50 protein-coding genes and 1 riboswitch (1 of these 51 running past the window's edge) are annotated in these 57,671 nt (G+C 40.9%); of the genes, 23 read left to right on the forward strand and 27 right to left on the reverse strand.

Features of this window, described 5'->3' with window-relative positions:
* The first annotated feature begins 123 nt into the window (after window positions 1-123).
* The 10 genes from LMH66_RS08710 (at window position 124) to LMH66_RS08755 (ending at window position 9,632) form a co-directional block, all read left to right on the forward strand.
* Window positions 124-408 (forward strand): J domain-containing protein, encoded by a 285-nt coding sequence (locus LMH66_RS08710; RefSeq protein ID WP_102526139.1) that lies wholly within the window; start codon window positions 124-126, stop codon window positions 406-408.
* A 7-nt stretch (window positions 409-415) separates the two neighbouring features.
* Window positions 416-952, forward strand: a complete 537-nt coding sequence (gene atcA, locus LMH66_RS08715) for a cold adaptation protein AtcA (RefSeq protein WP_102526138.1) — start codon at window positions 416-418, stop codon at window positions 950-952.
* Window positions 952-1,710 carry a cold adaptation protein AtcB gene (gene atcB, locus LMH66_RS08720; RefSeq protein WP_229369344.1) on the forward strand — a complete coding sequence of 253 codons (759 nt, stop codon included), beginning with the start codon at window positions 952-954 and terminating at the stop codon, window positions 1,708-1,710. Before atcA ends, atcB begins: the two co-directional genes overlap by 1 nt.
* Window positions 1,711-1,722: 12 nt before the next feature.
* A complete protein-coding gene (gene atcC, locus LMH66_RS08725; protein ID WP_102526136.1) occupies window positions 1,723-2,622 on the forward strand; it encodes a cold adaptation protein AtcC in 900 nt (299 codons plus the stop codon).
* A 265-nt stretch (window positions 2,623-2,887) separates the two neighbouring features.
* Window positions 2,888-4,195 carry an ABC1 kinase family protein gene (locus LMH66_RS08730; RefSeq protein WP_229369346.1) on the forward strand — a complete coding sequence of 436 codons (1,308 nt, stop codon included), beginning with the start codon at window positions 2,888-2,890 and terminating at the stop codon, window positions 4,193-4,195.
* Window positions 4,196-4,377: 182 nt separating this feature from the next.
* On the forward strand, window positions 4,378-5,193 hold the full coding sequence (bla, locus tag LMH66_RS08735; RefSeq protein WP_229369347.1) for a subclass B1 metallo-beta-lactamase: 816 nt from the start codon (window positions 4,378-4,380) through the stop codon (window positions 5,191-5,193).
* A 105-nt stretch (window positions 5,194-5,298) separates the two neighbouring features.
* Window positions 5,299-5,679, forward strand: coding sequence for a VOC family protein (locus LMH66_RS08740; RefSeq protein WP_102526133.1), 381 nt, complete (start codon window positions 5,299-5,301; stop codon window positions 5,677-5,679).
* A gap of 423 nt (window positions 5,680-6,102) precedes the next feature.
* Window positions 6,103-7,815 carry an RluA family pseudouridine synthase gene (locus tag LMH66_RS08745; protein ID WP_229369349.1) on the forward strand — a complete coding sequence of 571 codons (1,713 nt, stop codon included), beginning with the start codon at window positions 6,103-6,105 and terminating at the stop codon, window positions 7,813-7,815.
* Between the two features lie 262 nt (window positions 7,816-8,077).
* A complete protein-coding gene (locus LMH66_RS08750; RefSeq protein ID WP_229369350.1) occupies window positions 8,078-8,497 on the forward strand; it encodes a DUF4339 domain-containing protein in 420 nt (139 codons plus the stop codon).
* 82 nt (window positions 8,498-8,579) lie between these two features.
* On the forward strand, window positions 8,580-9,632 hold the full coding sequence (locus tag LMH66_RS08755; protein ID WP_229369352.1) for a DUF4339 domain-containing protein: 1,053 nt from the start codon (window positions 8,580-8,582) through the stop codon (window positions 9,630-9,632).
* Between the two features lie 187 nt (window positions 9,633-9,819).
* Here LMH66_RS08755 and LMH66_RS08760 read toward each other — a convergent pair whose 3' ends face one another.
* From LMH66_RS08760 to LMH66_RS08770, 3 genes are all read right to left on the reverse strand, one after another.
* Window positions 9,820-10,104 (reverse strand): hypothetical protein, encoded by a 285-nt coding sequence (locus tag LMH66_RS08760; RefSeq protein WP_102526129.1) that lies wholly within the window; start codon window positions 10,102-10,104, stop codon window positions 9,820-9,822.
* Between the two features lie 234 nt (window positions 10,105-10,338).
* Window positions 10,339-10,812 (reverse strand): Cys-tRNA(Pro) deacylase, encoded by a 474-nt coding sequence (gene ybaK, locus LMH66_RS08765; protein WP_229369354.1) that lies wholly within the window; start codon window positions 10,810-10,812, stop codon window positions 10,339-10,341.
* A 2-nt stretch (window positions 10,813-10,814) separates the two neighbouring features.
* Window positions 10,815-11,195 (reverse strand): VOC family protein, encoded by a 381-nt coding sequence (locus LMH66_RS08770; RefSeq protein WP_229369358.1) that lies wholly within the window; start codon window positions 11,193-11,195, stop codon window positions 10,815-10,817.
* Between the two features lie 154 nt (window positions 11,196-11,349).
* Here LMH66_RS08770 and LMH66_RS08775 point away from each other — a divergent pair, with 154 nt between their 5' ends.
* Both LMH66_RS08775 and LMH66_RS08780 read left to right on the forward strand, forming a co-directional pair.
* A complete protein-coding gene (locus LMH66_RS08775; RefSeq protein WP_229369360.1) occupies window positions 11,350-12,411 on the forward strand; it encodes a hypothetical protein in 1,062 nt (353 codons plus the stop codon).
* A 19-nt stretch (window positions 12,412-12,430) separates the two neighbouring features.
* Window positions 12,431-13,000, forward strand: a complete 570-nt coding sequence (locus LMH66_RS08780; RefSeq protein WP_229369362.1) for a LemA family protein — start codon at window positions 12,431-12,433, stop codon at window positions 12,998-13,000.
* A gap of 87 nt (window positions 13,001-13,087) precedes the next feature.
* Here the strand turns inward: LMH66_RS08780 and LMH66_RS08785 are convergent, their stop codons facing one another.
* The 9 genes from LMH66_RS08785 to LMH66_RS08825 form a co-directional block, all read right to left on the reverse strand.
* Entirely contained in the window at window positions 13,088-13,723 is a 636-nt protein-coding gene (locus tag LMH66_RS08785) for a Type 1 glutamine amidotransferase-like domain-containing protein (RefSeq protein WP_229369363.1), read from the reverse strand.
* A 127-nt stretch (window positions 13,724-13,850) separates the two neighbouring features.
* A complete protein-coding gene (gene cobO / locus LMH66_RS08790) occupies window positions 13,851-14,486 on the reverse strand; it encodes a cob(I)yrinic acid a,c-diamide adenosyltransferase (RefSeq protein ID WP_229369364.1) in 636 nt (211 codons plus the stop codon).
* The gene (locus LMH66_RS08795) at window positions 14,483-16,138 is read right to left on the reverse strand and encodes a cobyric acid synthase (protein WP_229369491.1); all 1,656 of its coding nucleotides are present in this window, start codon (window positions 16,136-16,138) and stop codon (window positions 14,483-14,485) included. The genes cobO and LMH66_RS08795 overlap by 4 nt, the downstream gene beginning before the upstream one ends.
* A gap of 208 nt (window positions 16,139-16,346) precedes the next feature.
* Entirely contained in the window at window positions 16,347-16,955 is a 609-nt protein-coding gene (cobU, locus tag LMH66_RS08800; RefSeq protein ID WP_229369366.1) for a bifunctional adenosylcobinamide kinase/adenosylcobinamide-phosphate guanylyltransferase, read from the reverse strand.
* Window positions 16,955-17,731 carry an adenosylcobinamide-GDP ribazoletransferase gene (locus LMH66_RS08805; RefSeq protein ID WP_153914458.1) on the reverse strand — a complete coding sequence of 259 codons (777 nt, stop codon included), beginning with the start codon at window positions 17,729-17,731 and terminating at the stop codon, window positions 16,955-16,957. Before LMH66_RS08805 ends, cobU begins: the two co-directional genes overlap by 1 nt.
* A 72-nt stretch (window positions 17,732-17,803) precedes the next feature.
* On the reverse strand, window positions 17,804-18,871 hold the full coding sequence (gene cobT / locus LMH66_RS08810; RefSeq protein ID WP_420709412.1) for a nicotinate-nucleotide--dimethylbenzimidazole phosphoribosyltransferase: 1,068 nt from the start codon (window positions 18,869-18,871) through the stop codon (window positions 17,804-17,806).
* A gap of 4 nt (window positions 18,872-18,875) precedes the next feature.
* A complete protein-coding gene (locus tag LMH66_RS08815; protein WP_229369370.1) occupies window positions 18,876-19,988 on the reverse strand; it encodes a FecCD family ABC transporter permease in 1,113 nt (370 codons plus the stop codon).
* Entirely contained in the window at window positions 19,985-20,815 is an 831-nt protein-coding gene (locus LMH66_RS08820) for an ABC transporter ATP-binding protein (protein ID WP_229369371.1), read from the reverse strand. The genes LMH66_RS08815 and LMH66_RS08820 overlap by 4 nt, the downstream gene beginning before the upstream one ends.
* 134 nt (window positions 20,816-20,949) lie before the next feature.
* Window positions 20,950-21,144, reverse strand: a riboswitch (cobalamin riboswitch).
* 149 nt (window positions 21,145-21,293) lie between these two features.
* The gene (locus LMH66_RS08825) at window positions 21,294-22,190 is read right to left on the reverse strand and encodes a histidine phosphatase family protein (RefSeq protein WP_229369372.1); all 897 of its coding nucleotides are present in this window, start codon (window positions 22,188-22,190) and stop codon (window positions 21,294-21,296) included.
* 462 nt (window positions 22,191-22,652) lie between these two features.
* Between LMH66_RS08825 and metH the strand changes: the two genes are divergently transcribed.
* Window positions 22,653-26,369: a methionine synthase gene (gene metH, locus LMH66_RS08830; RefSeq protein ID WP_229369373.1), complete on the forward strand. Its 3,717-nt coding sequence runs from the start codon at window positions 22,653-22,655 to the stop codon at window positions 26,367-26,369.
* A gap of 335 nt (window positions 26,370-26,704) precedes the next feature.
* Here the strand turns inward: metH and LMH66_RS08835 are convergent, their stop codons facing one another.
* A complete protein-coding gene (locus LMH66_RS08835) occupies window positions 26,705-28,249 on the reverse strand; it encodes a KAP family P-loop NTPase fold protein (RefSeq protein ID WP_229369374.1) in 1,545 nt (514 codons plus the stop codon).
* Window positions 28,250-29,014: 765 nt separating this feature from the next.
* Between LMH66_RS08835 and LMH66_RS08840 the strand changes: the two genes are divergently transcribed.
* From LMH66_RS08840 to LMH66_RS08850, 4 genes are all read left to right on the forward strand, one after another.
* Window positions 29,015-29,344, forward strand: coding sequence for a hypothetical protein (locus LMH66_RS08840; protein ID WP_229369375.1), 330 nt, complete (start codon window positions 29,015-29,017; stop codon window positions 29,342-29,344).
* Between the two features lie 3 nt (window positions 29,345-29,347).
* Entirely contained in the window at window positions 29,348-29,527 is a 180-nt protein-coding gene (locus tag LMH66_RS08845; protein WP_229369376.1) for a hypothetical protein, read from the forward strand.
* A 254-nt stretch (window positions 29,528-29,781) separates the two neighbouring features.
* Window positions 29,782-29,913 (forward strand): hypothetical protein, encoded by a 132-nt coding sequence (locus tag LMH66_RS20410; protein WP_267869128.1) that lies wholly within the window; start codon window positions 29,782-29,784, stop codon window positions 29,911-29,913.
* A gap of 346 nt (window positions 29,914-30,259) precedes the next feature.
* Entirely contained in the window at window positions 30,260-30,769 is a 510-nt protein-coding gene (locus LMH66_RS08850) for a prepilin-type N-terminal cleavage/methylation domain-containing protein (RefSeq protein ID WP_229369378.1), read from the forward strand.
* Window positions 30,770-31,140: 371 nt separating this feature from the next.
* Here LMH66_RS08850 and LMH66_RS20475 read toward each other — a convergent pair whose 3' ends face one another.
* From LMH66_RS20475 to LMH66_RS08865, 3 genes are all read right to left on the reverse strand, one after another.
* Window positions 31,141-31,647: a type II secretion system protein gene (locus LMH66_RS20475; RefSeq protein WP_324295168.1), complete on the reverse strand. Its 507-nt coding sequence runs from the start codon at window positions 31,645-31,647 to the stop codon at window positions 31,141-31,143.
* A 302-nt stretch (window positions 31,648-31,949) separates the two neighbouring features.
* Window positions 31,950-33,293: an MATE family efflux transporter gene (locus LMH66_RS08860; RefSeq protein WP_229369384.1), complete on the reverse strand. Its 1,344-nt coding sequence runs from the start codon at window positions 33,291-33,293 to the stop codon at window positions 31,950-31,952.
* Between the two features lie 238 nt (window positions 33,294-33,531).
* Window positions 33,532-34,521: a zinc-dependent alcohol dehydrogenase family protein gene (locus LMH66_RS08865; protein ID WP_229369386.1), complete on the reverse strand. Its 990-nt coding sequence runs from the start codon at window positions 34,519-34,521 to the stop codon at window positions 33,532-33,534.
* Between the two features lie 242 nt (window positions 34,522-34,763).
* Between LMH66_RS08865 and LMH66_RS08870 the strand changes: the two genes are divergently transcribed.
* Window positions 34,764-35,657: a LysR family transcriptional regulator gene (locus tag LMH66_RS08870; protein WP_229369388.1), complete on the forward strand. Its 894-nt coding sequence runs from the start codon at window positions 34,764-34,766 to the stop codon at window positions 35,655-35,657.
* A 198-nt stretch (window positions 35,658-35,855) separates the two neighbouring features.
* Here LMH66_RS08870 and LMH66_RS08875 read toward each other — a convergent pair whose 3' ends face one another.
* The 3 genes from LMH66_RS08875 to LMH66_RS08885 form a co-directional block, all read right to left on the reverse strand.
* Window positions 35,856-36,728, reverse strand: coding sequence for a B12-binding domain-containing radical SAM protein (locus LMH66_RS08875; RefSeq protein ID WP_229369390.1), 873 nt, complete (start codon window positions 36,726-36,728; stop codon window positions 35,856-35,858).
* 329 nt (window positions 36,729-37,057) lie between these two features.
* Window positions 37,058-37,459, reverse strand: coding sequence for a nuclear transport factor 2 family protein (locus LMH66_RS08880; RefSeq protein WP_229369392.1), 402 nt, complete (start codon window positions 37,457-37,459; stop codon window positions 37,058-37,060).
* Window positions 37,459-38,304, reverse strand: a complete 846-nt coding sequence (locus LMH66_RS08885; protein ID WP_229369394.1) for an enoyl-CoA hydratase/isomerase family protein — start codon at window positions 38,302-38,304, stop codon at window positions 37,459-37,461. The genes LMH66_RS08880 and LMH66_RS08885 overlap by 1 nt, the downstream gene beginning before the upstream one ends.
* 791 nt (window positions 38,305-39,095) lie before the next feature.
* On the opposite strand from LMH66_RS08885, the gene LMH66_RS08890 reads away from it, so the two are divergent.
* Entirely contained in the window at window positions 39,096-41,066 is a 1,971-nt protein-coding gene (locus tag LMH66_RS08890; RefSeq protein ID WP_102526108.1) for a BCCT family transporter, read from the forward strand.
* A 196-nt stretch (window positions 41,067-41,262) separates the two neighbouring features.
* Here the strand turns inward: LMH66_RS08890 and LMH66_RS08895 are convergent, their stop codons facing one another.
* The 5 genes from LMH66_RS08895 to LMH66_RS08915 all read right to left on the reverse strand — a co-directional run bounded on the left by LMH66_RS08895 (window position 41,263) and on the right by LMH66_RS08915 (window position 50,740).
* Complete coding sequence (locus LMH66_RS08895) at window positions 41,263-42,033, reverse strand: outer membrane protein OmpK (protein ID WP_229369396.1); 771 nt, start codon at window positions 42,031-42,033, stop codon at window positions 41,263-41,265.
* A 421-nt stretch (window positions 42,034-42,454) separates the two neighbouring features.
* A complete protein-coding gene (locus LMH66_RS08900) occupies window positions 42,455-45,592 on the reverse strand; it encodes an efflux RND transporter permease subunit (RefSeq protein ID WP_229369398.1) in 3,138 nt (1,045 codons plus the stop codon).
* Entirely contained in the window at window positions 45,589-46,854 is a 1,266-nt protein-coding gene (locus LMH66_RS08905) for an efflux RND transporter periplasmic adaptor subunit (protein ID WP_229369400.1), read from the reverse strand. Before LMH66_RS08905 ends, LMH66_RS08900 begins: the two co-directional genes overlap by 4 nt.
* Before the next feature lies 1 nt (window position 46,855).
* Window positions 46,856-48,238: a TolC family protein gene (locus LMH66_RS08910; protein ID WP_229369401.1), complete on the reverse strand. Its 1,383-nt coding sequence runs from the start codon at window positions 48,236-48,238 to the stop codon at window positions 46,856-46,858.
* A 387-nt stretch (window positions 48,239-48,625) separates the two neighbouring features.
* Window positions 48,626-50,740: a TonB-dependent siderophore receptor gene (locus LMH66_RS08915; protein WP_229369403.1), complete on the reverse strand. Its 2,115-nt coding sequence runs from the start codon at window positions 50,738-50,740 to the stop codon at window positions 48,626-48,628.
* Between the two features lie 398 nt (window positions 50,741-51,138).
* Here LMH66_RS08915 and LMH66_RS08920 point away from each other — a divergent pair, with 398 nt between their 5' ends.
* The 3 genes from LMH66_RS08920 (at window position 51,139) to LMH66_RS08930 (ending at window position 53,602) form a co-directional block, all read left to right on the forward strand.
* Complete coding sequence (locus LMH66_RS08920; protein WP_229369404.1) at window positions 51,139-51,432, forward strand: hypothetical protein; 294 nt, start codon at window positions 51,139-51,141, stop codon at window positions 51,430-51,432.
* Window positions 51,433-51,745: 313 nt separating this feature from the next.
* A complete protein-coding gene (locus tag LMH66_RS08925) occupies window positions 51,746-52,627 on the forward strand; it encodes a TolB family protein (protein ID WP_229369405.1) in 882 nt (293 codons plus the stop codon).
* 387 nt (window positions 52,628-53,014) lie between these two features.
* Window positions 53,015-53,602, forward strand: a complete 588-nt coding sequence (locus LMH66_RS08930; RefSeq protein ID WP_267869129.1) for a NapC/NirT family cytochrome c — start codon at window positions 53,015-53,017, stop codon at window positions 53,600-53,602.
* A gap of 18 nt (window positions 53,603-53,620) precedes the next feature.
* On the opposite strand, the gene LMH66_RS08935 is transcribed toward LMH66_RS08930, so the two are convergent.
* The 3 genes from LMH66_RS08935 to LMH66_RS08945 form a co-directional block, all read right to left on the reverse strand.
* Window positions 53,621-53,974 carry a HopJ type III effector protein gene (locus LMH66_RS08935; protein WP_229369406.1) on the reverse strand — a complete coding sequence of 118 codons (354 nt, stop codon included), beginning with the start codon at window positions 53,972-53,974 and terminating at the stop codon, window positions 53,621-53,623.
* 184 nt (window positions 53,975-54,158) lie between these two features.
* Window positions 54,159-54,848, reverse strand: a complete 690-nt coding sequence (locus tag LMH66_RS08940; protein WP_229369407.1) for a cupin domain-containing protein — start codon at window positions 54,846-54,848, stop codon at window positions 54,159-54,161.
* Window positions 54,849-55,023: 175 nt separating this feature from the next.
* Window positions 55,024-56,016, reverse strand: coding sequence for a cytochrome-c peroxidase (locus LMH66_RS08945; protein WP_102528905.1), 993 nt, complete (start codon window positions 56,014-56,016; stop codon window positions 55,024-55,026).
* A gap of 486 nt (window positions 56,017-56,502) precedes the next feature.
* Here LMH66_RS08945 and LMH66_RS08950 point away from each other — a divergent pair, with 486 nt between their 5' ends.
* Window positions 56,503-57,671, forward strand: partial view of an ATP-binding protein gene (locus tag LMH66_RS08950; protein ID WP_229369408.1) — the 5' portion only. 148 nt of this gene lie beyond the right edge of the window; only the first 1,169 of its 1,317 coding nucleotides appear in the window; its start codon is at window positions 56,503-56,505; the stop codon falls past the right edge of the window.

The raw sequence follows: 57,671 nt of genomic DNA on the forward strand, positions 1-57,671 counted from the left end.
GCATCTTGGCACTATTTGCCTTGCTGACTTTGCATCTTGAAGTATCATGGGTATACAACCAAATAATCATAATTTAATGGATTAGCATCAGTCTATCCAAGTTCATATGCCATAGGTAAAAATATGATTAACCACTTCACAGTCCTCGGTGTTAAAGCCAGTGCCAAAGAAGACGAAATAAAAAAAGCCTATAAACGTTTATCAAATAAGTTACACCCCGATAAACTGATTAATGCTTCAGAAGAAGAAAAACATCTTGCAGCGCAGCAGTTGCATCGGGTCAAAAATGCCTATGATGTTTTGTCTGATAAAAAATTAAGAACTGCCTTTATTAAAGATTTTAATAATGTCATCGTGACCAATCCTACAGCGGCAATGACCGAGCTGTGGGACCAATTTTATTCTTGAGAAACCCATGAGCAAACCACTTAATATCTCACGTATTAATGAGTTAAAAAATAATGCCTATGACAATATCGAGTCGTATAACGATCCCGATAGCCCTGAAGCATTAGCCAAATTTACTGACTCAATGAAAGCGATCTTATTAGCGGATCCTTCGATGCTTGCCGCTGTGCCAGAATACTTACCTGTGGCGCTATTCAATCGAGTTCGCTTTTCAGATGCTGCCAAAACCAAGTGGGCAACATGGATTGATACTGCGACGATGCCGTCGTGGGATGAGTTTAAAGTAACGATTCAATTTAATAATGATGATGTGCCTTTAGTGCTGGCAGTACGCAAGTATAGTGAAGAATTACTGATTGAGAGCTGCGCTGTGGTGTACTTACTTAACACCCAAGATAATGTGGTAGCGCCGAGTAAATCATTCAGTAGTGCTTCAGACTCAGATTCATCTGACGACGGTTATGATCCATACAATGATGATGGTGATTATGACGACAGCGATGAAGAAGGCTATTACGATCAATATGATGACGAGGAGCGGTAATGAACAACCTTATTGAACTCACAGCAGCAGAGATTAAAGAACTTGCCGATGTCGAGCCGCAACAAGCCAGTAAGCGCTTTGAAATTATTGCTAATACCATGTCGGATGATCAACTGGTTGATGTTATTGAGCACATGGATATTGTGACCTTAACGCAAATTAACAGTCACCATGATATTTCATGTCCATCAATCATGTCTGAGTTGATGTCGCCAGAACAAATCCGTGACATCGTTTGTCAGCAGCCACTGTATTGGGAAGAGCAAATTAAAACCAATGCCGATGAGCTCATGCACCATACATTTGAGTTTCTGACTTACCTCATTCGTATTCAGGGAACAGAAGAAAAGCAAACCGCTATTTTAGAATGTATTGCTGAAGATCCAGCTGGATTATTCTACTTGTCAATTCCGTTTATTGAGCTAATCCTTGCACCATCTGGCGAGCAAGATGGTAATTCGATTTACGAGAGTTTCGATGATGAAGATGATGGCGAAACTGTAGGCTACAGTAACTGGCAGGCAGATGAAGAAGCTCACAGCTTAGCGATGGACGACCCACGCAGCTTATTCGCTCTGATTAAACAACTTGCACCTAGTGTGGCTTCATCAATTAAGAACTTGCTACGTAATGAAAGTTCTGGCTGGGAGCAAATCATCGGTAAATTCGTTAATGAGCTTGTTCTACAAGCGAAAGAGAAAAACGAAGTAGCTGATGAATACGCTGAAGTCGATGACATGTTTACTTTTCTTGATTAAGGAATCGACTTAATGCAATTAGCATTACGTGATAATAACCAAGGTCCCTATTTTAGTCGTGTACTTGAATATGGACGTGCAGAAGAACGCTTAACCGATGAACATGTGACTCAAATAAAATCCAAAGCGATTTTAATGAGTTTGAAACTGGCAGATAAGTTTTATAACAAACACAAAATGCATTTGCTTGAGCATGCCGCTCACGATGTCATTGGTGTCGTAAGTATAGGACTTATTGCGCTAACAGGTGAAGAACCTGTCGCTTCAGTCGCTTTACTGCAAACGCCCGATGGCGTACTTAAGTGTTTTCAAAAAGGCTGGAGCATGCTGACAACTGTCAGTAAACACATGCACGGAAGTGATAATTCGCTTTACGGTGGTATCAATCAGCTCTTGTTAGAGAAAATCTCTACTCCACCCGATACTGAAGAATGGTTAGGCTGGCAAGATTATCAAACAGCGCTGAAAGATCATCAAAACCAAGAAGCCACTAAGGTTTTATTAGAAACCTTTTACGCTAAAGTGGAGCTTGATCCTTTATTTAGCTTGGGCTTAGAAAGCGTATTAGCTGAAGCCGTTTTGTACCGCATTATGTTTGATGACGCCAGAGTGCGTGAAGACATGAAAAAGCGTTTACGCAAAATTGAATTAGATGAAAAATGGTTCAGTGTTGATACGATTACGCTCCATACTGAGCGTGCGCTAAGTCATTTACCCGACGCTTTAGCACAAACCATTCGCGAAGACTTAGGTAAGCATTTCTATAAAGAATTATTGCGTACCCTCAAGTTTGCCAAGAAATATCGCGAACTAGCTCTTGATGATGCAAGCCCTGAAAAGCTTGAACGATATGAGCAAAAGCATGGCATGCAAGGTGTACTTTTAGGCTGGCAAGATACTATTGAATTCTAGCGATTGAGTTCTAGAAATTGAATTCTAGCTATCAAATGCTAACTTCGGAAATCAGCTAATTACTGACACAAATATTAAGGACAACGAAGCTAACTTCGTTGTCCTTTTTTATTGCGTATTCAATTTGCCGAAAGTATCTCACTCACTATCAGGTTGATCTAAATCCAGTTAACCACGTATTCTTAATAAGCCGTATTATTGAAGCAGATGAATGAAGAATGAGTCTTCAGCAGTACCTCACTTTCCTTCAAAATGAGTTGTCACTATGAGTAAAGAAGTAGCCAAAGTTCCAAGTAGTCGTTTTTCCAGACTGAGTAAAATGGGTGGTCTTGCCTCACGTTTAGCTGGAAATGTATTGCTGGAAGGGGCAAAGCAGCTCAGTAAAGGCCAATCACCTAAACTTCAAGAACTGGTTCTTACGCCTAAAAATATTTCTCAAGTAGCAGAAAAGCTCGCCCAACTTCGCGGCGCTGCGATGAAAGTCGGCCAAATGATTTCAATGGACACTGGGGACTTATTACCCGCAGAATTAAGTGAAATCATGGCAAGGCTGCGTGATGATGCTAAAGCCATGCCTCATAAACAATTGGTCGAAATACTCAAACAACAATGGGGAAATGATTGGTTATCGCCATTTGCCCAATTTGAACTGCGCCCTTTTGCCGCGGCATCAATTGGCCAAGTGCATCTTGCTTATTTAGATTCAGGGGAAAAGCTAGCGGTTAAAATCCAGTATCCTGGCATTAAAGACAGTATTAATAGCGATATTGATAATGTCGCTACCTTACTAAAAGTCGCCCAGTTGATTCCAGACCATGTGCAATTTGATAAATTACTCACAGAAGCAAAAGCTCAACTGCATCATGAAGCCGACTATGAATACGAAGCTCGCCTTTTAACGCAATACCAGCAATGGGTTGCGGGTAATGAACAATTTATTGTACCTAGAATCTATCAGTCATTAAGCACGGACAGTATTTTAGTCATGGAGTTTATCGAAGGTGAAGCCATTGAAAATGTCGCTAAGCTTGAGCAAAGCATTAGGGACAATGTCGCCACCCAATTATTGGCACTATTTCTAGACGAGCTATTCGAGTTCAAGCTAGTACAAACAGATCCTAACTTTGCCAATTTTATGTACCAAAGCCAAAGTGACAAGATTGTATTACTGGACTTTGGTGCCACTCGTTCAATATCAGATGACCTGTCTGCAGGTTACCGAAAACTCATGCAAGGGGCGATGACCAGTGACAAAGCATTAATGACACAAGCGGCCTCAGACATCGGTTTCTTTCAAAAAAATATCACCATAGAGCAGCAACAACTGATCGTTGATATTTTCCACCAAGCCTGTGAACCATTGCGATGCGACGGAGAGTATGACTTTGAAACCAGTAACCTTGCAAAACGCGTCACTGATGCCGCTAAATCAATGAGTACCAAGCCAGATGAATGGCATACGCCACCTACTGATGCAATTTTTGTTCATCGGAAATTAGCCGGAATATACTTACTAGCCTCACGCATAAAAGCAAAAGTTAACGTTCAAAAGCTGTTTTTAAAACATCAATGAACAGGTGACCGAATGCAACTGACAAGTGCAGCAAACGAGTGAAGCTAACAATTGCAGCAAACAAGTGCAGCTTTTGAGTTAAGTCTAATGGCAAAATAACAAGGTTTAATACCGACAAGATATTCTAATCTGCGTAAATTATGGCAGTATTAAACACGACCTTTCATCATTTGAGTATTTTTATGTTCAACCGAACCACTCGCAAATCTATTAACTGGTTACTTATTTCACTTTGCTTCAGCGCTTGTTTAACCACGACATTGTTGTCAATGTCAGCCAAAGCAAACTCAAAGGCAGAGGCAGGGAAAGAAGCAGAAAAGCCTTCCTTGCAAGTTAAAGGCGAGTTAAGCATTACCCCTTTATCAGACACATTGTTTGTCCACGAATCCTTTATGCAAACCCAGCAATACGGATTTGTCGGCTCTAACGGACTCATTTTAATTGATGATAACAAAGCCTATTTAATCGATACCCCATGGAGTGAGGCTGATACGATCAAACTAGTCAGTTGGATTGAAAATCAAGGCTTTACTTTAGCGGCCAGCGTATCAACGCACTCACATGAAGATCGCACTGCGGGGGTGGATTACTTAAACCGAATCGGCGTGACAACCTATGCATCTGAACATACGAATAAACTCCTTAAACAAGCAGGCAAACCTACCACCACAAATAGCTTTAAAGCAGGTCAATTCGACTTTGTAGAGTCTAAAGTCGAAGTCTATTTTGTCGGTGCGGGTCACACGGTTGATAACTTGGTAGTCTGGTTTCCTCAATCCAAATTGCTATATGGTGGCTGCTTGGTCAAAAGCCTTAGTAGTAAAAGCTTAGGGTATTACGGTGAAGCAGACTTAGACGCTTGGCCATTCTCAATTAAGCAATTACAAACACAATTTACAGATACCGACAGAGTGCTTCCTGGCCATGGACAAATGGGAGATAAACAACTCCTCAGCCATACTATTTCACTGCTTGAGCAACACGCAGAACAGCACTAAGACAGCGTTTACAACAAATATAGTAATATAAACAATGTATAAAAAATAAATAACCCCTCTGGATTTCATAAAATCCAAATTGATAAAATACACGGAGAGTTAACTATGTTCAGTCACGTTATGATTGGCGCCAACGACATCGACACATCAAAGGCGTTTTACGATGCCACTTTAGCAGCATTAGGTCACGCACCAGGTACGATTGATCCGAAAGGGCGTTGCTTTTATGTCACTGAAACAGGTGTCTTTGCGTTAACTAAGCCTATCAATGGTGAAAGCTCAAGCCATGGTAATGGCACCACAGTTGGTTTCTCGGCTGCGAATGAAGAACAAGCACTTGCATGGCATGCTGCAGGGCTTGCTAATGGTGGCGTCACCTGTGAAGAATTGCCAGGTTATCGAGAATCACCAATGGGGCCACTATTTCTAGGTTACTTACGCGATCCCGCAGGTAACAAAATTTGTGTACTTTACCGCCCTAAATAACACCTGATTTATATCAATAGAATAAAGCCGTGACTCCACGGCTTTATTCTAGCTTCTCTTTAGCTAAACGTCTCTAGCTAACGTTTCTTGCTTACGTCTCTTGCTAACATCACTAGCTAACGTTTCTTTAATCCAACATCTATTCTAGTTAGCAGCACTAGTTAGCAGCACTAACGCCATTACAAACCTGCGCTTGAAAGATCTTTTCTTAAGCCGCGACTAATGCCTTTTGACATCAATCAAGGTAAACTTATGCAGCGTAATAATTAACAAGATAATTTGCCATAATCGAGCGATTAAAAGGCTTACAAAGCCATCTGTGTTCGTTTTAATGATTAACAATGGCTTTATCCATAATGTTATATCCCTACTCTTGCTACTTAGATTAGCTAATCAACAGTAAAACGGTTAAGGCTTTCCTTCATGTCACAATTCGATCCTCTTTTTAATCAGTTCAATGAATCGATTGCTGATATTCCTTTACCAGACAAATTTACTTTCCCGTTTTATTATCAGCCTCACCCTCTTGCTGTCATGGCTGCTGAGCAATTACAGCGCCACCTTACTCAGCAAACAGACTGGGCACATAACTTTGGTTTTGAAGATAAAACAGATTCGCCTCAACAGCGACAAAAGACAAAACTAAAGCCTGTTGGTAAAATGTTTGGTGTATTGGTCGTTAAAAACAACCAAGGAAAAATAGGTTTTTTAGCTGGTTTTTCAGGGAAAATTGCCGAACAAAATATCTTGCCCCATTTTGTTCCGCCAGTGTTCGACATGCTAAGTAGTGATAGCTTCTTTAAGCGTGAGTATGAAGAAATAAACCAAATAAGCCATAAACTAAAAGCGCTAGAATCAAATCCTCAATTAACCGAATTTGAGCAAACTTATACCAGCGTAAAATTAGCAGCCGAACAACAAATAGCTCAACATCGCGAGTTGATGATTGAGAACCGAAAAGCGCGTAAAGCAAAACGTAACAACTTAATTGGCCTAACTGATTCTGAGCAAACCGTATTATCCATTGAGATGAGTAGGCAAAGCGTTAACGATAAGCATCAGCTAAATGCATTAAAACGTGAATCCGATACTAACATTGCTCAAGCTCAACAACGACTCAATGAATTAACCAATCAAATTGATACATTGAGGCTGCAACGCAAACAAGTTTCAAATGCACTGCAGCAAAAATTATTTGCTCAATATCAATTCTTAAATATCAAAGGTGAGTGTCGCGACTTAAGTGATATTTTCCAAGACGCACCGAATCATCAACCGCCTGCTGCTGCGGGTGAATGCGCGGCGCCTAAGTTACTCCAGTATGCATTTAAGCACCAATTAACTCCTATTGTAATGGCTGAATTTTGGTGGGGAATATCGCCAAAATCAGAGATCAAACAACACCAAAACTATTACCCTTCATGTCACGGTAAGTGCCGTCCTATATTGGGTCATATGCTTGATGGTATGAACGTAGATGAAAACCCCTTACTGACGAATCCAGCAGAAGGGGTTGAGCTGCCAATTGTTTATCAAGATGACTACATCGCCGTCGTCAATAAACCAGCAGAGTTTTTGTCAGTGCCAGGAAAAAACATCAGCGACTCTGTTTTTAGCCGAATGAAACAAAGGTTTCCACAAGCGACTGGGCCTTTGATCGTGCATCGCCTCGATATGTCGACTTCAGGATTAATGGTTATCGCACTGTCTAAAGAAGCGAATAAACATTTAGTTCAGCAGTTTATTAACCGAACGGTGACTAAACGTTATATTGCAAAAATTGACGGTGTGTTAACAGAAGAAAGTGGCACTATCAGCTTACCTCTTAGGGTGGACTTAGATGATAGGCCAAAGCAGCTGGTATGCTATGAACACGGTAAGCATGCTGAAACATTTTGGCAGAAAGTCGCTATCGAGAACGGCACTAGTTTGGTACACCTTTACCCAAAAACAGGGCGAACCCATCAATTAAGAGTTCATTGTGCGCATCATAACGGATTACATATGCCAATTTTAGGTGATGATTTGTATGGTAAAACAGAAAAGCGCTTACATTTACACGCCCAGTTTTTATCACTTAACCACCCACACTCCAATCAGCCAATGACATTCGAAGTAAACGCCAACTTCGAATAAAACAACCGTTTCAAACAGCCATTTAAATAGTCAAAAAAATGGCTGCCCTATCTGAGTGCAAAAACTTGTAAAATTAACTATTTCTAAGTAGATATGTTAATCAATATAAGTTAATGTAACCAGTTCGTATGATATGCGGTTTTATAAACAATAACCCTGCGAGCTGACGTTTTCCTTCGTTGTATTTTTGAAATCACCAAAAGCTGTTGATTGTATTCATAAAAACATTAGCTTACTACACTATTAAGGATAAGAGTGGACTATGAAAGAGTGGTATTTCTCAAATAATGGTGAAATCAGTGGACCTTTGGGCTTAGCTGATTCCAATAAATTTATCGCATCAAATCCTGATGTCTATGCTTGGCACCCGTCTTACGCACAATGGGTACCAGTGAGTCATGTAGAAGAATTTGACATCATTGTGTCTCCGCCACCGCCTCCTGCGGAGATCCCACAGCAGTTGATTGAACGTTTTACTGCAAAAGAACGTGAACTCAATTCTGCTTTAGGTCGAATTGATAACACACTAAAAACGATTAATTCTTCAATGTCAGATATTGGACGAGATTCGAGCCGTTACAAAGCCACGACCAAAGAATTGAACGAAAAAGTAGAAGCGACGCTTCGTAGCGTTAATGAACAATATGCTGCCCTTCAGAAAACACTTTCAGGTGTAGGTTAAGTTAAGTTTTACCCGACTTAAATACTTAATAATCTGAGTAGCATATGACAATTGTTGTTAACTAAATAAAAAGAATACGACTATGAAAAAATGGTATTTTTCCAAAAATGGTCAAGTAACAGGGCCGTTAAACGAAGTTGAAGCAAAAGAATTCTTATTGAAAGATGGTGACTGTTACGGTTGGCATCCTTCTTTTACACAATGGAAGCCGGTAAGTTGCATTAAAGAATTTGCCCACATTGTGCCAGCAATGGTTCCACCAGCATTGATTCCTCAAGCATTAATTGAAGAATTTGCAGCCAAAGAAAAGGCACTACAAGTAAAAGTCGCTAGCATGGAAGAAAGCGTACTGTCTACCAAAGGTGTTCTGGTTGAATTCGAACAAGAAATCAATACATACAAAAAATTAACCATCAATTTAACTGATGAAGTTAAATCAAACATTGATCCTTTTGAAAGTAAATACAACACTTTCAAAGGTTCATTTGATGAGTTGATTTCAGCGCTATCGATTGCCAAAACTGAAGTGAATGAAGTCTCTACTGACTTCAATCAACGCGTTGCAAAACAAAACGCTGAGAACACTAACACTATAAGTGCACCAACGGTTGCACCAGTGGCTGCTCCTTCGCCTGCTAAAGCAGACAATGGAAGCATATCGCCAGACAACGTGTCTGAAATCAGCAACCAGATCCAAAAAGCACTTGCAGAAAGCATGCTTAAATCTGCTGAAGAAGACAACGCAGTTGCAGAGTTAACAGCTGCTAAAACGGTTAGTGCGACTAAAAGCCTTGACCCTGTGGCAGTCGCCCCTAAAAAACCTAAACCGAAAATTGATAAAATTGAATTTTCTGAAGATATCTCTGAAGACAAAGCTGATGATACAGCCGGAACTACTGGCGGTGTAACAAGTATCATTAAGTCTGTCTTCAAGGGGGACACTAAGAGAAATGAAAAAAAGTCCGAAACGCCGGATGATGTAGATCAACTGGCGGCGAGTACAGAAGAAAAAACGACAGCTAAAACTGACCAATCTGCGGATTCAGCAAATGATGGAACAGCAGAGGAAACTGAAGAAGAAAAAGAAGGTCGTATGAGACGTCGTAGAAGACGCACTCATTACATTGCCTCTTAAAAATTGGCTTCTTAAGAATTGGCTTCTTAATTGTCTCTTCAAAGTAGCGTTTTAATACGTTGTAGTAATCGTACTCGTGCAGAAATCTGTGTTTGAAAGTCAAACTGATGTATAGATTAAACAAAAAGGCTTATCTTGCGATAAGCCTTTTTTGATGTCTAAAGCTGATACATATACTAACTAGCAATCAATTAACCACTATCACGCCATCTGACTCAGTTACTGTGCTCGCATCTGCTCTATCAATAATTTTAATCAGGGCCGTTTGAATTACTTCATCTTGCCTTGCATCAGCAGTGCTTTTAAATTTTTCCTGCTGCGCTTCAGCACCTTCCTCAAATATAAACTCAACCACAACCTCTTCGGCAATATCAGCTGTTTTTCCCTGATAGATAATATTGATCAGTGGGTAGCCTTTAAAGCCAGCTTTGACTTTCTTGGCGATTCTTTTTTTAGACTTATCTAAATTCATATTTATTTCCTGAGGAATGCATACTGTAATGACAATGGCTTAGTTCAGCTTAATCAACTCATTAATCAAACTAAGCAGCAAGATGTTAAACAAAGTTCACTTATAGACTTAATAACATATGGGACAATAATCTGATAGTGATTAATTTCGCTTATGATACTCAACAAGAATTAAACATGAACACTTAAACACAATCGTTAATAACTAATGAGTTATTCATTAACGGGCAAGCGCTTACCTTACCTCAGCAATCGACGCAAAAACACCCTGGGTTAACACTAATAAGTCTTGCGCAGATAAGCCGATTTCTAGTCCTCTTTTTCCTGCACTCACAAAGATTTGTGCTTGGTGTTCAGCAGATTGATCAATCACTGTCCTGAGGCGTTTCTTTTGCGCTAATGGACTGACCCCACCTAATACATAACCCGTGGTTTTCTCAACAAGTGCTTTGTCAGCCATCAGCACTTTTTTAACCCCTAAGGTTTTAGCAAGAAACTTCAAGTTAAGCATTCCAAGTACCGGTACAACAGCCACGACTAACTCTTTGGTGTCTAGCTGAACAACAAGGGTTTTAAATACTTTCTCTGCTGGCAGCTTTAACTTGTCAAGTGCTTCATTTCCATATGATGCCACTGCTGGGTCGTGGTGATATGACAGCACTTGATGGAGTACCTGGTTCTTTTTCGCTAGATTAATCGCTGGTGTCATTATCAGTTAGCCTTAGCAATTTCATCATAATCAAAGCTGGTAATCTCATAAGGATTTCCATCGGGATCGCTAAAGTAAATCGACCAGGTAATTTGATGATCGCTTACATTAAATTGAACCTCATTATCGCTTAACTTTTGTTGCCAAAGGCTGAAATTATTGGCATCGACACCAAAGGCGACGGTAGTGCGTTTAGCAGCACTTGATTCAAATAGCGCCAGATGTAAATCATCATGGGCAATGACTAAAGGGCCATTATCTACCGCCCAAAAAGATAAAGGTGCTACAGGTTCAAAGCCCATTACCTCTTGATACCAAGTTAACGCTTTCGCTCTATCTTCAACGTAAATATGGATATGATCAAAACGGTGTAACTTAGCCATAAAGCTCCCTTTAAAAATAATTAACGACATCACTAGATATCAGTATCAATCTGTTTCAATTTATTGACTCATTTATCAAATTTATATAAAACAGCACTTTACACTATAAATTTGCCTTGTAATATAACCCTGTCAATTTAAACAAGGACGTACAATGTCATCAGAGCCTGTCGCAGATGTTAACAATGAGTCTAGTGAGAAACCCGCTAACAATAAGGCATTAAGCACTTTTTTGAAGCAGCTTAAATCCCAAGTGATTCATTCTCAATCTATTGATGTCGTTAAAGAGGCACTAGATAGTGCTATCGCTTATCCAAATCAATTATCTTATAAGAATAGCAACATACTTATCGCAGGGTTAATCGCCCTTTTATCAGCCGTTTTTTATTGGTTTTATCTTGAGCAACAGGGAAGCTATTATCGCTATTCTGAACTTGATTTTGGCATTTTTATTATTTGCATTGTCGGTCTAATATCAGCGCTAGCAATATACTTTTCACGCCGTACGAAACTTAAAAAAGTCTCCACACTCATAAGAGATGAAACCCTTAAGCATCTGTATAATATGCGTAGTTGCGACGCTGCTTTTCTCAATAATGCAGAAAATAAATTTGTCGACTTTAACCGAGGAAATCACTCGCAAGATGTTGAGTGGGGCAAAGAAATTGACTTTCACTCAGATAATGGTCTAATCCGCGCCAGTGTGGTTTATCATCATTATGTCGACAGAAGAACTGAGACCTATACTGAATCAGATGGTAAAGGCGGTACGCGCACTCGCACCAGAACTGTCTATGACCATTACTATCGTCAAGGTGTAATATTTCCCCCAATTAATAAGACCACTCATTTAGTGTTAAGTGAATCAAGATTATCCAAACAATGGCAACAAAGCTTTATGCCAGCTTCTAGAGAGTTTGAAAAGTCCTTTCGCGTGCAAGCAGATTCTCAGTTTGACGCGGCAAAATTTCTTGAACCTGTTGTCGTGATTGCTTGTGAGCAACTTAGCCGTAAACTCAAAAATGTAACAATCGAATTTGCACATGATGGCAGTTTATTGATTAATCAGCACAACACTAATTTACTTAATCCCGAAATGGAATATGACATCACAACACCTGAGAAATTCAAACAAGAGTTGCTAAATGACACATCACTGTTCACAGTGAACAGTATCTTTGGCTTCGTTAATCAACTTATTAAGCACACAACTTAAGCTTCATAGAGGAAAAATCATGGACATGTCTTATATTTTCTTAGCGGTAATTATCCTTGGCGCGATCATTATTTTCAGTATTTATAATGCCATTGTTAAAGAGCATAATGCCGTTCAGCGTGGTTGGGCTGACGTATTAACTCAAGAAAGGCAACGTAGCAGAATTATTCCAGAATTAGATAGAGTGTTACAAGAGCATAAAGACTATGAAATGGAGTTACTACCGAGGATTACTGCACTACGTAAAGGGATAAACGCACTCCAAGACAATAACATCGACACTAAGCTACAAAGTGATGTTGATAAAGCCTCACAGGAGCTGATTAAAGGTATTAATGTCGCGGTTGAAGCCTATCCAGAACTTAAAGCATCAGAGTCTTTCTCAAAGTTCATGAGTGAGATTACAGAACAAGAAGAAAATGTCGGTGCAGCAGTTCGTATCTTTAACCAAAACGTGGCTAATTTTAATAACTGTATTCAAGCTTTCCCGAATAATATGGTTAACGGTATGTTCAATAAAAAGCAGGTCATTGAAGTCTTTACTGACAGCAAAGCCCAGGCTGCTTTTGAATATAAGCCAAAGTTCTAGCTAGCATTGCACCTTGTAGTAAGCACGGGGCTTAAATTGACTCATTTAAGCCCTTTATTAATTTAAAGTTTTGATGATAATAAAAACTTATTTTAGCCAAATGGGTGTACCGAACGTTTGTTGCTTATTTCCATTAATAACCACAGCATCGGTGTCTTTACAAAGCAATAACTCATTGTCGCTTTGCAACTTAAATATCTCTATTTCTGACAGATTACTAATGGGTTCACTCACATGAGGAACCATTAAAAATGACACTAAATGTAAGCCTCTAGTATCAGTTAAACCGACTGTATTTTGATCGCCACACAGTATTGCTGAATCAATGCTCGGCGTCATTATCATTGCCCCTGCACTCACCCCAACTATAGCTGTACCTTCTTCAGCAAGACACCTTAATTGCTTATCAATACCGCGTTGCTTTAACCCAGTTAAAAAACGGTAAGTATCACCACCAGATAGATGAATTAAACCTGCTTTTTCTAATAGTGTTGACGCATTAGCCTGAAAATCATCCTCGAGCTCGATATAGTCAACCTGCTTAAAACCTAGTTGCTGATACATAATCTTAATAGGAGTAAAATACACTCGCTTAGGATCTGGCTGAGACGCAATATAAATCACCGGTAACGACAACAAATCCTTTGATAAGTTACCAATAAAAAATGTTAGTGCATTCATCGCTTCTAAGGAAGCTGTATTACTTAGTAGTACAAGGTTCATTGTCCATTAACGTCCTGTTAAATTGATTAAACTCGTTTTCATTCTCGTTGTGAATTATCTACTATTAAGCCAAGCTGCTACTTCTGAATCTTTAGCATCAACGTTCATATCAACCCAGAACACAGTCTTAATAATCAAAACCCAGTTGGGCTTTTATACCATCGTTAAAGGCATGTTTGATGGGTTGTACTTCACTAACCGTATCTGCAAGTTCGATGATTTCACGGTGACACGCACGGCCTGTAATAATAACGTGCTGCATTTTAGGACGATTCTTTAGCGCCTCTACAACACGTGCTAATTCAATATATTTATAGGTCACCATGTAGGTTAACTCATCAAGTAACACCATATTAATAGATTCATCTTTGAGTAACTTTTCAGCGTCTAGCCAAGCGGACTCAGCTGCAGCAACGTCCTTCTCTCTATCTTGAGTTTCCCAGGTAAAACCTGTGCCCATGACATAAAACTCAACACCCACTTTTTCAAGTAAGTTACGTTCGCCGCACTCCCAGCCACCCTTGATAAACTGAACCACTGCAGCTTTTTGTCCATGGCCAACACAACGGGTTACCGCGCCAAAACCGGATGTTGATTTTCCTTTACCGTTACCTGTCAGCACCAATAAAATACCCTTCTCTTCTTGAGCCGCTGCAATTTTTGCATCTACGCCTTCTTTGAGTTTTTGCTGGCGCGCTTTATGACGCTCAGCTTTAGTATCTGCTGCTTCATTGTTATCTAGGTTATTGTCAGACTGTGTCATGCAAGACTTCCTGTTAATTTGTCCATATCAAGATGCGCTTCTAGCACATCAGCTAATCTATCTAATTGCTGCTCTCTTATCTGATTGATATCCACCGTTTGAGCCTGTGCTAACCCTGCCCAGGTTAATATCAATTGGCACGCTCTTGGGCTATCGAACAGCCCATGAACATAAGTGCCCAAAATTTGGTTATCTGCGGTTACACAACCTTCTGAATAGGCTTGACCTGCAACGGCTGTGGCTGCGGTTGTAGTTGTGGATTTGGTCGTGGTTTTAGTTGTAGTTTTAGTTGCCGTTTCAGTTTTGGCTGCATCGTCAATTCCAGTATTATCTTGCGACTGCAAAGATAAAGGCTGACTATCATTTGGATTAATGAACTCGCTTTGCCCACAGTGGATTTCATAGCCATTGACACTAGCCAGCTGGCCATCCAAGGTTAATTCTCCACTGACCTGTTTAAGGGTTTTATGCTCGCTAAGCACGGTCGTCATGTTAATTAATCCTAGGCCGTTACTGCTACCAGCGACATCTTCAATACCATTTGGGTCGTCAATCTGCACGCCTAACATCTGATAGCCGCCGCATACGCCAACGACTTTACCGCCATAACGTAAGTGCCGATTGACTGCTTTATCCCAGCCTTGATCACACATAAAAGCTAAATCGGCGCGGACATTTTTACTGCCAGGAAGAATAATAAGATCGGCACTTGGAAACAGCTTATTACTCGCTTGGGTTTGCATACTCACATATTGAAAGTCCACATAAGGGTTTAATCTCAGAGGGTCAAAGTCGGTATGATTGCTTATTCGTGGAAACACTAATACCAGCACTTTAATTTTCTGTTGCGCTTGCAACTGATTCGAAGAGCTTGGCGAAGACTCATCAGTAGATAAGTCTGAATTAGGAGCATCAACGGAAGCATTAGGAGCATCAACCAGGGCATCTTCTGCATCAAGATGTAAATCATGTAGGTAAGGTAAAACGCCTAACACAGGTTTATTGGTATAACTTTCTAGCCAATCAATGCCTGACTGTAACAAGCTAATATCACCTCTAAAGCGATTAATCACAAAGCCTTTAACTCTCGCTTGCTCAGACAAACTTAATAACGCTAATGTACCAACTAGGTGAGCAAATACGCCGCCTTTATCAATATCAGCGATAATAATCACTGGGCAATCTACTGCTTCAGCAAAGCCCATATTAGCAATATCGCCTTCGCGTAAATTAATTTCTGCAGGGCTGCCTGCACCTTCAACAATAACCATTTCATACTGAGAAGTTAGCCGTTCAAACGACTGCAATACCGCGTTCATTGCAACCGACTTATAGTTACGGCTTTCTGGTCCGAAAAAGGCTTTGGCTTCAAGTGTGGATAGCGCTTTACCGTGGATAATAATTTGCGCGCCCGTATCTGAACTTGGCTTAAGTAACACTGGATTAAAGTCGGTATGAGGCTCAAGGTAGCAACCCACAGCTTGCAGCGCCTGAGCGCGACCAATCTCACCACCATCACTTGTCACAGCACTGTTTAATGCCATATTCTGTGGTTTAAATGGCGCGACTTTAGTGCCCTTTCTGGCAAATAGTCGACACAAGCCAGCCACTAAGGTGCTTTTACCAGCATCTGAAGTTGTACCTTGCACCATTAAGGTTGAGGCAGCCCCAGCCTGATAACTATGATCAGTAACATCATTACTAAACTCGCTAATGACTTTTTCGTCTTCAGCCAGGGTTGAGTTTTCTCGATTGCTCATTGATGCCAATCATCCTTCATGCTTTGCTGTTTATGATGCATTTATTACCAATAATTCAACGTCGATAGGCAATAAGTTGGGGATTTTTTTTAATAACAGTTTATTTAAGCGCTAATGGCAAACCCGCGACCACTAAAGTCACTTTGTCAGCTTGCTCGGCAATAGCTTGATTTAGCCAACCTGCTTCATCGGCAAAACGACGTGTGAGTTCACCTAATGGCACAATGCCAGAACCCACTTCGTTACTGATAAAAATGATATGACCTTTGAGCTGTGGTAAAGCGTTAAGCAAAGCAATTTTTTGTTGCTGCCACAAATCATCTACACCATTGCGGTGGGTTTCTTCGCTAGCAACTAAATGGTTGGTTAAATAAAGCGTTAAGCAATCAACCAGAATGACCTTATCATCAGCACTTTGTTCCATGAGGGTGGATGCTAATGCCAGTGGCGACTCAATCAATAACCAATTCACTTTAGCATCAACACGGTCTTGTTGGTGACGTGCAATACGTTGACTCATTTCTTCATCTAGTGCAGTTGCTGTGGCGATATAAATACAACTGGGGCTTTGCGCTGAACATTGCTCAGAAACCTGTTCAGAAACCTGTTCAGAAACCTGTTCAGAAACCTGCTCAGCATACGTTGCCGCTAAGGTTTCTCCATAACGACTTTTGCCTGAACGAGCGCCGCCTAAAACAAGATGGATCATTAATTCAATCCTATGGTTAACATGATGCAGTAACACATCAGTTCACTAATTTGTTGAGCCGCACCTAAGGTATCGCCTGTGTATCCACCAATTTGACGATTGAATCCCCAAATCAATAATTGTCTAAGCGCAACTAATGCCAGCAACAACACAAATGCAACAAGGCCATTTAAACAGGCTAAAACGGCAAATCCACTAAGACATAAAATCAATAAATCATTAATGTGTTGATGCTGAGCTAAGGGCTTTGATTTGCTGCCATCGTCTTCTGTGACATATTGCTCAGAGAAAATCATGCTTGCGGCAACGACTCGACTTAAAGAATGTGCCACAATCAGCGCAATTGCCGCTTTTAGTGGACTATAAAGTGCAATTTCAACCAATAGTTGCCACTTTAACAGTAAGGTTAAACCCACTGCCAAGGTGCCATAAGTGCCAATGCGGGAGTCTTTCATGATCTTTAATTTGTCAGCAACTTTCCAGCCACCACCAAAACCATCTGCGGTATCTGCTAAGCCGTCTTCATGAAAACCACCAGTAATTAATACGCTAGCAATTATCGCTAAGATCACCGCAACACTGTTTGGCAATATAAATTGGCTGAGCCAAAATACCGCAGCACTCAACACGCCAACAATGACTCCGACGACGCCAAAGTAACGGCTAGCTTTATTGAGCTTATCGCTATCAAACTCTACCCATGCAGGAATAGGAATTCGAGTAAAAAAACTCATTGCAATAAGCAGTAAGTTTAGTTGTTTCCTGAACCAGCCCATATTGAAATATGAGCCGATATCTGACCCCTGAGACATTCTCTAATCCTTGATAGCGTTAATGTTAATAGCAGCCTAAACCACATTGCTCACACCAGCATTTTCAAAGCTGGCCATATCATTATAAAAATTAACAGCTGATTGAATAATCGGTAACGCCAGTGCTGCGCCAGTGCCTTCGCCGAGTCTTAGGCCTAGAGATAAAATCGGTTGAGCATCTAACGCTTGCAGCATTTTCACATGGCCTTGCTCATCTGATTGATGGGCAAAAATTAAATAACCTCGGGCATCTGGGTGCAGTGCTACCGCAGCTAATGCTGCTGCAGTCGCGATAAAGCCATCAATGACCACCAGCATTCTCTTTTCAGCCGCAGCTAAAATAGCCCCAGTCATTTGCACAATTTCAAAGCCGCCCAAACAAGCCAAAACATTAACCGGATCATTAAGATTATTACGATGTAGGTTCATCGCCACAGTTAATAACTCGGTTTTTAATGCAAACGCTTCATCATTAATACCCGTACCTCGGCCAACACAATCTTTAATATCTAATTTCAATAAAGCTGCCATGACTGCAGCGGCAGATGATGTATTGCCAATACCCATTTCACCTAAAGCAATTAAATTACATCCTGAATCATAATGGCGCTGCACCACTTCATTGGCATAACTAAAACCATCTTTAACCGACAATAAGCTCATCGCAGGCTTTTGATGAATCGCTTTTGTGCCTGAGCCGAGTCGATGATTAGTCACACTTGGATGGTCACTTGGGGTGAGCATCCCGCAATCAATCACTTCAAGGTTTAAGCCCATTTGACGACAAAAGACATTAATTGCCGCGCCGCCGGAGGCAAAGTTTGCCACCATTTGTTTAGTCACTTCACTCGGTGCAATAGACACCCCGTGAGCTGCAATACCATGGTCCCCTGCAAACACTAACATTGCAGGCTCTTTAATCGACAATTTGTGTCTGCCATTAAATTGTTTGGCAAACTGCACTTGTGCAATTTGCTTTGCCAAGGTTTCTAAAAGACCTAGCGCGCCCAAAGGCTTAGTTTTTTGGTTTATTTTATGTTGGATCTGCTCATCGATATGATGGTTAACCGGATCTACTGCAAACATTTTTATACTCCAAAACAGCGTCTTAACGACGATGGCGTAAAACAAATAGGAAGAACACACTACCAATAGCAGCCGTAATAATCCCAACAGGTAATTCTTGGTTAGCCAGTAAGCAACGGGCGAGTACATCTATCCACACCATAAATAATCCACCGACAAGTGCGGTAATTAAAATAGGCTGCTGCCCAGGGAAAAGTAGCCTAACAGTATGGGGGATCATTAACCCCACAAAGCCAATACCGCCGCAACTTGCCACGAGTACGGCGGTGATTAATGAACACAATACCAACATATACAAACGCAGCTTGGCGACATTTACCCCCAATGAGTGGGCACTTTCATCGCCAGCCTGTATCGCGATAACTTGACGCTTAAATGCCAATATAATCAATATACTGGCTGATACCACCACAGCGGGTATCACCAGACCTTGCCAACTTGCTTTGGCAAAACTGCCTAAGCTCCAAAACAGCACTGACGCCGCAGCTTGCGGGCTAGAAAAATACAAGACTAAACTGGTCAGTGCGCCAAACATGAATGAAGTAGCAACACCGGATAACAGCATTCTTTCAACTTGGCTTGCGCGGCCAAAACCCGATAAAGACAACACCAATAACACTGAAAAACACGCACCAATAAATGCCCCTATGGGCAAACTGAGTGATGACCATGACCACCAGGCATCATGACTAAACCAGCCAGAACGCAGTATCGCCTCGGCTAAGTGGCTACCAGACTCCGACAACCATTGCTGCACTAATCCTTGGCTACCAAAAAAACTCAGCACCAATACTGCGCCAAAAGAGGCACCTGAACTTATACCAAATAAATAGGGATCTGCTAACGGATTTCGCGTGACAGTTTGCAACACACTGCCCGCGAGCGCTAAACCTGCGCCAGCAATAAAGGCTAATGCAATTCGAGGTAAACGTAACTCAAACACAATTCGTTGCGTTAAGGCATTAGTGCTGTCAGCGTCAGCGCCCAAAAACGGTGAGGTAAATAAGCCAAGTACTTGCTCAAAACTAATGTTTGCAGCGCCAAAGCTTGATGCTGCAATCGGCGTCATTAGGGTTAATAATGCGGTCGCAAAAATTAATAGCTTATATTTCATCGATGATGCAGCTAGGGTCATAAACTTGCCTCTGCTTCATCATCTTTACTATGACCACCACTTTGATAGCCATAAAAATAGGTAATCAACGGCTTGCCGTGTTGAGGGTGTTTGGACACTTGGCAACATACCCCGAATACATCACCAATAATGGCTTCAGTTAACACTTCATCTGGTAAACCTTGCGCAATGCACTTGCCTGCATTTAACAGTATTAAGCGATCGCACACAGCACTGGCTAAATTCAAATCATGAATAGAAGCAATCACACTGATCCCAAGTTGCCTAACTAGCTCTAAAATTTGGATTTGATAACGAATATCTAAATGATTGGTCGGTTCATCAAGAATCAGCAGCTGAGGTTTTTGCACAATCGCACGGGCAATTAATGCCCGTTGTTTTTCGCCACCTGATAACTGCTCATATTGCTGCTTGGCCTTTAATTGTAAACCAACTTTGGTAAGTGCATCGGCAATATCTTGTTTATCCGACAGAGAATCACTTTCAAACAAGCCTTTATGGGGCGTTAACCCCATTGCGACTATTTGCTCTGTGGTCATTTCAAAATAGTGCGGAGTTTCTTGCTGAACGACTGCCACTTGAGTAGCCAGTTGCTTTTGGCTAAAGCCATTAATGTTACGGCCAAAAAGCTTCACATTGCCTTGCTCTGGGGTGATATAACGATAAAGACAACGCAGTAAGCTCGACTTACCGGCCCCATTGGGGCCAATCAGTCCAAGCATTTCTCCCTGATTTTGGTTAAAGCTGACGCGAGAAAGGATCTGGTTATCATCAGCAGACCAACTGAGGAGTTCAACGTTTAACGCTGAAGGGATATCTGCACTCATATCTTTGTCGCCTTAGCGATAACGCCTGCAGCGCTAGTGATAAAAAATGCATTAATACCTGATAAGGAAAATGAACGAATAAATAACATTAACACTCCGCCTAAGTCACCCGCTTAGGTTGCATAACGCTGTTAAACAGCAAATAAAATAACGCTAGGTATCTGACTTAGTGGGCAAACGAACAAGCTAGCTTGCTATTTAATGCCACATCACAGTTGCGGGTACAGTTCATGCTAATCATCATAAGTAACTTATGAATGCCATGATTCCCTATTCATTTACTGGCTATCGAGTTTTACTAACGACAAAGCAGTAAATTAACGTTATTACATTTTAAACAAACAGTGATTATTAAGTGCTTGGCTTGCAAGCGGTTAAACTGTTCTCGCACTATTGTACGATATATCTCACCGAGTTTATGACCTTTTAACGATAATCTTTTGGTGATTTAGCTGCTCAAGTTTTGCAGGTGATTAATTTAACTCGGCCAATGTAATCGGTAGACGGGTTTACTGGCCGCAGGTCTTGTCATTGATTGCGTCGATTCAATTTCAGAAGCACTGTTAACCGCCTGTTTAGTTACTGCCTGTTCTGGCCAATAAACATCAATCACCACTGTGGCGCCGTAATCTATCGCCAGCTGTGAATACAAATCAGCGCATTGATCAAGCCCTAAAATATGACTCATGATGCAGCGGATCACGCCGCCATGGGTGACAATCAAAGCAGTTGCTTTCTCATTCCCTGTAGCTGTGCCATTATCAAAGTCAATATCAGAATCAGAATCAGTCTCAGGCGATGAAGCAAGGCTTGATTCACCTGAAACCTGCCCCTTTAATTGCTTCAAACTTGATAACTGAGCCGCAAGTTGACCAGACACCTCGGCGAGCCCATTAGTGACTCTGGCTTCAAACTCAAGCATCGTTTCGCCATTAGGTGGTGTATGCAGCCAAGGGTTAGTCCAATAGCTATCTACAGCTTGGCCGTCATGTTGGTATAAAGCATCAAACGTTTGCCCATCCCAATCACCAAAATCTACTTCTTGAAATTGCGGCATCTGTATTACTTCAGCTAACAAGCTGGTTTGGCAATCAACCTCTCGCTTGTTAACAGGTTCATTAGCATTAAGTTGTTGGCTGAAGCTGCGGTTTTGATTTATATCAGCGACTAAATTTTGGGCAAATTGCTGGCAGCGTATTAAAGGAGAGCTGTATATAGTTAGCGGAGCAGCTTGCAAAGCCCCGCCCAATTTTTTTACGCTAGCCTCCATGGTAGCCACGCCCAAAGGCGTAAGCGCAACATCGGTTTTACCACGTAAAATATTGCCACCTTCGCACTGACCATGACGCAGTAATATCATTTTGGCTTGTTGCATATTAACGCTTCACCCTTGTTTCGTTTCGTTCAGTTCAACTCAGTTCAGTTCAGTGCAACTCAATTCAGTGCAACTCAGCTCAATTCACTCAGCTCCGTGCCTTCATTCTGTTTCGAGCCTTCATTCAGTTCAAGTATACACTCAGCTAACAGCCAGCCAATATCAAGCGTAAATCATTCACTTCTGACGATTATAAAGATTTCATAGACACTGAATTTAATCTAGCGTCCAGCTTACTTGTGTAATGCGCTTGCTCTTACAATCTATTTAAACGTATTATGGACGTCTATACGTTTAAATGTCCAAACAAATCTTGATGATGAATATTTTTGCAGGGATTTTTCACTTGTCAGCGCCTTTTATCAAATCAATAAAGGTATGCTAATGAGCGTTAATCGCACTGCCTCATCACCATATTGCTGGCCAATAGCACCAACTAATAAGTAATAAAGGTAATCAGTTATGACGAAGTCGACTTCCTACAGTCAGGTTCTTGAGCAACTTACCAATACGCTAAATGAGCGCATTGTAATCCTTGATGGTGCCATGGGGACCATGATCCAAGACTATAAATTGGAAGAAGCCGATTACCGAGGTGAACGATTTAAAGATTGGCATTGCGACGTAAAAGGCAACAACGACATGTTGATCCTAAGCCAACGCCAAATCATTAAAGACATTCACACCAAGTACATGCTGGCTGGTGCTGACATTATCGAAACCAACACCTTTAATGCCACCACTATCGCCATGGGCGACTACGACATGCAGTCGCTATCGGCTGAAATGAACTTAGAAGGTGCCCGTGTTGCCCGTGAAGCAGCTGATGAAGTGGCAGCTCAAACTGGCACGCCGCGTTATGTAGCAGGCGTTTTAGGCCCAACTAACCGCACTTGTTCAATTAGCCCTGATGTAAACGACCCAAGCTTTCGTAATGTCAGCTTTGATGAGTTGGTTGATGCGTATGTGGAGTCCACCAGCGCCTTAATTGAAGGCGGCGCAGATATCATTATGGTCGAAACCATCTTTGATACCTTAAATGCTAAAGCCGCTTTATTTGCCATTGAAAAAGTCTTCGATACCCTTGGCGACCGCTTACCCGTGATGATATCGGGCACCATTACCGATGCATCAGGCCGTACACTCACAGGGCAAACTACCGAAGGTTTTTATAACTCACTGCGCCACATTAAGCCGCTTTCAATCGGCCTTAACTGTGCATTAGGCCCTAAAGAGCTACGCCCATACGTCGAAGAACTATCACGTATTGCAGAATGTTTTGTCTCTGCTCACCCTAATGCAGGCCTGCCAAACGAGTTTGGTGGTTACGATGAAACCCCAGAAGAAATGGCTGAAGTGATTCAAGATTGGGCCGCCGATGGCATGCTCAATATTGTTGGTGGCTGTTGTGGTAGTACGCCTGAGCATATTAATACCATTCGTGAGTCTGTGATAAATCACGACCCACGTAAACTGCCTGAGATCTCAGTCGCTTGTCGCCTTTCAGGACTTGAGCCATTAACCATTGATGGCAACTCATTATTTGTTAACGTGGGCGAACGTGCCAACGTCACAGGTTCAGCTAAGTTCCTACGCTTAATCAAAGAAGAAAAGTTTGAAGAAGCACTCGATGTGGTGCGTGAACAAGTCGAAAATGGTGCGCAAATCATCGACGTCAACATGGATGAAGGCATGCTCGATGGCGCCGAGTCGATGAAAAAGTTCTTAAACTTAATCGCCTCTGAGCCTGATATTTCTCGTGTCCCTATCATGATTGACTCATCAAAATGGGAAGTGATTGAAGCTGGCCTTAAGTGCGTTCAAGGCAAGTCGATCGTTAACTCTATTTCGATGAAAGAAGGCGAAGAAGCCTTTATCAAGCAAGCGACCTTAGTGAAGCGTTATGGCGCTGCAGCCATCGTAATGGCCTTTGATGAAGATGGCCAAGCCGATACCCGCGCTCGTAAAACTGAAATCTGTACCCGTGCTTATCGCGTTTTAGTCGATGTAGTTGGCTTTCCACCTGAAGACATTATTTTTGACCCGAATATCTTCGCCATTGCTACGGGTATTGAAGAGCATGACAATTACGCAGTCGACTTTATCGAGTCGATTAAAGACATTAAAGCCACCCTACCTTATGCAATGATTTCTGGTGGTGTATCAAACGTCTCGTTCTCTTTTCGTGGCAACAACCCAGTACGTGAAGCGATCCACGCAGTGTTTTTATACCATGCAATTCAAGCAGGTATGGACATGGGGATTGTTAACGCAGGTCAATTAGCCATTTATGATGACATTGAGCCAGAGCTTAAAGAAAAAGTCGAAAACGTGGTGCAAAACTTACCTTGCCCTGTTGTCGACTCAACTAATACCGAACAGCTACTAGATGTAGCAGAAAAGTTTCGTGGTGACGGTAAACAAATCGCTAAAAAAGAAGATTTAGCATGGCGTAGCTGGCCAGTGGAAGAGCGTTTATCCCATGCGCTAGTAAAAGGCATTACCGAATTTATCGACCAAGACACTGAAGAAGCACGCCTACAAGCTGTGCGCCCGCTTGATGTGATTGAAGGGCCATTAATGAATGGCATGAACGTGGTCGGCGACCTATTTGGCGCAGGTAAAATGTTCCTGCCACAAGTGGTGAAATCTGCCCGAGTAATGAAAAAAGCCGTTGCTTACCTTAACCCTTACATTGAAGCCGAAAAAGTCGAAGGTCAATCAAACGGCAAAATCTTAATGGTCACAGTGAAAGGCGACGTGCACGATATTGGTAAAAATATTGTCGGCGTCGTACTGGCCTGTAACGGCTATGAAGTGATCGATTTAGGCGTAATGGTGCCCGTTGAAAAAATCATTGAAGTCGCGGTAGCTGAAAACGTTGATATCATTGGCATGTCAGGGCTTATTACCCCAAGCCTTGATGAAATGGTGCATAACGTTAAAGCCTTCCATAAAGCAGGTTTAACCATTCCATCGATTATTGGCGGCGCGACTTGCTCAAAAATTCATACCGCCGTTAAAATTGCGCCGCATTCGCCCACTGGGGCAATTTACATTGCCGACGCCTCACGCGCCGTACCTATGGTTTCAAAACTGATTAATAATGAAACCCGTCAAGCCACCATTGATGAAGCCTATAATGAATACGATGTGATGCGTGAAAAGCGTTTATCACAAACTAAACGTAAAACCATAGTGCCCATTGCAGCGGCGCGCGAGAATCGCTGCCAATATGATTGGGACAACTACACGCCATTTAAACCAAACAAACTCGGTCGCCAAGTCTTTGATGATTACCCACTTGAAGACTTAGTTGAACGCATCGACTGGACGCCGTTTTTCAGAAGCTGGGAATTACATGGCCGTTTCCCTGAAATTTTAGACGACAAGGTTGTAGGTGAAGAAGCCCGTAAACTCTATGCCGATGGTAAAGCCATGCTTAAAACCATCATCAGTGAAAAGTGGCTCACCGCCAAAGCGGTTATGGGCTTATTCCCAGCCAACACCGTCAACCATGATGACATTGAGCTATACACTGATGAAACACGTACCGAAGTTGAAATGACCACCCATCATCTGCGTATGCAGCTTGAACGTGTCGGTAACGACAACTTCTGTCTATCAGATTTTGTTGCGCCAAAAGACTCTGGCGTTGCCGATTACATGGGCGGCTTTGCTGTCACCGCAGGTCATGGTATTGATGAACATGTCGCGCGTTTTGAAGCCAATCATGATGACTACAACGCCATTATGCTTAAGTGCCTAGCCGACCGTTTAGCTGAAGCCTTTGCCGAACGTATGCATGAACGTGTACGTAAAGAGTTTTGGGGTTACGCTGCAGATGAAATATTAGATAACGAAGCGCTTATTCGCGAAAAATACAAAGGGATTCGCCCAGCGCCAGGTTACCCAGCATGTCCTGATCATACTGAAAAAGGCTTATTATGGGATTTGCTTAAACCCGATGAAACCATTGGTTTAAACATCACCGAAAGCTATGCCATGTTCCCAACCGCAGCAGTATCAGGCTGGTACTTTGCCCACCCGAAATCACGCTACTTTGGGGTGACGAATATTGGAAAAGATCAAGTTGAGGATTATGCCAAGCGTAAGGGAATGACTTTGGCAGAAGCAGAAAGATGGTTGGCACCGGTGCTTGATTATGACCCTGAGTAATCACTGATTACTCTTTGTTAGGATTCCAAACTTCGTTTGGATTGAGATCGCAGGGTTCCACCCTGCACTGGCCAAGATGGGGATCAACAGCAATCCCCCTCTTGAATCACCCCTGCCGCCCCAACCAAGTTGTGCTCTTCATACTCCAATAAAAATACCTAACGGCTCAGACGGGACATCCATGTCCCCCTGAGCCTTAGCCATCATCCATGATGGCTATACGGCATTTTCATCTGCGTATTTCAGCAACTTGGAATGGGGAATATTGTAGACTGCAGCGGTGTTTGATAATTGAGAATGAAAGATTTAATTAACTCCAAACTGATCTCTCAACGTTAAGAATCAAAAGAAGTTGCCAATTCAACCCAATTCTTATAATCACTCTTCGATTGATTTAATTCGATAAGTTCCACACCTACATAATTACTAATAGGGGGTTTACTATTATTACCTCTCTGAATAATACTTGTAATTTCAGCTTTAAACTTATTATTACTCGTTGAGGAATGACAACTTATAAGCTGAGTTGATAGCAATTGTGTATAGCTTACTGAATGCTTACCATTTGTTATATTAATATTATAATTAGTACTTCTAGCTATAAACTTTCCATCTTCAAAAAAATTATAAGGTTGTAAATTTAATTCAACATTAATAGAGTAATCTTCTTTAAAAAGAATATCCTGAATTACTTTAGGCTCATAGTACATCCCATTTTGACCTTTCGCTCGCCTTCCATTGATGATGTCCTGATAGAATTCAAAATATCGGTCATGAATAATCATCAGAGAACAAAGCAGTAAAATATCTACCTTTTTATCTTCAACAGTAAAAAGTACGGCTTTGACTTTATCGACAAGTTGCTCCGTTTCTCGCAGTGGTAACGAAAAAACATCTGCAATTGAAGCCACTAGATAGGATAGATATTCAACATCATTATCTAAGAAAGGCCAAACTAAATCATTAAAGTGGGTAAGCTGTGAATCCTCCAAGCTTGAGAGTTTATTTTGAATGAACTCTAACCTCGGCTGTTCTTGCAAAGTACAGCGTCTTTGAAAAAACCGACTTAAATATACATTCGCATTAAAATCATTTCCGTAAACGGCTTTTACAGCATGTTGCAATTGCTCAGTATCAGTTGCAACGACAAAAATCACATTTGGCATATCAAAGAAATGCTTGATCACTTCCAACATTTCTACGGCATAAGTTGGACGGCATCGATCTAATTCATCAATAAAGATGAATGTGGGATTATCTTTCTCAGTACAACTAAGAATGTCATTTATGAATGCAGCTATTGAGTCTTTAAAATCTTTGATACTTTTTAACTTTGCATCATGATCTTTAATTATTGCACTAACCAACTTACCAGAAGCATCTGCAAAATCTTTGCTTTCAAACAGATTCGATTCACTGTTTTTTTCTACAACTTTATCAACATCTACACCGCTCAATTTTTTTACTACAGCTTTCGTGATCTCTGGAGTTGCTTGCTTACAGAATCCCCAAGCTTTACTGCCAATATTAATTATTTTTTGCTCTACATCACCTTTTGATTGATCGCGAAGTTGAGAGATTATGGAGCTAATAACGGCAAGCATCGGATCATTTGAAAAATCCTGCTTCCAAGCATCTATATATACAGTTGGATGAACAACGTTAATAGAATGCTGCCAACGTTTGAGAAAGTAAGTTTTCCCCGTTCCCCATCCTGAGTTAAGGTTTAACACATAACCATTTTGTGCCTCACCAACAAGAAAATGGGTAAGAAACTCAGCATATCTTGCTCGCCCTAATTTATCAGAACTGAATTTAGTATCGCAATCTAGCGTGACAGGGTCTATCCAAGAAAAGTTGTAACCACTTTTATCTACCATGATAATCACACATATATTCACCCTTACAGATCAGAACAAGCCAAACTATTATTAATCAATAAGATAGCGACTATAATCGAGATTATCAAGAACAAGTGCGGTAAGAATAAACTTAATCAAATACTCAATTAAATTGAAGTCAGACGCTGGGTGATTCCCCGTTGGAAGTGTCCGAGTGCGTTAAGTGAATTGACGTGAGCTCGGCATGGATGCCGAGATAGCCTTAGGTTGAGCCACGGATGGCGAATCTAAGGCGGTAGTCAATTCGCTTAAATTAGCATGAGGAATAACACTTCGTCGGGGCGCTGGGGGTTATCCAAAAGGGGAACAAGCGCTTTTCCCCTTTTGGTCTGGTGTGGGCGAAGCGCCACGACTTACTTTGGCCGTAAGGCCAAAATAAGTGGGGTCAAACTCTGACCCAACATATTTTGAGGTCACTTGGGATGCTGTTAAAAAATGCATCAAAGTCGGCTTCCTGCAGATGTCACTTACTACCCTGATAATATCACCACTGTTCAAGCTTTTTTTGTATTTTCGGTTTGCTAATTAAGAGTTAGCTAAACTCACTACTTAGGTCGTTAAAATGACTAATTGTTTATTTATCACACAGGTTTGAATTGAATATGTTTTGATTTATTTCTGATTTTATTTTGATAAGGAACCACCAAAAACCACTTAAAATCAAACGCTTAAGCATCAACCGCAAAACTTGGCACGCAGCTTGTAATTACCTAGGTGTACCCCATAATTGAAAAGGAAGACACCATGTTTAACTCAAGCTCAAATACAAATTTAGTCACTCGCTCAGCGTCTACAAAAACTAACCGTACATTTAAAAAATTAGCGTTAATTGCCGTGATTGCAACAGCAAGTGTTGGCGCTCAAGCGAATGAATTGAGTAGTGCTGATGTCGTAAGTGCATTAGAAACACGTTTTACTGAAGCAACCACAGAAATGCTACAAACTGCGAAACAAGAAATTACTTTGAATCTGCAAAGTCACATCGCAGAGCAACTATTTGAACTGAGTTCTTCTCTTGAGTTGACTGAATCAGTAACTGAGTCAGATACAGCATTAGTCAGTAATGAGGACTAATAAATGGATTTAATGATGTTACTTAATTTAGCAGACCCATTAATCTCATTGCTTCTGCTTCCCGTTATCAGCTTTATTGTGTGTTCGTTGTTGATATGCGGGTTGCAGTGGTACCAATTTAGAAGCATCAATGCTATTTCCAAAGAGTTTGTTTCAATGGAGCTTGCGGGAAAAGCAGCATAACTTAACATGCCACTCATTGTTAAAAAGTAACTTAACGACTATTCACTTGGATTGCGATGACCTTTATGACTATTTGCTATTCAAATTCAAATAAAGTCTGACGCTAACTACTCCCCGTAAACAGTTAACATGCCACCCATTGTAAAAAGTAACGTCACTGCTTTTAAATAAGTGGGGTCAGTGAGAATAAGAGCGTCAAAGTAAACTTAATCTAAAACTCATCAGTTCAAATTAGGTCGAACCCAATGAGGTGAATGCTGTATCAATGGGTCGGCAAGACGTTTGATGCAAGAAGCGAAAAGGGAAATGTTGTTGTTTTCCTTTCGTCCAGTATGGGCGAAGCGCCACGACTTTCTCCGCCATTAAGGCCGCAACAAATAGAATAAATGGATCAGAGTAAACTTAACCTCTTTGGCTACAAGTCTATATGAAACAAGTAAAATGTAATTCAAATTTCCAATTTTTCTATACAAAGTCAACGACAAATGAATTTCACATGAAAAGTTAATTATTACCCCTAACGTTTAAAAATTAACATTAATTCATTTGAAGATTGAACAAAAAAAGCGCAACCTAACAATTAGAGCTTAAACTCTAATATAGGATATGCCTTACTCATTTTAAAATTTATGTATTTAATTTGAATAATAAACGCTAGGAGAGCTTTCATCTTCGCTTTATAGAGTCACTGTAAAGCCAGTTTCAGCTATGAAGATAGCAAAGGTATTAACAATGAAAAATCAACAAGGTTTTACGCTAATTGAATTAGTCGTCGTCATCATTATTCTAGGCATACTCGCTACCGTCGCTGCGCCAAAATTTCTCAATTTACAAGGTGATGCTAGAGTCAGTTCTCTTGCAGGAATGAAAGGCGCAATTCAAAGTGCCAATGCACTTGTTTATTCTAAAGCAAGTTTAGCAGGAGTAGAAAAATCCGCCCTCAACACAGATTTAGATATTGGTACTGGTGAAGTACTCTTTACCGCGTACGGTTATGTGCTTGCCACCAACTCTGATTTAGAAAATGTACTAGATGTAGAATTTAATCATGCCACATCCAGTACAGATCCAACCATCACTCATGATAATAATGCTGAATGGACTATTTACGCTGATGGTAATGGCGATGCATATATATGGCAAAGAGGCGCACCTGCAACCTGTAAATTGACATATAAACAAGCTAAAAGTACGACTGAATTACCAAGTTATCAAATAACAACTGATTCTACTAAATGTTAGAACTGGAATAGGAATAAGTGAGTCAGAATAAACTAAACCTAAACTTTATTAATTCAAATGAAGTCAGACGCTAAATGATTCCATGTTGTAAGTGTCCGAGTGCGTTAAATAAATTAATTAATGAAAGCCTAAAACTCTACAAGAGCGACTTTCTCAGCCTTCAGGGTGTAAAAAATTGAGAATAAATGGATCAGAGCCTGACCATAACGACTCAGGCTAAATAACTAATGTTTAGGGCTAGGGTTAGGTTTAGGATTAGGATTAGGGCTGGGCTTAGAATCAGCAGAGAGGATTGTGTTATCCGCTCTCGTTAACTCATGCTGGAAGAATGCGATGATATAAGCCTTTGCCCAATTCACAGTTAGGCTAATTTAACAGTCATCATCGACTAGAGTTAATGTTTTAGTCGCTACTTGTTGTGTAGGGTCAACTGAAACACTATATCTTAAGTAACAGGATTTTAGCGCTCTTGGCGTGACAAAATCTTCTTCAGGTTCCATATTGCTAGCAAACGTAATCACATATGCATTATCTGGGTTTACACCTTGACCACCCGCCCATTCAGTCTTATCTAAATCCATTGATTCAGCCTGATTGCTCCACATATCTGCACCACTTTCATGCACAATGCCGTAGACTAGCGATATCCCTTCAGGAGTATCATAAGCAGGTGATTTTTCTTCACCTTCTATTGCTGCAGCTGCAAAATATAATGTGTCATTAGAATGAATTGCGCCTTTTAAACCATTTAAAGCACTAATACGTGCATCGCTTTGAAGGTTGATAAATTTAGGCGCTGCATATACCGCTAAAATACCTAAAATAATAATCACGACAACGAGTTCAATTAAAGTAAAGCCACGTAGTTTTTTGCTCATGTAACAGTCCGAAAAATAAGAATAAATAAATTATAACTCGATACATGTCGTCAAAAGGCCTTATTCCATATGGAATAAACAATATTCCATATGGGGTACTTGGATGTGTCAGGAGAGCCCCAAAGCAGGATCATTGGGGCGGAGTAAACTAATTAGTAAAATTCATCAATTCAAATGAAGTCGGAAGCTTGATTCCCAGCAGGGATTGTCCGAGTAAGGTAAGTATATTGATTGAAACAAGCCTAAACTCTACAGCAGTAACTTTATCGGGCTTTGAGGCCACAACAAAGCTTGAAGTTGACTCATTGAGCCACAGACAACTTAAAGGACTCATTAGTTTTAGCCACTTTAGCAAGTTGTCTTTTAAACAATTGCCAGCTTGTAAAACCGGCTAAAAAATTACCGACTGTCGCACCAATTAATACACCGTAAAAGCCGTGAAACTCTGCGCCTAACCAGACTAACGGTAAGTAACAAGCTAACAATCTAATTAACGATATAGCTAATGCAAAGCTGGGTAAGCCAATAGCGTTACTGGCAGATACACAAATCATGCAAACGCCCAATGCGCCATAACTTATCGGAACTAAAGCAAGGTATTGCGATAACAAGGCGCTAATGCCGTCATCAGTGGTTAGTAAAGCCGAAACGGGCTCTGCCGCAAGAATAAACAATAATGCTAATAGCAATTGAAAACCTAAAATGACACTGACGGCCGTTTTTACCAATGCGTTAATTTCAGTGTAATTTTTTTGCCCTTTCAGCTTGCCAATCATCGGCGGGAGCGCCATGGTCATCGCCAATATCAGAATAATTAATAGGTATTCAACACGGCTTGCTAAGCCCCACGAAGCAATTGCAGCATGACCAAACGTTGCCACTAAGGCGGTGACCACGATAGCTGAAACAGGCGGAATAAATTGGCTAACCATTGCTGGTGCGGTAAATTTACTGATGGAGCTCACCCCCATTTTTATGACATTTAACTTGGTAGGTAGCGCTATAAAATGCTTATCTTTTATTGAGTTGAATATGATGATTAAGCCAATAGCAAAAGCGACACAGCTTGCCCAAGCCGCACCAGACATCCCCATATCAAAGGTAAAGATAAAAATAGGGTCTAACACGATATTGATAATGCTGGTTATTACCATCACATTTCCAGGAATGTTAGTGTCTCCAAATGCGCGGCTAATGCTGTAACCAAAATACAATATTGCCCCTAACCAACAACTGATTAACCAAGGCAGCCAGTAGTTTCTTAACTGGTTGAATATTGAGGCATCACCACCTAACGCTGTAACGACCTCTTGTTGAAAAAACCACAGTAAACCACATAGCAGCATTAATAGAACGCTGCCCATAGTGAGAATAATCGCACTCAAAAATCGGGCATAACGGATTTTATTTTCACCAATGGCGGTAGACATACAGGCTGTTGCGGCAATGCCAATACCCACTTGTACACCAACAATCAATTGATAAATAGGAATTGAAAAGCCAACGATAACCAAAGGTTCATCGCCTAATTGACCGATAAAAGCACTATCAATTAATTGGCTGCCCATTATTGCAAGTAAGCCGACCAACATTGGCAATGTTTGATCGAATAAGGCTTTAAATTGAGAAGAGGTTAATGAACTCATTTACTAGTAGCTCTAGGGAAAATAAATAAGGTAAAGCGCACTCTACGTAATAAAAATCACTTTTAAAAAAACGAATAAACAAGAGAGTATAAATAGTAAGCAAGTAATTTCAAAAACAATGGGAGCCTATATTTGGCTCCCAATTTTATCGACTTCACTGCAGCTTTTTACGCTTGCTATTTACAGCAACTTTTTACAACTGCTCTATACAAAAAATGAGTGTCACTAGGTTGCTAAATTATACCGATACAACCACTTTACCCATTGCTTGACCACTGGCTAAACGATCATGTGCTTTACCGATGTCAGCTAAAACAAACGCTGGCTCATCAACAACTGGGCTTAAATGACCAGCATCGACAATTTCTGCCAATTTAGCCAATATCTCACCATGCTTGTTACGTTTGTGGTTGTATAACATTGGAATTAGCATAAAGACTACATTCAATGATAACCCTTTAAAGTGAGCCGTTGTTAAGTCAATCTCAGCCATTGATACTGTCGTTGAAATTTGACCATTTAATGCCGCTGCTTCAAACGAGTTAAGCAAGTTTGCGCCGCCAATTGAGTCATATACCACATCAAAACCTGCACCCGCTGTGTGAGTCGCAACATATTCAGCAACCGTGTCAGCGGTATAATCAATTGATTTAGCACCTAGCTTTTCAATTAACTTAGCTTGTGCTTCACCTGTACCCGTTGCAAAAACGTCACTACCCAAATATTTAGCCAGTTGAATAGCAATATGACCTACGCCGCCTGCCCCGCCATGCACTAACACTTTTTGGCCTGCGCCAGTATTTGCTCTAACTAAGCCTTCATAAGCGGTAATCCCCACAAGAGGGAGCGCGGCAGCTTCACGCATTGAAATCGTTTTTGGTTTGTGGGCAATCAGTTGTGCATCAGCAAGCATAAATTCAGCTAGCGCACCTTGAATGTCGGCAAGACCACCAGCACAGCCGTAAACTTCGTCACCAACAGAGAATTGAGTAACCCCTTCACCAACGGATTCAATAACACCAGCGAAATCCATACCTAACACACCAGGTAATGCAGGAGATAGCGGCGCTAAATCTTCACCCATTTGACGGATCATCATGTCTACCGTGTTGACACTGGTAGCAGCAACTTTTACAACAACGTGTCCAGGTTTTACTTGAGGCTTTGCTAACTCTGCAGCCATAAAAACATCACTTGCGCCAAACTCATTAATAATCATTGCTTTCATAATTTGCTCTCTTTTATATACGTTATGTACTTTTTGTTAGGTACTGTCTGTTAGGTACTGTCTGTTAGGTAAAGCCTGTTATATACGGCCTGTTTATTAGATGAACACAGTATATTTACAAAAGTAATTATTGATAATAGACTCAGTTATTGAATCAGTTTTAATTTTTTATTAATAATCGGCTAGACTATTAATAAGAGCTATTAGCAAAACCTATTGTCAACTAATCATGAGTAACAACGATGAACAATGATCACCTCAGACTCTTTGTACGCGTAGCATCAACTCAAAATATCAGTATGGCTGGTAACGATCTTGGGCTATCGCCCGCTGTGGCCAGTATGCATTTAAATAAACTAGAAGAGTCTTTAGGCATAAAGCTCATCCATAGAACCACTCGAAAGGTGTCGTTAACCGAAGAAGGAAGAGAGTTTTTACCTCATGCTGAAGAAGTGCTTAATGCTGTCGATAGTGCTAAAGCCTCTGTTGGAGTAGGCAGTTTTACACCCCAAGGAACTATCAGGATCACTGCACCATCATCATTTGGGCGGATGCATATTGTGCCCGCACTTAAAGAGTTCGTAAAAGCTCACCCGCAACTCAAGGTGGATCTGAGACAAAGCGACAGCATTGTTGATATGGTTGAAGGCGGCTTTGATATCGCCATTAGAAATGCATCGTTAACTGACTCAAGTTTAATCGCCAGAAAGCTCGCGACTGATAAACGGATCATTTGCGCATCTCCTGACTATATAAAGCAATTTGGTGAGCCTAAAACGCCTAGTGACATTGTTAACCATCAAACCATTAAATTGATTGGCATCGATCATTGGGATTTTGATACCCCAGAAGGCGTTCAAAAAATCAAACCTCAAAGTACCATCAGGATTGATAATGGTGAGTCAGTAAGAGATGCATGTATCGATGGTGGAGGCTTAACGATTTGCTCGATTTGGTGTGCTTACAAAGCATTAAACAATGGCCAGCTTGTGCAAGTATTAAAAGATTATCCGGTTCACTCTGACACCGCTATTTGGGCTGTATATCCGAGCTCACGATTATTAGCACCAAAAGTACGCGCCTTTATTGATTATTTCCTCAAGTATTATGGTGATAAGCCTTATTGGGAGTCATAGCTATAAACACGCTGTGTCGCAAACATTCTCAGCCATAAACATTCTCAGCCATAAACAATCTCGATAATATACAATCTCGATAATATACAACCGAGGTAATATACAACCTCGGTAATAAACAAACAGGACATCCATACTCATGGATGCCCTGTCTATCAATTTTTTAAGCGTTCTAAGAAGTATTAACTTCCCCTACACCTACCAAGAAAACGTTTGGATAACATTATCTTGAGTTATCGGGTTATTCTTTATGTTGTCAACAATATGATTTTTAAAACGTGCTTGGTCTTTAGGTAACCAGCCTCGCATTGTCGCGATGTTGTTACCATGATCGCCCCAATAAAAAGTTTCAAAATTCAAATTATCTAATAGGTACTTCTCTTCTTCTAAAATTTGCAATGGCGTTGCTCTAACAAATTTTCCACTCGCCACATCTTGCTCTAATTCTGTGCCGGGTTGAATCGCAAGCCCCATTGGCGCAATTTCTTCCGGCTGAGTTAGGTTTAAGATATTGGTCGTCGCTTCAATATGTTCTTTAGAACGTGTTTTGCCACCTAAACCAAAAATAAATGAAGCTAATAACCTAATGCCAGCTTCTTTGATCATGTTGGCACCTTCAACAACATGTGCAGGTGTCATTCCTTTATTAATTTGCTCTAGTACTACCGCATCACCAGACTCTAAGCCTGCGTATACCATAGTTAAACCCGCTTTTCGCATTGCGATTAAGTCGTTAACTGATTTACGACGTATATTGTTATAGCCAGCATAGAGAGCAATGTTTTTAATTTCAGGAAATGTGTCAGTGAGTTTATTTAAAATCTTAATCAACATCTCAGCTCTAATCGCCATCACATCGCCATCAATTAAAAAGATTGATTCAACAAATGGGTGGGTTTTGCGTGCACTTTCTATATCAGCAAAAATATCTTCGATATCTCTGATACGAAATTTCTTGTCTCTAAACATGCTGCAAAATGTACACGTATTAATTGTACAGCCTATCGTAGTCTGAATGAGGATACTTTCAGCCTCCATCCAAGGGCGATATACCTTACCTTCATATTGCATGTGTTTTCTCCAGTTATCTATTCGATATAGGCTCTTAGGCCTAATCAGTGAAAACAGTATAAATTGCACGCAATACTTTAATAATACCTAAGATAACTGAATCAGTTTTAATGAATAGTTAATAATCAACACTGACAACTTCGTTCCACTAACTTCATTAAAGTTTCCTTAGTGCACCGTAACCAGCAAGTCCCAGCGTTCAACATTAGTAACACCGGCCCAATGTGACAAATAAGCTATTTACATAAACCCGCTGTAGGTCATCGATTTCTTAAAATCCCATAAAAAAAGAGGCCCATAAGTTTCCTTAGGGCCTCACTTTTAACTGACTAATCAAAAAATACCCGCCTAACTTGGTCGGTATCGGCATACTCTTTGATGGTTTCAATTCTTCCATCTTTTACAATAATTAAATAATGATAAAGGTTGTTATAACGCTTACCATTTTTAAGTTCGCCCAATGACTCAACCTCAACTGCAACACGATTATCATCAATAGTCCAAGCTTTCGTCGTCATCATCAACTGACCAACCATCAACTCTTTAACGCTTATCATTAAATCTTTTATACCCTGCTTATCCATTTCTCCTGAAATAGGTAAGCCACCTTGCTGTCCCATCATTCGCCAACGAACATCATCATCTAATAAAGACAAAACACCATCGATATCAGACTCAGTGAATAATTCGAAAAAACGAGACACAAGTTGCTTATGCCCTGCGGCGTTCATTAGTTAATGTCCTGAACATTCATCACTAACTCGTTCCACTTGCGTTGATTTTCAATATCGTGCTCTAAACCTTGTTCATCAGCAATAGTAAAACGCTTAATGGCGGGTGTTTTACTGGTTGCTTGGTACAACCAATAAGCTTCAGCTTTTAACGCTTCATCAATGGGTTTATCGATAGACTCATAAACAGCTTGCTTACAGGCATTGATTGACTCTGCAGGGAACTGCGCAATACGGTTAGCCAAGCTGTCGACGTACTCACCAATTTCATCGGGCTCGAGCGCTCTATTAATCGTGCCATAGGCTTCTGCTTCATCGGCATCAAAGTCACGCGCACTTAAAATAATCTCTAACGCTCTACCTAAACCAGCTTGACGTGCCATACGAGATGCCCCGCCACCACATGGCAGAATGCCCATACCCACTTCCATCTGCATAAATTTAAACTTACCACGAGCAGCAAAACGCATATCTAAAGCCAGTGCTAACTCATGGCCACCGCCTCTTGCGAAACCTTCAAGTTTTGCAATAGTCGCTTGGGGAACTTTACTGATCCGTTCACATACGGATTGTAAATCTAACAGCTGAGCCTCTTCACGGGATACCGCTTCTACAGACATATCTTTAAGTAGTTCAGTATCATAATGACAAACCCAAATTTCAGGATTTGCAGATTGAAAAACGACCACCTTGGTATTGCGATCTCGCTCTAAACGCATTGCTAAGCTATTCAAGTCGGCAAGCATTTCTTGTCCTTGAACATTGACCGCGCCAAAATCAAATGTAACCGTTAAAACACCTGCTTTTTGTTCCGTTGTGAATGTTTGAAAACCTGCATATTTCATAATTAACTCTCCATAGAATAACGTCATTTGAATACATAGTTAGCAGCTATTGCATTGCTTCTAACTTGTGAATTCATCTTAGGTTATTCACTTAATGTTTATTATCGGGCAAACACTGCAATCAGTTTCAACAAAATATTAACAATTGCTTTTAAATGAGTTAACAACTTGAGTAGGCAGAGCTTTTAATTACTTGAGGCATTATTGCAACATTCATCAGGTTGGCTAAAAGACAAAATAAAAGTATTATTTTTAAAGTTAGGTCGAAGTAGATACCAAATGAGATTAAATGAGATTCAATGTTGGATGTTCGCCATTGATAGTTCGCTATTGATAAGTTCACCGTTTTTCATCAATGAGTCGACATGTGCCATGTTATGGCTTAATGAACCTCTAAATAAGTGAAAGGCCTTTTTCTAGTCGATTGTGACAGGCGAATCCACAATGTTGGCTTTAAGTCAGTGCAAAACACCTGGTCATTGCCGAGCGTTTAAGTCATAGCACCAACCAGAGATTGAATGAGTAGGTGCATAATTAGTGAGATCAAAGTCAGACCTCCTTCAACTTTTTCACACTTCCCCTAACAAGCTGTTACACTGCGCACCCTAAAAATTTGTTAGCCCTAAACGACACGATTTTATCTTGCTCTCCCCCTAAACCCGTTGTCTCTGTGAGTGTGCGAATTACCCAATAAATGATTGCTTTAGCCGCAATCGATTAGAACATGCCTATACTTAGCTTGTGTTAACAATAAGTCTCAGCGTTCATAACCCCATATACAGGTCCCAATCATGTTTAAGAAATCGAGTATTTATCCTCCGGTTTTCTTCCCTTCTGTGCTGCTTATATTTGTCATGGTATTTATCTGTGCGGTTTGGCCAGAGCAAGCCAGTATCTTTTTCAAATCGATTCAAAGCTATTTAGAAGTCAAAGCAGGCTGGTTGTATATTGTTGGGGTCGCGATATTCCTTATCTTTATCATCTTTGTCATGGTCAGCCGTTTCGGAGATATCAAACTAGGTCCTGATCACTCCGTCCCTGATTACAGCTTTAAAAGCTGGGCCTCGATGTTGTTTTCTGCCGGCATGGGAATTGGATTAATGTTTTTTGGCGTTGCTGAACCCGTGATGCATTATCTCGCGCCACCTGATGCAACACCTGAGACACTGGAAGCCGCTAAAGAAGCCTTGAATATTACCTTTTATCATTATGGTATTCATATTTGGGCGATTTATGCCGTTGTGGCACTTAGCCTAGCGTACTTCTCATACCGTCATAAATTACCCTTACTGCCTCGGTCTGCGTTATATCCTTTAATTGGAGAGCGCATTTACGGCCCTATCGGCCATGCCGTTGATACGTTTGCGGTGCTCGGCACCATGTTTGGTGTCGCCACCTCTTTAGGTTTTGGCGTACTGCAAGTTAATTCAGGCTTAAGTTATTTATTTGATGGGGTGCCAAATAACCCAACAGTGCAGGTGGTTATCATTATGATGATCACCGCTATCGCAACACTCTCTGTTTTTGCAGGCTTAGACAAAGGCGTTAAACGCTTAAGTGTACTCAACCTCACACTGGCCTTGCTACTGTTAACTGCGGTTTTACTGCTCGGCCCGACCGTGATGTTACTGCAAGCATTTGTGCAAAATACCGGGGGCTATTTAAGCGATATTGTCGGAAAAACCTTTAATCTATATGCCTATGAGCAAAAAGATGATTGGTTAGGTGGCTGGACATTATTGTACTGGGGGTGGTGGATTTCATGGTCGCCATTTGTCGGCACCTTCATTGCTCGAGTCAGTCGTGGCCGTACCATTCGTGAGTTTATCGCTGGGGTGTTATTTTTCCCTACTGGGGTGACATTCTTGTGGATGACGGTATTTGGTAATAGCGCCATCGACCTAATCAGAAACCAAGGCGCAACCTATCTATCTGAAGCCGTATCAAGTGATGTGTCAGTAGCCTTGTTTAGATTTTTTGAGCATCTACCATTTTCGACCGCATTATCAGTGTTAGCTATTTTCTTGGTGGTGACTTTCTTTATTACTTCATCTGATTCTGGTTCGTTAGTGATTGATAATTTAACCTCAGGCGGCAATGAGCAATCACCCGCAGGCCAACGTGTATTCTGGGCCATATTACAAGGAGTTGTTGCCAGCGTATTATTACTGGCTGGGGGGTTACAAGCACTACAAACAGCTGCCATTGCCAGTGCGCTGCCCATTATGATTGTCATGCTTTTGATGTGTATTGGTTTATACAAAGCCTTGCAAGATGATCGCTTAAAACTTGAAAGCGTGCAGCAACACCATACTGGGGTTCAATTTGCCAAAACTAGCATAAGTTGGAAAGAACGAGTCAATATATTGGTGTCTCACCCCAGTAAAGAGGATGCGCAACAATTCTTGAATACTGTTGCTAAGCCTGGTTTAGAAGAAGTGGTAAAAATATTTTTAGCCAACAATACCCCTGCTGTTATTACTCAGCATGATAAACGAGTGCGGTTATTGATTGGTAACAATGAAGCATTACAGTTTGCTTATGGTTTACGTATTCGCGCATTTACAATGAATGGCGCTGATATCGAAGGCTTTGCTAGCGAGCAAGATTATTACCGAGTAGAAGTATTTTTAGAGCACGGCGGGCAACATTATGATGTGATGGGATACACCCAAGAGCAAATAATCGCTGACGTGATTAATCAATATGAACGCTACCTGCACTACCAACATCTATCTAATTCTGAGTTAGTAACAGACTAATCGGATAGCTAAGTCAGTATGAGAATGTACTCATACTGACGCTATTGCTTAACCCAAGTATTCAGCTTGCAGGTGACATTCAGGCTATCGACACTTCAGTCACTTTACCTATCTGAATCGGTAAATTGAAAGTGTTAGCCAGCCAGAACTCATTACATCTTTATCAATAAAGTTAAGTAATAAGTTAATCCAGACATTAGAAATGGTATTTAACGAGTAAGCTAGTTACGCTTTGGTCAGTATCAAAGCCTGAACTGCTTTTTATACCGTATTTATTTTTCCAATAATCATATTCAATACCAACTAATAACGCGCTATCACCTAACCCCACTTGTTTGCCTAAGTCATATTTAAGCTGCGGGTTAAAGTGGAAGTTTTTCTCATAGCTGCCATCAGAATCGACTACCCAATCAATAAAGCCATCAAACACAATACTAGACTCGCCAACAGGCCAGCTCATTTTCCATGTTGGAGTAATTTGCCATGTATCGCCATCACGGCCATCAGGCAGGCGCTTATACATATTTAATTGGAAAAAATCGAAACCTGGAATCGCTAAATCAAAGCCTGCACCAATCAAAAATGATTCAACATCGCCTTCACCAAACTCCACGGTAGTCGCAATTAATACGTCTTTTACAAAACCCATTTCTACAGGTTTATCTAACATTTTGCTAAAGCTAAAACGTGGGGCGAACTCACCGTAATAGGTTGTTTCACCATTTAAAAAATCTTCTTCGCCATTATATTTAGTAAAGTCCACAAACATGAACAAATCACCAATATTCCAGCCACTAGCATGTTCAAATGTGATCGTTTGCTGGGTTTTCGGGTTCACTTTAAAATTATCACCATACAGATAAGACAAACTATTATCTTGCCAATGGACTATCTCTGTTGAAGTTGCGTCATTTGCAGCAACAAAAGGAGCCTGACAAAGCAGTATCAAGGCGAGAAAACGTTTCATATTAAGTCCTTGTAAATATAAGTTTTGTAAAACATACAGTGATGATTTTACAAGTAAATCAGCAAATACCTTTTGTTCTTATTTCAGAACAGCTCCAACTATTATGACATTTAGCTGAGTCACTTTTAAGTAGATAAATACTCCAAAATATAACAAGTGTGTTTTGATAAGCATAAACAGGCAAGTAAATAAGTAGACCAATAGTAAACAGAATTTTGATTCAAATACTATATTGAATAGAAGTAATAGATAACCACCTAATTAAATAATCGAACGGCATAATTGTTTGGTTTAACACGATCAAAAAAGGGGGAACAATCTCTGTTCCCCCTTTTGGGTCTTCGCTAATATAGGCATTCAGACTAATTTAGCCCCACAGCCCTATGCGATATACGACGTACAATATATACGATATGTAGAACTAAGATTTAGCCACACCAAAAGCATCATCAAACGTCTGGTCTAAACTTGCGTGATCCACTTTATTACCCTTTAATCGCTCAACCACAAGGTAATTAACTGGCACCAAAATCAAGGTGATAAAGGTGGCAAAGATAATCCCGAAGCCTAGTGAAATCGCCATTGGAATTAAGAACTGCGCTTGGGTAGACTTTTCGAGTAACAAGGGCATCAGACCAATAAAGGTGGTTAAACTGGTCAACATAACCGGTCTAAATCGTTTTGTGCCTGCGGTTAATACCGCCTCGGCTAATGGCATACCTTCAATACGTTTTTTATTGATAAAATCCACCAGCACTAACGAGTCATTAACCACAACCCCTACCAGTGCAAGCATCCCTAAAATACTGAAAATGGTGAGTGGCGATCCCATAAACCAGTGACCGAGTACCGCACCAATTAAACCAAAGGGGATCACACTCATCACAATTAGCGGCTGAATGTATGATTTGAACGGTATCGCCAATAGGCTATAAATCATAAACAACACGAACACTAAGCCCCACTGCAATGAACCAAAGCTGTCTCGTTGCTCACGCGCTTCGCCTTCAAGCGAATGGCGCACACCAGGGTATTGCTGCACTAAACCATCAAGATAGACCTTAAGATCGGCTTGAAGTACTGTCATATTGGTGTTGTCTTTATCCACATCCGCAGTGACATTTAACACTCGATAGCGATCGATTCTTCGAATGCTAGATGGGCTTTTACCTGAGGTCATTTTCGCCACATGGCCAAGCGGCACTTGTGTGCCTTGACTCGTGGTAATCAATACCTTTTTAAGGTCATCCAATGACTGACGTTCGTCCAATGGCAAACGTAACATTACCCGCACATCATCACGGCCGCGTTGTATACGTTGTACTTCGGCGCCAAAATAGAAACTTCTGACTTGGCTTGAAACTTCCTGACGGGTTAAGCCTAAGGCTTTACCTTGTTCGGTTAACTCAATTAACAGCTCTTCTTTACCGTTAGATAAACTGTCGGCAATATCAAATACGGTCGGATAGGTTTTCAAGTGTTGTTTTACTTGGTCGGCAATTTCTCGCAATGTCTCAAGGGAATTCGCACTTAACTGCACATCAATTGGATCAGAGCTTCGGCCGATTTCAGCACGATAGGTCACAGACTCCGCCCCCGGAATATCACCGACACTACGGCGCCACTCAGTTAGTAACTGCCGTGAAGTAATATCTGACTCACGCTTTTCTGCAGGGGTGATTTCAAAACGAACGCCCCCCGCATTTGATGTGCCACCACGGCCTCCTGTGGTCGCTAGAATATTAATGATCACACTCTCGCCCGTATCTTCGTCTCGATACTTTTCTTGCAGCGCCTCAGCTTTAGCGGCAATAGCAATAATATGTGCGTTAGTCACCTCAAATGGGGTGCCTGCTGGCATGGTCAAGTTTAGACGTACCGTTTCACTGGGAATGCGCGGGAAGAAGGTAAACTTAGTCCAGCCCGTAGCCAGTAACGCTGCAATAATCAGCAAAATACTCAGGAATAAACTTAACGTCGCAGTTTTATGCTTTAGCGCTATGCGCAAGAATGGTTGATAAAACTTAATAATTGCATGTTCAAACCCATCTGCGAATTTTTGCTGAAACACCTCAAACTTATTGTATTGGTCCTTATCGTTACGCAGTTTAATGTACTTAAGGTGAGCAGGCAGAACAAACTTAGATTCGATTAATGAGAACAATAAAACTGGGATAACTACAATCGCAATCTGGCCAAATATTGCCCCTCTATTCCCCTCGATAAACAACATAGGTAAAAAGGCAGTAATCGTTGTAAGAATACCAAAGGTCACGGGCGCAGCCACTTCTTGCGTACCCAAAATCGCCGCATGTTCGCCATTGGGAGAAGTCTTAAGGTGAGTATAAATATTCTCGCCGGTCACAATCGCATCATCGACCACAATACCCAGTACCAGAATAAAACCAAATAAACTGATGACGTTTAATGAAACACCAAAAAACGGCATAAAGATAAAAGCGCCCATAAAAGACACTGGAATACCGATAAAAACCCAAATCGCAATGGAAGGACGTAAAAACAGTGTCAGCAATAGCAGAACCAAAATACCGCCCTGCAGTGCACTGCCTGTTAACGTGGCAATACGGTTTTTAACGATTTCAGAATCATCATCCCAGTAGCTAAGGCCATAACCTTCAGGCAGTGTTGCCTGACGTGAATCAATATAGCCTTTGACTTGATCAGCAACATCAATCGCACTTTGCTGGCCAATACGATAGACATCAATAAAGGCAGCCTGCTGGCCATTAAAACGGGTTCTTACTGGGGTTTCTTCAAAACCATCTTCGACATTAGCAATATCACCTAAGCGAATAATGGTGCCGTCTGCAGCAGATTTAATCGCGATATTGGAAAACTCATCTTTATAATAAGCTTGGCCTTTTGAGCGCAGTAAAATATCGCCGCCTTGGGTTTTTAAGTTACCCGCTGAGATATCGGTACTGGAGGCATTAATTGCCCGCGACACTTCACTAAGGGTTAAATTATATTGGCGTAACTTGTTTTGCGATAACGCTAACGACACCTCATAGTTACGCACTCCGCTTAAATCCATTTGGGTCACGTCATCAAGTCGCAGTAATTCATCACGCACGACTTCAGCAAACTCAATGGTTTCTTTTTCGCTGTATTTACCTGTTACCGTCACTGCAATCACTTCACGCTTTCGTTGGGCAAGCGCTATCACAGGTTTTTCAGCATCAGCAGGAAAAGTATTAATCGCATCGACTCGACTTTTAATATCGGCCAACATGTCACGAGGGTCGTAGCCACTATCAACCTCAATCGTCACCCGAGAGGATGACTCAGATGAACTCGACGTGATTTTTTCAATCCCTTCTAAATCTTGCACCGCTTCTTCAATGCGAATTGTCACCCCTTTTTCGACATCTTCAGGGGTAGCTCCACGCAGCGAGACACTTACTGATATTCGTTCAGATTCAACCGTTGGAAATACCTCTAGCGGGATCTGAGTAGACAATGAACCTAAACCTAATACCAGTAGCAACAGCATCAACAAATTGGCTGCGACATGGTTTTTAGCAAACCAAGCAATCATGGTCGTTGCTCCTCTTTGGTCGCTTTATCTGCCGCCTTATCTGCGACTAGCTTAGCTTTAGGCGGCTTATCACCTCGACGCGGACCAGGTTCACCTTTATCAGACTGAGCGGCTTTACTCGTTTGGCCCACGATTGAGACTGGCGTGCCAGAACTCACTTGACCAAGGGAAGTCGTTACCAATTCATCGCCACTTTGTAAGCCTGCTCTAATTACTGAGTCTTGGCTGTTTTGCCATCTTGTGGTGATTTCTCTGCGCAGTAATACGCCGTCATTTACCACATAGACATAAGCGCCTTGATAAATAGCTTTAGTTGGAATAACTAACGCTTGCTTAAGTTTTTTACCGGCAATATTAGCTGTCAGGTATTGTCCAATTTTAAGCGGCATTTGCTGACTTGCTTGATACACAAATGGGTCGTCAATTTGCGCGACAACGTAAAGCTGCTGCGAGTTACTATCGATGGCCCCTTCAGTGCGAATAAGTTCTCCTTCCCACTTTTGCAAGCCAATTAAATCCGACTCAAAACTTACTTTGGCAACGCTTTTCTTACCTTGCTCAGGGAGCTCAACTAAACCTAAATCGCTGTTGTTAATCGGTAAGCGAATTTCAACATAATCGGTTGCGTAAATAGTGGCTAACTGGCCATTGGTTGACACTACGCGGCCGACATCAACATGCTTTTCGAGTATTCGTCCTGAAAATGGTGCGACTACATGAGTTCGCTCTAGTGCTAAATTGGCTTTCTCTAATGACGCTTGATTAGATAACATCGCCGCTCGCGCTGCGGCTAATTGTGGCTCACGTAATACTAATGAGGTTGGCTCACGGCCATTACTAAGACGCTGCCAATCTGCAAGTGCCTGATTGGTGCGGGCTTGTTCTTCTAACAATTGTTGTCTCGCCAGCATTAATCCAGATTCGGCAATTTTTACTTCTGCTTGATAATCTCGGTCATCAAGCTGGACTAACACTTCCCCTTTTTCAAAAAAGCCACCTTCACGGAAGTTAGGGCTAATAGATAAGATTTGCCCTGATGCTTGCGTGACTAACACACTTTGGGTACGCGGTTTTACCACGCCAAAGCTGCTCACCTGAATCTGATAATCCTGCGGTTTAACTATCAGTGTTTCTACCGACATTGCAGCCACAGCCATTGGTTTGCCACGTTTGCTACTTGGTGGATTTGAAGTAATCACTATGATACTGACGATAGCAATCGCAATAATGCCTGCGGGGATAAGGTATTTCTTATTCATCATATTATTCTTCTTCTGTAACACTCGCATCCAGATCGCCACCTAAAGCTAGGTGTAGTCCGATACGGTTGGCAATAATTTGGTTTTTTAAGCTAATGACTGAGCTTTGGGCAACAAAGGCGCGCGTTTGAGCATCCAACACAGTGGTATAGCTGACTAGACCCACCTGGTATTGCTCAAATGATAACGTTTCAGCTTGAATAGCATTTTCTTGTGCTTTTAAAGTCGCGCGGTATTGTTGCTGCAGACTGGCATCTAAATCTAGATTGTTCTCAACCCGTTCAAAAGCGTTAAACAAGGTACTGAGATACTGTTGCTCTTGCTGCTTCAGCTTTAATTTCTGTTGTTCTGTGAGCGACGCTAATCGGCCCGCATTAAAAATAGGTGCGGTAATACCTGCAAACACAGACCATGAGCTGTAGTCACCACTTAATAAGTTGGCAATGTCACTGCTGGCAGTGCCAATATCGGCACCTAAACTCAATGATGGGTATCGCTGTTTTTGGGTATAAGCCACTAACGCATCTTGCGACAGTAGTTGGTACCAAGCGGCTTTTAATTCAGGTTTGCGTTTGACTAACTCACTGGGCACGCCAATTTTTATCCCTTGTGGCAGCAATGGTAGTTTTTCATCAATCAATAATTTGCCCGCAGGATAGCCACCTAACAGTCGCTCTAGGGTTCTGACATCTTGATTTCGCTGACTACGCTGGGATAGCAGATTGGAGTTTTCAGTATAAAATTCATTTTGTGTTAGATAGACATCTAATGCGGCATTTAAGCCTTGCAGATAACCTGATTCAATAATCTCAAAATTCAGGCGAGCATTTTCAGTGCGGCGCTCAAACAACTTCACTAGTTCATTTGATGTCACTACCTTGTAATAGGCAATGACCAAATCTGCCACCAAAGCATCTCTTGCTTGCTGATAGTTAGCTTCAGCGGTTAATAAATTCAGTTTTGAGGCTCTGGCGTTATCAGATAACTTACCCCAGATATCGAGTTCATAACTTAAGTTTAGACTCAGGCTATTAGCACTAGAAGACGTGTCATTATTGCCACTTCGGGAGCTATTCGCACCAAGGTTTAGCTCAGGCCAAAAGCTTGAATCGCTCACATTGAGCTGCTGCTTTTTGACCTCAACTTCTAATGCTAGCTGTATGAGTGCTTGGTTGGTGTTTAAGCCAATGCTGATAAATTCTAATAACTGATCTGTCGCTATTGGTGTTACCCAACTTTGATTGTCTTTTAACGACTCAGCATCGGTATGCCAAGAAGGAGGAAGTTGCGGCTTAACCAAAGGCTCATCGACATAGGATGAGCTGGTGCAAGCAGACAAAATGACCAGCGAAGTTGCTAAAGCCACTTTAGTGAAATGTCTTTTCATCAATTGGAAATCCATTTTCGTTATTATTATGCAATTCATTATTATTTAGATGTTACGCAATTGATTCTAAATAGTTCACATTTTAAAGAAAATAGCCAAACAATAACTTTGCATAGCTTTACAAAGCGCTTCTAGTTACCCGCCTATGAAAATCAATACATCAATACATCAATACATTAATGATAGTGTGATGAAAAGTGAGAAAAGAATTAGCTGAGAGGTAGGAGGGAATTAGATATAACATTGAATGAATAATGTCATGATGACATATCCCCGTCCGTTTTAAAGACAACAAAAAAGCGACCTAGGGTCGCTTTTTAATGTTAACTGTTGTCAATGAGGACTGCTGCCGAAGTTCAACAACGCAGTAGCAAGTCTAAGCAGCGATTAAAACTGATACTTAACACTCGCGGTGAAATTAATCGGCTCACCCGGCATAGTCCATAACTTATGGTACGAGCTTTCAAAATACTGCTGATTAAATAAGTTATTTACATCAATCATCAAACTAAATCTGCTGGTTAAATCTACCGCCGCAGATAAGTTAACTAAGGTGTATGCAGGTAGAATATAGTCTGGGTCGGTTGTCTCACCTAAACGGTCACCAACGTAATTTACCGTGGCGCCAAAGTAAGCTTCTTTACCCATAATGTCAGTGTAATGTCTTAATGCAACATGGCCGACATGCTCTGCAACGTTTATTAAGCGTGATCCTTTAGGAATTGGCACACCCCAGTCGTTATCAATTAAGTCTTTCGCAGTTCTCGCATCCGTATAAGCATAAACGAGTTCAAGACTGGTATCATCGGTCAGTAAAGTGCTCAGCTGAAATTCAACGCCCTGACTTTCTACTTCACCTAATGTGGCAGACAGGCCAGTATCAGGCTCCGCTGTTAGCATATTGGTTTTGCTTGCGTCATAAAGTGCGAGGCTACCTGAAAATCTATCGGCGACATTTTGCCACTTAAGGCCCACTTCAAACGACTTTGTTTGTTCAGGTTCAAAGGCATTTCTGTCTGAATCTAGACCTGAGTTCGGTCTGAACCCTTCTGCATAGCTGGTGTACAGATTGATGTTGTCACCTAATTCATAAACAAACCCAAAACGCGAAGACACTTCAGTTTGGTCTTGTTCGTGTTCTTCGTTATCCAGTTTGTTCAAAATTTGCTGATTAAATCGATCAACCCTGAAGCCCAACAATAATTTTGCTTTATCGGTTAACTCAATCAAATCTTGCGCATAAAAGCCAACACCTGTTTGCTCTTCTGATGTCAATGTCGTTGGTGATGTTTCAGGCTGAAACATAGTGTAATCAGGGTTGTTCGGGTCAATTGAATAGGTATCGTCACCTGAGCCCCAAGCTGTTCGCCATACTCGGTAATCAGTGTCTAACTGGAAGTTATAATAATCTAATCCAACTAAAAGATTATTCTTAAATCCTCCTAATTCTACGTCACCACTGATCTCGAAGCGCGCTGACAAATCTTGTGCTTGATAGTCACGCTCTCTTCGTTGTCTTGATAGCGTATTTGGATCGGTATAAATCAACTGGCGACCGTCAGAAAGCTCTGCATCTGAAGACTGTCCTTTAAACGATGAATCTCGATAAGCTAAGCCGGTTAATAAGTGCCAATTATTATTAAGCTGATGATTTAATAATAATTGGTGACCTAGTGCCTTAACGGTATGGTCGCCATCTCTGGTGTCACCATAAAAAGCCGAAGTATCAACAGCATCAAAGTCATTATCTAAAACGTATACACCACGTTCTAACGGCTTACGTTGATCGAGAATTTCCATTTCATAGCTTAAGCTAGTGGCATCTGAAATATTCCACAAAAGAGACGGACTTAAATTTAAACTTTGAACATCAACATGATCGCGATAGGTATCTGAATCTTCATAAAAACCATTGATACGGTAAGCGACATCATCACTAATGCCTTTAGTGTGGTCAAACTCAACTTGCTTAGTATCGTAGTTACCTAAAGTCCCTTGAATATAGCCTTGTTCTTCAAACTGAGGCTTTTTAGTAACGATATTGACGGTACCACCTGGCTCACCTTGACCGTACAATGCCGAGCCTGGTCCTTTCATTACTTCAATGGTTTCAATATTAGCGGTGTTTCTATTACCGTTATAACCCCGTGAATTAAAACCATTCACTAAGTAACCTGTTGGATTGTTTTCATCCCCAGAAAAACCGCGAATAGCAAAGCTATCAAACATGCCACCAGAATTGTTTTGTCTTACGATACTTGGAGAAAAATCTAAGGCATCCATAAAACGAGTAATACCCTCGTTTTTTATCGTGTCAGCATTAATTCTATCGACAGCTTGTGGTGTATCAATCAATGGCACATTACCGCGATATGGTTGCCAATGTCTTCTCACCTCAATACGTTCAATATCATCATTCATTTCTGACGTTTGGTTAATATTATCCTGTCCTATCGCGCCATTAGAAATGACAATTAGTGAACATAAAAGCTGTTTTTTCACGTGCTTTTCTCTGTGAGGGGTTGATTTGAAGCGCGATGTTACAACATATCATTTTAATCGTCAAAGCTAGTCCATGAATTAATTGTTACTGTAAGTGCTACATAGTAATAAGCACTAATTTAATACCTCAATTTTTAAGGGGTCATGAAGTATAAGGTCACTCAATGCCAATAGGCTGGAATCGAATACATTAGGTTCATTGCCTTCCTGAATTACTACTCGTTTACCCCTACACAAACATATACATTATTCGTTTCAAGGGATTAGGATTCTAATCTTAAAGCTCCAAAGATAATTATCTGCACTAGACAGTTCATTTATTATTCAATAAGATAAAAGTGTGACGAAGATCATCTTTCTACTAATGCAGTTTAGAGAAATGAATTACAGGAGTTTTTATGAAATCGTTATCTTACAAAGTATCAATCCTAGCAGCGTCAGTTTTAATGGCTGCTAATGCGTCTGCTATGGTCATCGAATGTAATGATTGCAGTCCAGAGCAACGACTATCTTCAATTAACAATCAAGTGTCTGGCCCAGTATTTATCGTCGATTTTGTCAACAAAACTGTCGACAAGTATCAAGTCACTGAAGACGGAAAAACTCAAGTGCTAGATCCTACCAAAGCCGATGTTAGTCAACTAAACCAGCAGTTTGCTCATCGAAAAACTTATCTAAGAGATCCAAAATAAGCAAATTGTTAGATAACGTTTATGCGAACTTTTCTCATAAACGTTATTTTAATGATGTAGACCAAGCCACTGTTAACATCCCAACCTCTAGAATTATCCTCCCCAGTTATTAAGTATCCACTGTACAATTTTCTATCTAGATCTAATTTCCAACTTAAAGGGTCAGCAACATAAAACACCGAGGTTTTCGCTTCCACAAAAAGCGAATTCGAGTTCACATAAGTGTGGATTTATAAAACAAACCCTTGTATCCTCCGTTCAAATTCATCAAACCTGCTTTACTAAAGCAAAAGAAATCACCAATAGGCATTTCATGAAAAAAACCATAATAACAATCAGCTTATGCATGATGTCACTCCACACTTTTGCATCGACTCCTGCTTACTATAACCCTGGAGCGGCCAACAAAACTGTTGAATTCGCTCCTGGGATTATTTCTACAGCCGATCATTTTGAAATTAATACTGTGTTTAACAAAGCAGGAGATAAGGTCATTTTTGCCCGTTGTGCTGACGATTTTAGTCACTGCACTATGATGCAATCAGACTTTAGCAATGGTCAGTGGCAAGCACCGTCAGCCTTATCTATTTCTGGTGATTACCTCGATGCAGATCCTTATTACAGTGCCGATTACTCTCAGCTATATTTTGTCTCTAAAAGACCCATTTCAGAGGGTGAGGATGAAGCACCTGAGGTCAATTTGTGGCGAACGACTTGGGCTGAAGGCCAATGGCAAACACCTGAATACTTAACTGATGTTAATTCTGCCGCAGCAGACTTATACCCGTCACTCACTGACAAAGGCGAGTTATACTTTCCTTCATTTAGGGACAACGGTCGCCATATGTATGTTGCTCAGCCTAAAGGAGATGGCTTTGACACTCCAAGACCATTGCCAAGCCATATTTATGGTATGAAAGGTAACATTGGTGATTCGGCGGTGTCTCGAGACGGCAAGACGATCGTTTTTAGTATCAAGGATCGCGATGATAGCCTCGGAAAAGGCGATTTATATCTGTCTAAGTTAATCGATGGCGAATGGACAGTGGCAAAAAGTCTAGGCAGTAAAGTGAATACAGCAGACCATGAGTTCACTCCAATTATCTCACCTAACGGCGAGTATTTGTTCTTTACCCGTATTGAAAATGGCAAAGGTAACTTGTACCAGATTAAACTTTCTGCATTAGCGATTTAACCAAAATAAAAATACATAGCAAGGGAGGTTTCCCTTGTTTGCTTGTTCCCTCCTCTTTCTAATGTCATTAAAAATGATCCATTTATCACTAAAAACACTATTACACTGATGACAGTATGTTCGCCAACGCCTTTAAGTTAGCTTCTTTTAGCATCCGTACTATATGTTTACCCAACAAACTCGCAGATAATCTGACACCGCTTATACTGATTGAGTCGGGTTAATTTTTTATATTACTGCGGCCAGCTGTCATCCATTACCTAATCGTGTAAAGAGTCGTTTAAAGAGTCGTTTAAAAAGTCGTTTAAAGAGTCGTTTAAAGAGTCGTGTAAAGAGTCGTTTAAAGAGTCAATTACAACTCCTTTTCTATTCATTTATGAGTGAAATATGAAAAAATTAATCGCGTTACTGAATACTGTTTGGCAAGTGATGAAAAAGCCGAGTGTCCATTACAGCTTAGGCTTTCTGGTAATAGGCGGCTTTATTGCTGGGATCATTTTTTGGGGTGCATTTAATACTGCATTAGAAATGTCGAGTACCGAGGAGTTTTGTAGCAGTTGCCATCAAAATGTCTATGAAGAAATGAAACCAACGATTCATTTTACCAACCGTAGCGGTGTACGAGCCACCTGTCACGATTGTCATGTGCCCCATAAATGGACCGATAAAATAGCGCGAAAAATGCAAGCCTCAAAAGAGATTTGGGCGCATTTAGTCGGGTCGATTAATACGCCTGAAAAATTTGAAGCTAAACGCCGCCAATTAGCCGAACATGAATGGCGACGCCTTAAAGCCAACAACTCTTTAGAGTGCCGAAATTGCCATGAGTTCGACTATATGGACTTCACTCGCCAATCAACCCGCGCAGCTGATATGCATTCAACCTACTTAGAAAGCGGCGCACAAACCTGTATTGATTGCCATAAAGGCATTGCTCATCAATTACCAGATATGGCGGGAGTTGAAGGTTATTAAAGGTTGAACTAGCTGCAACTATGCGGTTTTTAATGCTAATGCGCTGCTTGTAAATTTAATACCGTCCCAGCCATTAAGCATAAATTGACGGATATTTTGGTGGTCATTCCCTTGTGGAGTGGCCACGACATCTCGATAATGCTGACCAAATAAACTCAAGGTTTGTTGCTCATTTAGCTGATGCAACATCCCAAAAGCAAACACCTTACAAGAGCCGGCATTTTCTCCTTCAGCATTGCTCTGTTGACCATTAGTAAACGCACATGGCGTAAACACATAATGCGCCTCAATAATCGCCATAGTATCTTCAAATAGAATGTTCTGTGGGCTATCGATAGCCTTGATGAAGTTTGCTAGTGTTGATTGAGTCATTAAGTGCTGTCCTAGTTTATGTTGATATCAATTGGGTGATATTCTTGCCTAATTCTATAGCTGCAGTCATCTGTCCATTACAGCGATAACACCATAAATGCCCTGTAAAATAAGATCAATTGAAACAATTTCTTATTAGCACGCAAACGACAAGATTGATTTAATAAAAACCATATCAAGGCCGCTATTCATCTATCATCAAATGGCCAACCTTAACCAGAATCACCGTATCTTGTTCTACAAAGGGGTTGTGCTGACTTAAGTGTGGACTGCGGATCCAAGTGCCTGCTGGATATCGACCTAACTCATCAATAAATTCGCCACTGATAACGTATATCTCTTCGCCGCCAAAATGACGATGAGGCTGAAATTGACAGCCAGCAGGCCAAAACACTAATGCTGTCGATTCGGTTAAATGCTGATGCAGCGGCATCACTTGCAAGTCCCCTTGGCCTGGTAGCCAATCAGTATGATGAGTATCTACCCTAACTTGTTCAATGTCAGTGGTTTGAAACTGATGTAACTTAACCAGTAACTCGCAGCCTTGCTCACTAAATGGTGCGTGGCTGAAACCTTCAGGGTTACGGATATAGGTGCCCGCTGGATAATCTCCGGTTTCATCAGAAAAGACTCCTGATAAAACTAAAATCTCTTCACCTAAAGGATGCGGATGTGACGTAAAGCTTGCACCGGCATCATACTTAACAATACTAGTCGCATGGCCACGTTCCGCTTCTTCTCTGGCTAAACGTTTACGCCATACACCTTTGGCAGGACTTTTATCCCACTCAAGCATATGAGTATTAATAACAATTCGTTGGCTAAAATCCATATTCAGTGAATCAGTCTTACTGGTATTGTTAGCGGTATTCATATTCTTTTTCTCCACTCAATCTATGCCGTTATCATAGGCTTATTGGTGATGAATAAAAAGCAGGCACAATTTGGAGTGGTAGGTACTTTTAGGTCCTATTTATTGATTATTAAACATAAAAAAGCCTACTCAAAAAATTGAGTAGGCTTTTTTCAGCTAAATTGAGGGCTGCTAGTTACTTCTTAAATGGCACCGGACGTGGTGTGTTCTCATTTGAAGGTGGCAAAATTGGTAACATAATTTGTGGTTGGTCACCAGTTAAGCTCTTCAAGAAGTCTACCATTTGCTTGGTTTCAACTTCGGTCATAGTCTGACCTAGCTGAATGTCTGCCATAGTGTTAACGGCTTCTTCTAATGTCCAAACGCTACCATCGTGGAAGTAGGGATAAGTTAGTTCGATATTACGTAAGGTTGGTACTTTAAAGACGAATTTATCCGCATCTTTACCCGTTACGCCTTTACGCCCTACCGCAGGGTTGTCAGTATGAAACGGCTTAACTAGGCCCATTTTCATGTACATGGTGCCACCAACAGCAGGGCCGCTATGACAGGCTACACAACCTTTATCTTTAAACAATTGATAACCCGCTTTCGCATCAGCAGTAATCGCTTTTTTATCGCCTTCTAAATACTGATCAAACGGGCTATTTGGGGTTACTAAGGTTTTTTCAAATACGGCAATTGCATCGGTAATTCTGTCGATATTCACTTCATCTGAACCGTAAATAGCTTTAAAGCGTTCTACATACCCAGGCATTGAAGCAATAGTTCCGACTGCCAATTCATGGGTGTAACCCATTTCTTTTGGATTATCGATAGGGCCTGCAGCTTGCTCTTTTAAATCAGCCGCTCGACCGTCCCAAAATTGCGCTAGCATGTACTCAGCGTTTAATACTGTTGGTGAGTTAATTGGACCTTCTTGCCACTCATGGCCAATCGAGGTTGGCAGGGCATCAACACCACCTAAAGATAGATTATGACAAGAGTTACAAGAGATAAACCCAGACATTGACAAACGTGGTTCAAAAAATAGCATTTTGCCTAGTTCAACTTTTTCAGGTTCGGTGATCACAGCAGGCTTGATCACTTCGATTGGCTCACTGGCCTGTGAGGTAGAGATTGAAAAAATTGATGCCATCAAAATTGCAACTGAGGTTAGCTTCGTCATAACTAATAACCTTATAGGGTATGTGGTTTATTTGAAGCCATCATATACGCCACTTTTTATGAGTTAAAACGACAAAATTCGATTGGGTCTATCGTGTATTTTGATGATAAAAATGCGACCTAAATCACTGTTTATTATTACAAATAAGATAGGTTATCACTTAATTAGTTTACAGCTAAACAGTGTATTCAAAATACCGGTTACAACCGAGATAGATCACACCCCAAAGAGCGAAAAACCATCACCGTTGATGTTATTTCAGCTTTAAAATGACACTTTTAGATTAGACATTTTTACAGTTTCACCTTCATGTACTGTCAATTTCCGATTTTTTAGCCTTTAGGTTGAGCCGAAATCCCAATTTATGATTCAAGCTATTGAATAAGTGTTCGTTCAATTAAGTATGCTAAAGTTAACTTAAGCTAAGTAAAATCAATGGAATTAAGCCAAGAGCTTGCATGTGTCGACAATGAAGGTAGCGATTAAATGGATGTTCAACTCCCACGCGTTTCAAAAGCATGGCAATCAATAAAAAACCTAATATCAGGACAATCGACTAGCAGTCATGATGGCGACAGCATTGAAGGCAAACTTTCGCTTAAGGAAATAAGCCAACTTTATCCCCGTGACACAACCATACTTTCTGAAGTAGAAAAGTGTCTGCTTTATCATCCAATAAGAACTGACTTACAGCCTTTAGCAAATAAGCTTGCCGAGTCAGTCGCCCTTGATAGTCAAGATGTTCAGCTAATTCAGCAGTCAAATCAGCAGCAAATTGAAACGCCTCTCCAAGCGGTAAATAGTCAGTTTATTGGCCGAGATGTTCAGCAGAAAAAGGTCAGTGATGCGATCTCTCGTTGGCAAAATAATAAAGGCGAGTTAACCGCGGTGATAGGCCCGTTTGGCTCTGGCGTTAGCTCTTTTCTGAATCAATTTCATCATCAATATCATCAACAAGTGCCAGTCACTTACGTCAGCTTTTACCACGCAGCGCTCACGACCAAAGAAGCCATCGCTAACTTGTGTTATTGCTTCAATATTACCGATGAGCCCAAATCCATCACTGAAGCAATTGCACTTATTAATCAACAAGACTCACACATCATTATCATTGATGACTTACATAAACTGATGTTGAGAATGATGGGCAACTATCAAGCTTTAGTGACCTTCGCGACAGTTATCATGGAAACACGCCAACAGCATTGCTGGATCCTAGGCTGTGAAACCTATGTATGGCATCGCTTATCGTCACAATACTCCATCACAAACTTCGTCAAAATTATCGTTAGATTAGAATACTTTTCTTTATTAGAGTTTCGAGATGTCATCCAAGCTAAAACCGCTAATATTAGCCTGACTTTAACAAGTGATGGCAATGAAGAAACAGAGAAAGCCGCATTTGAACAGCTAACAAAGCAATTGCACCAAGTCAGTGGCGGTCACAGCAAACTCGCCTGTGTTTTACTATTTAATGCGTTAACCGAAGACCCTAATCACCCTTTAAGCATAAAACCAATATGCACACCGGACTTAGCAACACTTAAACAATGTACTGATGAAGATTTATTTAGCTTGGCTGAGATCTATGTTCATGGAGGCTTACGCATATTTCAGCATGCTGAAATTTTTGCCACCAGCATAGAACAAAGCTC

This window comes from Shewanella sp. 10N.7, from assembly GCF_020806285.1.
GTDB classification, from domain to species: domain Bacteria; phylum Pseudomonadota; class Gammaproteobacteria; order Enterobacterales; family Shewanellaceae; genus Shewanella; species Shewanella electrodiphila.

Excerpts from the sequence above, each read along its gene's own strand:
- LMH66_RS08710 (WP_102526139.1), top strand. The coding sequence starts at position 124 with ATGATTAACCACTTCACAGTCCTCGGTGTTAAAGCCAGTGCCAAAGAA.
- atcA (WP_102526138.1), top strand. The coding sequence starts at position 416 with ATGAGCAAACCACTTAATATCTCACGTATTAATGAGTTAAAAAATAAT.
- atcB (WP_229369344.1), top strand. The coding sequence starts at position 952 with ATGAACAACCTTATTGAACTCACAGCAGCAGAGATTAAAGAACTTGCC.
- atcC (WP_102526136.1), top strand. The coding sequence starts at position 1,723 with ATGCAATTAGCATTACGTGATAATAACCAAGGTCCCTATTTTAGTCGT.
- LMH66_RS08730 (WP_229369346.1), top strand. The coding sequence starts at position 2,888 with ATGAGTAAAGAAGTAGCCAAAGTTCCAAGTAGTCGTTTTTCCAGACTG.
- bla (WP_229369347.1), top strand. The coding sequence starts at position 4,378 with ATGTTCAACCGAACCACTCGCAAATCTATTAACTGGTTACTTATTTCA.
- LMH66_RS08740 (WP_102526133.1), top strand. The coding sequence starts at position 5,299 with ATGTTCAGTCACGTTATGATTGGCGCCAACGACATCGACACATCAAAG.
- LMH66_RS08745 (WP_229369349.1), top strand. The coding sequence starts at position 6,103 with ATGTCACAATTCGATCCTCTTTTTAATCAGTTCAATGAATCGATTGCT.
- LMH66_RS08750 (WP_229369350.1), top strand. The coding sequence starts at position 8,078 with ATGAAAGAGTGGTATTTCTCAAATAATGGTGAAATCAGTGGACCTTTG.
- LMH66_RS08755 (WP_229369352.1), top strand. The coding sequence starts at position 8,580 with ATGAAAAAATGGTATTTTTCCAAAAATGGTCAAGTAACAGGGCCGTTA.
- LMH66_RS08760 (WP_102526129.1), bottom strand. The coding sequence starts at position 10,104 with ATGAATTTAGATAAGTCTAAAAAAAGAATCGCCAAGAAAGTCAAAGCT.
- ybaK (WP_229369354.1), bottom strand. The coding sequence starts at position 10,812 with ATGACACCAGCGATTAATCTAGCGAAAAAGAACCAGGTACTCCATCAA.
- LMH66_RS08770 (WP_229369358.1), bottom strand. The coding sequence starts at position 11,195 with ATGGCTAAGTTACACCGTTTTGATCATATCCATATTTACGTTGAAGAT.
- LMH66_RS08775 (WP_229369360.1), top strand. The coding sequence starts at position 11,350 with ATGTCATCAGAGCCTGTCGCAGATGTTAACAATGAGTCTAGTGAGAAA.
- LMH66_RS08780 (WP_229369362.1), top strand. The coding sequence starts at position 12,431 with ATGGACATGTCTTATATTTTCTTAGCGGTAATTATCCTTGGCGCGATC.
- LMH66_RS08785 (WP_229369363.1), bottom strand. The coding sequence starts at position 13,723 with ATGAACCTTGTACTACTAAGTAATACAGCTTCCTTAGAAGCGATGAAT.
- cobO (WP_229369364.1), bottom strand. The coding sequence starts at position 14,486 with ATGACACAGTCTGACAATAACCTAGATAACAATGAAGCAGCAGATACT.
- LMH66_RS08795 (WP_229369491.1), bottom strand. The coding sequence starts at position 16,138 with ATGGTGCAAGGTACAACTTCAGATGCTGGTAAAAGCACCTTAGTGGCT.
- cobU (WP_229369366.1), bottom strand. The coding sequence starts at position 16,955 with ATGATCCATCTTGTTTTAGGCGGCGCTCGTTCAGGCAAAAGTCGTTAT.
- LMH66_RS08805 (WP_153914458.1), bottom strand. The coding sequence starts at position 17,731 with ATGGGCTGGTTCAGGAAACAACTAAACTTACTGCTTATTGCAATGAGT.
- LMH66_RS08815 (WP_229369370.1), bottom strand. The coding sequence starts at position 19,988 with ATGACCCTAGCTGCATCATCGATGAAATATAAGCTATTAATTTTTGCG.
- LMH66_RS08820 (WP_229369371.1), bottom strand. The coding sequence starts at position 20,815 with ATGAGTGCAGATATCCCTTCAGCGTTAAACGTTGAACTCCTCAGTTGG.
- LMH66_RS08825 (WP_229369372.1), bottom strand. The coding sequence starts at position 22,190 with ATGCAACAAGCCAAAATGATATTACTGCGTCATGGTCAGTGCGAAGGT.
- metH (WP_229369373.1), top strand. The coding sequence starts at position 22,653 with ATGACGAAGTCGACTTCCTACAGTCAGGTTCTTGAGCAACTTACCAAT.
- LMH66_RS08835 (WP_229369374.1), bottom strand. The coding sequence starts at position 28,249 with ATGGTAGATAAAAGTGGTTACAACTTTTCTTGGATAGACCCTGTCACG.
- LMH66_RS08840 (WP_229369375.1), top strand. The coding sequence starts at position 29,015 with ATGTTTAACTCAAGCTCAAATACAAATTTAGTCACTCGCTCAGCGTCT.
- LMH66_RS08845 (WP_229369376.1), top strand. The coding sequence starts at position 29,348 with ATGGATTTAATGATGTTACTTAATTTAGCAGACCCATTAATCTCATTG.
- LMH66_RS20410 (WP_267869128.1), top strand. The coding sequence starts at position 29,782 with ATGCTGTATCAATGGGTCGGCAAGACGTTTGATGCAAGAAGCGAAAAG.
- LMH66_RS08850 (WP_229369378.1), top strand. The coding sequence starts at position 30,260 with ATGAAAAATCAACAAGGTTTTACGCTAATTGAATTAGTCGTCGTCATC.
- LMH66_RS20475 (WP_324295168.1), bottom strand. The coding sequence starts at position 31,647 with ATGAGCAAAAAACTACGTGGCTTTACTTTAATTGAACTCGTTGTCGTG.
- LMH66_RS08860 (WP_229369384.1), bottom strand. The coding sequence starts at position 33,293 with ATGAGTTCATTAACCTCTTCTCAATTTAAAGCCTTATTCGATCAAACA.
- LMH66_RS08865 (WP_229369386.1), bottom strand. The coding sequence starts at position 34,521 with ATGAAAGCAATGATTATTAATGAGTTTGGCGCAAGTGATGTTTTTATG.
- LMH66_RS08870 (WP_229369388.1), top strand. The coding sequence starts at position 34,764 with ATGAACAATGATCACCTCAGACTCTTTGTACGCGTAGCATCAACTCAA.
- LMH66_RS08875 (WP_229369390.1), bottom strand. The coding sequence starts at position 36,728 with ATGCAATATGAAGGTAAGGTATATCGCCCTTGGATGGAGGCTGAAAGT.
- LMH66_RS08880 (WP_229369392.1), bottom strand. The coding sequence starts at position 37,459 with ATGAACGCCGCAGGGCATAAGCAACTTGTGTCTCGTTTTTTCGAATTA.
- LMH66_RS08885 (WP_229369394.1), bottom strand. The coding sequence starts at position 38,304 with ATGAAATATGCAGGTTTTCAAACATTCACAACGGAACAAAAAGCAGGT.
- LMH66_RS08890 (WP_102526108.1), top strand. The coding sequence starts at position 39,096 with ATGTTTAAGAAATCGAGTATTTATCCTCCGGTTTTCTTCCCTTCTGTG.
- LMH66_RS08895 (WP_229369396.1), bottom strand. The coding sequence starts at position 42,033 with ATGAAACGTTTTCTCGCCTTGATACTGCTTTGTCAGGCTCCTTTTGTT.
- LMH66_RS08900 (WP_229369398.1), bottom strand. The coding sequence starts at position 45,592 with ATGATTGCTTGGTTTGCTAAAAACCATGTCGCAGCCAATTTGTTGATG.
- LMH66_RS08905 (WP_229369400.1), bottom strand. The coding sequence starts at position 46,854 with ATGATGAATAAGAAATACCTTATCCCCGCAGGCATTATTGCGATTGCT.
- LMH66_RS08910 (WP_229369401.1), bottom strand. The coding sequence starts at position 48,238 with ATGAAAAGACATTTCACTAAAGTGGCTTTAGCAACTTCGCTGGTCATT.
- LMH66_RS08920 (WP_229369404.1), top strand. The coding sequence starts at position 51,139 with ATGAAATCGTTATCTTACAAAGTATCAATCCTAGCAGCGTCAGTTTTA.
- LMH66_RS08925 (WP_229369405.1), top strand. The coding sequence starts at position 51,746 with ATGAAAAAAACCATAATAACAATCAGCTTATGCATGATGTCACTCCAC.
- LMH66_RS08930 (WP_267869129.1), top strand. The coding sequence starts at position 53,015 with ATGAAAAAATTAATCGCGTTACTGAATACTGTTTGGCAAGTGATGAAA.
- LMH66_RS08935 (WP_229369406.1), bottom strand. The coding sequence starts at position 53,974 with ATGACTCAATCAACACTAGCAAACTTCATCAAGGCTATCGATAGCCCA.
- LMH66_RS08940 (WP_229369407.1), bottom strand. The coding sequence starts at position 54,848 with ATGAATACCGCTAACAATACCAGTAAGACTGATTCACTGAATATGGAT.
- LMH66_RS08945 (WP_102528905.1), bottom strand. The coding sequence starts at position 56,016 with ATGACGAAGCTAACCTCAGTTGCAATTTTGATGGCATCAATTTTTTCA.